Annotated in this window: 54 protein-coding genes and 1 pseudogene (1 of these 55 running past the window's edge); 32 read left to right on the top strand and 23 right to left on the bottom strand. The window is 42.5% G+C overall.

The features are described 5' to 3' along the window. The 7 genes from H6G05_RS10840 to H6G05_RS10810 form a co-directional block, all read left to right on the top strand. On the top strand, window positions 1-72 hold the 3' portion of the coding sequence (locus H6G05_RS10840; protein WP_094535158.1) for an OsmC family protein. 468 nt of this gene lie to the left of the window's left edge; the window shows 72 of its 540 coding nt (coding positions 469-540); its start codon lies beyond the left edge, outside the window; the stop codon is at window positions 70-72. A gap of 72 nt (window positions 73-144) precedes the next feature. Further along, the gene (locus H6G05_RS10835) at window positions 145-1,287 is read left to right on the top strand and encodes an acyl-CoA dehydrogenase family protein (RefSeq protein ID WP_190578182.1); all 1,143 of its coding nucleotides are present in this window, start codon (window positions 145-147) and stop codon (window positions 1,285-1,287) included. 695 nt (window positions 1,288-1,982) lie between these two features. Then, window positions 1,983-3,647: a CmpA/NrtA family ABC transporter substrate-binding protein gene (locus H6G05_RS10830; RefSeq protein ID WP_242025415.1), complete on the top strand. Its 1,665-nt coding sequence runs from the start codon at window positions 1,983-1,985 to the stop codon at window positions 3,645-3,647. A gap of 200 nt (window positions 3,648-3,847) precedes the next feature. Continuing rightward, window positions 3,848-4,705, top strand: coding sequence for an ABC transporter permease (locus H6G05_RS10825; RefSeq protein WP_242025412.1), 858 nt, complete (start codon window positions 3,848-3,850; stop codon window positions 4,703-4,705). Continuing rightward, window positions 4,702-5,577 (top strand): ABC transporter ATP-binding protein, encoded by an 876-nt coding sequence (locus tag H6G05_RS10820; protein ID WP_190578181.1) that lies wholly within the window; start codon window positions 4,702-4,704, stop codon window positions 5,575-5,577. Before H6G05_RS10825 ends, H6G05_RS10820 begins: the two co-directional genes overlap by 4 nt. 75 nt (window positions 5,578-5,652) lie before the next feature. Beyond that, window positions 5,653-6,099 carry a cyanase gene (gene cynS, locus H6G05_RS10815; protein WP_190578180.1) on the top strand — a complete coding sequence of 149 codons (447 nt, stop codon included), beginning with the start codon at window positions 5,653-5,655 and terminating at the stop codon, window positions 6,097-6,099. A 108-nt stretch (window positions 6,100-6,207) separates the two neighbouring features. Next, a complete protein-coding gene (locus H6G05_RS10810; RefSeq protein ID WP_190578179.1) occupies window positions 6,208-6,795 on the top strand; it encodes a TetR/AcrR family transcriptional regulator in 588 nt (195 codons plus the stop codon). A 37-nt stretch (window positions 6,796-6,832) separates the two neighbouring features. Here H6G05_RS10810 and H6G05_RS26005 read toward each other — a convergent pair whose 3' ends face one another. The 9 genes from H6G05_RS26005 to H6G05_RS10760 all read right to left on the bottom strand — a co-directional run bounded on the left by H6G05_RS26005 (window position 6,833) and on the right by H6G05_RS10760 (window position 18,922). After that, a complete protein-coding gene (locus tag H6G05_RS26005) occupies window positions 6,833-7,381 on the bottom strand; it encodes a transposase (RefSeq protein WP_199310465.1) in 549 nt (182 codons plus the stop codon). A gap of 159 nt (window positions 7,382-7,540) precedes the next feature. Next, the gene (locus H6G05_RS10795) at window positions 7,541-10,321 is read right to left on the bottom strand and encodes a sensor histidine kinase (RefSeq protein ID WP_190578178.1); all 2,781 of its coding nucleotides are present in this window, start codon (window positions 10,319-10,321) and stop codon (window positions 7,541-7,543) included. Window positions 10,322-10,799: 478 nt separating this feature from the next. Beyond that, complete coding sequence (locus H6G05_RS10790) at window positions 10,800-11,114, bottom strand: DUF3067 family protein (RefSeq protein WP_190578177.1); 315 nt, start codon at window positions 11,112-11,114, stop codon at window positions 10,800-10,802. Window positions 11,115-11,333: 219 nt separating this feature from the next. Continuing rightward, the gene (gene murQ, locus H6G05_RS10785) at window positions 11,334-12,269 is read right to left on the bottom strand and encodes an N-acetylmuramic acid 6-phosphate etherase (RefSeq protein WP_322096350.1); all 936 of its coding nucleotides are present in this window, start codon (window positions 12,267-12,269) and stop codon (window positions 11,334-11,336) included. Beyond that, a complete protein-coding gene (locus H6G05_RS10780; RefSeq protein ID WP_190578176.1) occupies window positions 12,266-12,451 on the bottom strand; it encodes a PCP reductase family protein in 186 nt (61 codons plus the stop codon). The genes murQ and H6G05_RS10780 overlap by 4 nt, the downstream gene beginning before the upstream one ends. Window positions 12,452-12,610: 159 nt before the next feature. Beyond that, entirely contained in the window at window positions 12,611-14,242 is a 1,632-nt protein-coding gene (locus H6G05_RS10775) for a CHAT domain-containing protein (protein ID WP_190578175.1), read from the bottom strand. Between the two features lie 80 nt (window positions 14,243-14,322). After that, entirely contained in the window at window positions 14,323-15,675 is a 1,353-nt protein-coding gene (locus H6G05_RS10770; protein ID WP_190578174.1) for a cytochrome P450, read from the bottom strand. Between the two features lie 32 nt (window positions 15,676-15,707). After that, window positions 15,708-17,489 (bottom strand): tetratricopeptide repeat protein, encoded by a 1,782-nt coding sequence (locus tag H6G05_RS10765; protein WP_190578173.1) that lies wholly within the window; start codon window positions 17,487-17,489, stop codon window positions 15,708-15,710. Window positions 17,490-17,605: 116 nt separating this feature from the next. Next, on the bottom strand, window positions 17,606-18,922 hold the full coding sequence (locus H6G05_RS10760) for a P-loop NTPase fold protein (RefSeq protein ID WP_199310463.1): 1,317 nt from the start codon (window positions 18,920-18,922) through the stop codon (window positions 17,606-17,608). Between the two features lie 296 nt (window positions 18,923-19,218). Here H6G05_RS10760 and H6G05_RS10755 point away from each other — a divergent pair, with 296 nt between their 5' ends. Genes H6G05_RS10755 through H6G05_RS10745 form a run of 3 tightly spaced genes read left to right on the top strand, consistent with a single transcriptional unit; the run spans window position 19,219 to window position 22,396 of the window. Beyond that, window positions 19,219-19,977: an SIMPL domain-containing protein gene (locus H6G05_RS10755; protein WP_190578172.1), complete on the top strand. Its 759-nt coding sequence runs from the start codon at window positions 19,219-19,221 to the stop codon at window positions 19,975-19,977. 53 nt (window positions 19,978-20,030) lie between these two features. After that, complete coding sequence (locus H6G05_RS10750; RefSeq protein ID WP_190578171.1) at window positions 20,031-20,507, top strand: hypothetical protein; 477 nt, start codon at window positions 20,031-20,033, stop codon at window positions 20,505-20,507. A 44-nt stretch (window positions 20,508-20,551) separates the two neighbouring features. Beyond that, window positions 20,552-22,396, top strand: a complete 1,845-nt coding sequence (locus tag H6G05_RS10745) for an ABC transporter ATP-binding protein (protein WP_190578170.1) — start codon at window positions 20,552-20,554, stop codon at window positions 22,394-22,396. An 11-nt stretch (window positions 22,397-22,407) separates the two neighbouring features. Here H6G05_RS10745 and H6G05_RS10740 read toward each other — a convergent pair whose 3' ends face one another. The 3 genes from H6G05_RS10740 to H6G05_RS10730 all read right to left on the bottom strand — a co-directional run bounded on the left by H6G05_RS10740 (window position 22,408) and on the right by H6G05_RS10730 (window position 24,929). Further along, the gene (locus tag H6G05_RS10740) at window positions 22,408-23,355 is read right to left on the bottom strand and encodes a glutathione S-transferase family protein (protein ID WP_190578169.1); all 948 of its coding nucleotides are present in this window, start codon (window positions 23,353-23,355) and stop codon (window positions 22,408-22,410) included. A 226-nt stretch (window positions 23,356-23,581) separates the two neighbouring features. Then, window positions 23,582-24,358, bottom strand: coding sequence for a DODA-type extradiol aromatic ring-opening family dioxygenase (locus H6G05_RS10735; RefSeq protein WP_190578168.1), 777 nt, complete (start codon window positions 24,356-24,358; stop codon window positions 23,582-23,584). Between the two features lie 118 nt (window positions 24,359-24,476). Continuing rightward, window positions 24,477-24,929, bottom strand: coding sequence for a MarR family winged helix-turn-helix transcriptional regulator (locus H6G05_RS10730; RefSeq protein WP_190578167.1), 453 nt, complete (start codon window positions 24,927-24,929; stop codon window positions 24,477-24,479). Window positions 24,930-25,206: 277 nt separating this feature from the next. Here H6G05_RS10730 and H6G05_RS10725 point away from each other — a divergent pair, with 277 nt between their 5' ends. Then, a complete protein-coding gene (locus tag H6G05_RS10725) occupies window positions 25,207-26,733 on the top strand; it encodes a phosphomannomutase/phosphoglucomutase (RefSeq protein ID WP_190578166.1) in 1,527 nt (508 codons plus the stop codon). 32 nt (window positions 26,734-26,765) lie between these two features. On the opposite strand, the gene H6G05_RS10720 is transcribed toward H6G05_RS10725, so the two are convergent. Continuing rightward, window positions 26,766-27,206, bottom strand: a complete 441-nt coding sequence (locus H6G05_RS10720; RefSeq protein WP_242025410.1) for an MAPEG family protein — start codon at window positions 27,204-27,206, stop codon at window positions 26,766-26,768. Between the two features lie 62 nt (window positions 27,207-27,268). On the opposite strand from H6G05_RS10720, the gene H6G05_RS10715 reads away from it, so the two are divergent. Together H6G05_RS10715 and H6G05_RS10710 are read left to right on the top strand one after the other, a co-directional pair. After that, window positions 27,269-28,180 (top strand): hypothetical protein, encoded by a 912-nt coding sequence (locus tag H6G05_RS10715; RefSeq protein WP_190578165.1) that lies wholly within the window; start codon window positions 27,269-27,271, stop codon window positions 28,178-28,180. A 97-nt stretch (window positions 28,181-28,277) separates the two neighbouring features. Further along, window positions 28,278-28,769, top strand: a complete 492-nt coding sequence (locus tag H6G05_RS10710) for a GNAT family N-acetyltransferase (RefSeq protein ID WP_190578164.1) — start codon at window positions 28,278-28,280, stop codon at window positions 28,767-28,769. A gap of 235 nt (window positions 28,770-29,004) precedes the next feature. Here the strand turns inward: H6G05_RS10710 and H6G05_RS10705 are convergent, their stop codons facing one another. Both H6G05_RS10705 and xth read right to left on the bottom strand, forming a co-directional pair. Further along, the gene (locus H6G05_RS10705; RefSeq protein ID WP_190578163.1) at window positions 29,005-29,451 is read right to left on the bottom strand and encodes a pentapeptide repeat-containing protein; all 447 of its coding nucleotides are present in this window, start codon (window positions 29,449-29,451) and stop codon (window positions 29,005-29,007) included. A 101-nt stretch (window positions 29,452-29,552) separates the two neighbouring features. Further along, window positions 29,553-30,344, bottom strand: coding sequence for an exodeoxyribonuclease III (xth, locus tag H6G05_RS10700; RefSeq protein ID WP_190578162.1), 792 nt, complete (start codon window positions 30,342-30,344; stop codon window positions 29,553-29,555). Between the two features lie 169 nt (window positions 30,345-30,513). Here xth and H6G05_RS10695 point away from each other — a divergent pair, with 169 nt between their 5' ends. Together H6G05_RS10695 and H6G05_RS10690 are read left to right on the top strand one after the other, a co-directional pair. Further along, window positions 30,514-30,777: a BolA family protein gene (locus H6G05_RS10695; protein ID WP_190578161.1), complete on the top strand. Its 264-nt coding sequence runs from the start codon at window positions 30,514-30,516 to the stop codon at window positions 30,775-30,777. Window positions 30,778-31,022: 245 nt separating this feature from the next. Continuing rightward, on the top strand, window positions 31,023-31,946 hold the full coding sequence (locus H6G05_RS10690; protein ID WP_190578160.1) for an energy-coupling factor transporter transmembrane component T family protein: 924 nt from the start codon (window positions 31,023-31,025) through the stop codon (window positions 31,944-31,946). A gap of 33 nt (window positions 31,947-31,979) precedes the next feature. Here H6G05_RS10690 and era read toward each other — a convergent pair whose 3' ends face one another. Beyond that, a complete protein-coding gene (gene era / locus H6G05_RS10685) occupies window positions 31,980-32,888 on the bottom strand; it encodes a GTPase Era (RefSeq protein WP_190578159.1) in 909 nt (302 codons plus the stop codon). A 74-nt stretch (window positions 32,889-32,962) separates the two neighbouring features. Beyond that, the gene (locus tag H6G05_RS10680) at window positions 32,963-33,223 is read right to left on the bottom strand and encodes a chlororespiratory reduction protein 7 (RefSeq protein ID WP_190578158.1); all 261 of its coding nucleotides are present in this window, start codon (window positions 33,221-33,223) and stop codon (window positions 32,963-32,965) included. A 94-nt stretch (window positions 33,224-33,317) separates the two neighbouring features. Here H6G05_RS10680 and scpB point away from each other — a divergent pair, with 94 nt between their 5' ends. Continuing rightward, the gene (gene scpB, locus H6G05_RS10675; protein WP_199310461.1) at window positions 33,318-33,962 is read left to right on the top strand and encodes an SMC-Scp complex subunit ScpB; all 645 of its coding nucleotides are present in this window, start codon (window positions 33,318-33,320) and stop codon (window positions 33,960-33,962) included. Between the two features lie 69 nt (window positions 33,963-34,031). After that, complete coding sequence (locus H6G05_RS10670) at window positions 34,032-34,694, top strand: hypothetical protein (protein WP_190578157.1); 663 nt, start codon at window positions 34,032-34,034, stop codon at window positions 34,692-34,694. Window positions 34,695-34,808: 114 nt separating this feature from the next. Here H6G05_RS10670 and H6G05_RS10665 read toward each other — a convergent pair whose 3' ends face one another. Then, window positions 34,809-36,005 (bottom strand): DNA cytosine methyltransferase, encoded by a 1,197-nt coding sequence (locus H6G05_RS10665; protein WP_190578156.1) that lies wholly within the window; start codon window positions 36,003-36,005, stop codon window positions 34,809-34,811. A gap of 90 nt (window positions 36,006-36,095) precedes the next feature. On the opposite strand from H6G05_RS10665, the gene H6G05_RS10660 reads away from it, so the two are divergent. From H6G05_RS10660 to H6G05_RS10640, 5 genes are all read left to right on the top strand, one after another. Further along, a complete protein-coding gene (locus H6G05_RS10660) occupies window positions 36,096-36,308 on the top strand; it encodes a hypothetical protein (protein WP_094530012.1) in 213 nt (70 codons plus the stop codon). 3 nt (window positions 36,309-36,311) lie between these two features. Then, on the top strand, window positions 36,312-37,409 hold the full coding sequence (locus H6G05_RS10655; protein ID WP_190578155.1) for a nucleotidyltransferase domain-containing protein: 1,098 nt from the start codon (window positions 36,312-36,314) through the stop codon (window positions 37,407-37,409). A 209-nt stretch (window positions 37,410-37,618) separates the two neighbouring features. Then, window positions 37,619-39,007: a dihydroorotase gene (locus H6G05_RS10650; protein WP_190578154.1), complete on the top strand. Its 1,389-nt coding sequence runs from the start codon at window positions 37,619-37,621 to the stop codon at window positions 39,005-39,007. Between the two features lie 196 nt (window positions 39,008-39,203). Then, a complete protein-coding gene (locus tag H6G05_RS10645) occupies window positions 39,204-39,932 on the top strand; it encodes a hypothetical protein (protein ID WP_190578153.1) in 729 nt (242 codons plus the stop codon). Between the two features lie 121 nt (window positions 39,933-40,053). Continuing rightward, window positions 40,054-40,875, top strand: a complete 822-nt coding sequence (locus H6G05_RS10640) for a PhzF family phenazine biosynthesis protein (RefSeq protein WP_190578152.1) — start codon at window positions 40,054-40,056, stop codon at window positions 40,873-40,875. A gap of 45 nt (window positions 40,876-40,920) precedes the next feature. On the opposite strand, the gene H6G05_RS10635 is transcribed toward H6G05_RS10640, so the two are convergent. The 3 genes from H6G05_RS10635 to H6G05_RS10625 all read right to left on the bottom strand — a co-directional run bounded on the left by H6G05_RS10635 (window position 40,921) and on the right by H6G05_RS10625 (window position 44,499). Beyond that, a complete protein-coding gene (locus H6G05_RS10635) occupies window positions 40,921-41,202 on the bottom strand; it encodes a hypothetical protein (RefSeq protein WP_190578151.1) in 282 nt (93 codons plus the stop codon). Between the two features lie 421 nt (window positions 41,203-41,623). Next, on the bottom strand, window positions 41,624-42,724 hold the full coding sequence (locus H6G05_RS10630) for a hybrid sensor histidine kinase/response regulator (protein ID WP_190578150.1): 1,101 nt from the start codon (window positions 42,722-42,724) through the stop codon (window positions 41,624-41,626). Window positions 42,725-43,236: 512 nt separating this feature from the next. Then, window positions 43,237-44,499, bottom strand: a complete 1,263-nt coding sequence (locus H6G05_RS10625; protein WP_190578149.1) for a hybrid sensor histidine kinase/response regulator — start codon at window positions 44,497-44,499, stop codon at window positions 43,237-43,239. A gap of 622 nt (window positions 44,500-45,121) precedes the next feature. On the opposite strand from H6G05_RS10625, the gene H6G05_RS10620 reads away from it, so the two are divergent. The 3 genes from H6G05_RS10620 (at window position 45,122) to H6G05_RS10610 (ending at window position 47,532) form a co-directional block, all read left to right on the top strand. Further along, entirely contained in the window at window positions 45,122-45,874 is a 753-nt protein-coding gene (locus H6G05_RS10620) for a glycosyltransferase (RefSeq protein ID WP_190578148.1), read from the top strand. A gap of 93 nt (window positions 45,875-45,967) precedes the next feature. Continuing rightward, window positions 45,968-47,227, top strand: coding sequence for a murein transglycosylase A (gene mltA / locus H6G05_RS10615; RefSeq protein WP_322096349.1), 1,260 nt, complete (start codon window positions 45,968-45,970; stop codon window positions 47,225-47,227). 44 nt (window positions 47,228-47,271) lie between these two features. Beyond that, entirely contained in the window at window positions 47,272-47,532 is a 261-nt protein-coding gene (locus tag H6G05_RS10610) for a hypothetical protein (protein ID WP_190578147.1), read from the top strand. A 327-nt stretch (window positions 47,533-47,859) separates the two neighbouring features. Here the strand turns inward: H6G05_RS10610 and H6G05_RS10605 are convergent, their stop codons facing one another. Next, window positions 47,860-49,200: an efflux RND transporter periplasmic adaptor subunit gene (locus H6G05_RS10605; RefSeq protein ID WP_190578146.1), complete on the bottom strand. Its 1,341-nt coding sequence runs from the start codon at window positions 49,198-49,200 to the stop codon at window positions 47,860-47,862. Between the two features lie 421 nt (window positions 49,201-49,621). Between H6G05_RS10605 and H6G05_RS10600 the strand changes: the two genes are divergently transcribed. Further along, on the top strand, window positions 49,622-50,638 hold the full coding sequence (locus H6G05_RS10600; RefSeq protein ID WP_190578145.1) for an FHA domain-containing protein: 1,017 nt from the start codon (window positions 49,622-49,624) through the stop codon (window positions 50,636-50,638). Window positions 50,639-50,961: 323 nt separating this feature from the next. On the opposite strand, the gene H6G05_RS10595 is transcribed toward H6G05_RS10600, so the two are convergent. After that, on the bottom strand, window positions 50,962-51,885 hold the full coding sequence (locus H6G05_RS10595) for a peptidoglycan DD-metalloendopeptidase family protein (RefSeq protein ID WP_190578144.1): 924 nt from the start codon (window positions 51,883-51,885) through the stop codon (window positions 50,962-50,964). 381 nt (window positions 51,886-52,266) lie between these two features. Between H6G05_RS10595 and H6G05_RS10590 the strand changes: the two genes are divergently transcribed. The 6 genes and pseudogenes from H6G05_RS10590 (at window position 52,267) to H6G05_RS10560 (ending at window position 57,534) form a co-directional block, all read left to right on the top strand. Further along, entirely contained in the window at window positions 52,267-53,763 is a 1,497-nt protein-coding gene (locus H6G05_RS10590; protein ID WP_190578143.1) for a bifunctional orotidine-5'-phosphate decarboxylase/orotate phosphoribosyltransferase, read from the top strand. A gap of 167 nt (window positions 53,764-53,930) precedes the next feature. Continuing rightward, complete coding sequence (locus H6G05_RS10585) at window positions 53,931-54,806, top strand: Cif family virulence factor (RefSeq protein WP_190578142.1); 876 nt, start codon at window positions 53,931-53,933, stop codon at window positions 54,804-54,806. 195 nt (window positions 54,807-55,001) lie between these two features. Continuing rightward, window positions 55,002-55,325, top strand: coding sequence for a transposase family protein (locus tag H6G05_RS10580; RefSeq protein WP_190578141.1), 324 nt, complete (start codon window positions 55,002-55,004; stop codon window positions 55,323-55,325). Further along, window positions 55,268-56,115: pseudogene (locus H6G05_RS10570) on the top strand (ISAs1 family transposase). The gene H6G05_RS10580 and the pseudogene H6G05_RS10570 overlap by 58 nt, the downstream one beginning before the upstream one ends. Window positions 56,116-56,465: 350 nt before the next feature. Next, on the top strand, window positions 56,466-57,212 hold the full coding sequence (locus tag H6G05_RS10565; protein WP_190578140.1) for an ISAs1 family transposase: 747 nt from the start codon (window positions 56,466-56,468) through the stop codon (window positions 57,210-57,212). After that, on the top strand, window positions 57,193-57,534 hold the full coding sequence (locus tag H6G05_RS10560) for a transposase (RefSeq protein ID WP_190578139.1): 342 nt from the start codon (window positions 57,193-57,195) through the stop codon (window positions 57,532-57,534). The genes H6G05_RS10565 and H6G05_RS10560 overlap by 20 nt, the downstream gene beginning before the upstream one ends. Window positions 57,535-57,671: the final 137 nt, after the last annotated feature.

Raw genomic sequence — 57,671 nt, 5'->3', positions numbered from 1 at the left:
CATGCAAATTACTGGTCGCCAGTTGCAAATACTTTCCGTAATCCTGTGGATATGGAAGTTTCGCTAGCATAAAATGAAAGGTATGCCGCGCTAAGCGCGGCATATTTGGACTTAATCAAAAAACTTAAGATAAGGGAAGAAGAAATGCAGGTTAGTGACACCATAATCAAGCAACCTCAAGCAAAACTGCTCACTGACGCAGCATTAATGCAGAGTTTAAAAGAGGCGATCGCTCAAAAATTAGCACCTGATGTTACTAACATTGATCTAAAAGGGATTTATCCAGAAGAATTTTTGCGCGATATTGGCAGTCTGGGTGCATATGGTCAAGGTGTTAGTACGGAATATGGTGGTACGGGACGTGGCGTATTACCTGCATTAAAGGCGATCGAAATAGTTTCGGAAACTTGCCTGAGTACAGGGTTTATGACTTGGTGTCACAATGCTTGCTCTTGGTATCTGCAAAATACTGATAATCCTTTTCTGAAAGAACAAATCTTACCGCAAGTTGCAACGGGCAAGCTTTTGTCGGGAACGGGTTTATCGAATCCGATGAAACACTTTGCAGGCATTGAGAAGATCAAAATCATTGCTACGCCTTGCGAAGGTGGTTATATTCTCAATGGCACATTGCCTTGGGTTTCTAATATAGGCGATCAGCATTTATTTGGGATATCTGCTCAAATAGAAGGAACTGATAACTATCTGATGGCGATCGCACAGGGTGGGATGCAAGGGCTAGAACTAAAGCAAGATGTGCATTTTATCGCTCTTGAAGGGACAAACACCTTTAGATGTTTGTTTCGTAATGCTTTTATCAGTCATGATTGGGTGTTAGCGGCTCCTTGCGATCGCTATGTGGAATATATCAAAGCAGGATTTATATTAATGCAGGTGGGGATGGGCTTAGGTTTGACCCAAAACTGTATTGATTTAATGCGAAGGATTGATAGAACCAAGCAACATGTCAATCAATACCTCGATGATCGTCCCGATGAAATGGAATGTGAACTCGAAACTCTGCGATTAAAATCCTATCGTTTAGCCGAAGCGATCGGGCATGGTCGGGAAATTGTCTGCAAGGAAGTTTTGCGGGAAGTGATTGAATCGAGAGCAACTGCTTCAGAGTTATCACTTAGAGCTTCGCAATCATTAATGCTCCATGCAGGTGCGATCGGTTATGTGCATGGCAGTGTGTACGATCGCCGTTTACGCGAATCATATTTCGTTGCTATGGTGACTCCTGCGCTCAAACATTTACGCAAAGTATTAGCAAGTATGTCTTAATTAGAAATAGAGAGTTTTTATAAGATTAATACAGCTAAAATTTCAAAGGCTAAATTATAATCTAAGCGTCTAACAAAGTTTTGTTTTTAAAATAAAGCCTTGTTAGTTTCTGCTGAGAAGAAATTACAAACTAGTTTGTATAAATTAGATTTAAAGTCTATAGATGATGCGTTACGCTATCGCTAACACATCCTACTTTAAATTCTAACAATCTACTTATATCAATACTATAGTAATTGCCTATTATACAAACCAGAAAATATTTTTATATATAGCAAAGCAAGTTTTGCTTAGGACATAAAACCCAAGAATCGAGTGGCGGTGCTTCGCACCACCACTCGATTCTTGGGTTTTGGTTTGTACTAGCTAACTCTTTTTTTGCTATAAAAAACAAGGGGGCTTAAGCCCCTTGTTTTTAGTCTTAAGTTATTGTGATTTATTTGGGATTTATATGCAATTCATGTGTTTTATTAGTTTTTTGATGCTAGAAAATCGATTTACATTCAGCATAAAAATGATCTGCAAATTATCTCCATACTAATAATGCAATACTTTTCGTATATGTCTATACCGATTTAATTGCAAATAAGTTGCTAAAGTACCAATAGTTAAATTTATCTTTAGCTATTTATGGCTAATTGAACTGCATTCATTAAATTAAGAATTATTCTCTAAAACACAAACAATAACCAATCATGACATCTCACCTGATAGAACAGATGGTCGCTTCAGCGATAGGAAATAACTCAATCTCTGCTCAAACTTCTGATTACTCTGTCGCTCAAATAAACAATAATTTATGGAATGCTTGTCCCTGTGGCGCAGATCATAACGCTGATCAGCATCAGAGCGTCATGGAAGGAATGCCGACAGATCCTGTGGAATTAGTGAATGACCTGATGCGGATGGGTCACTACTCTGATCGCGCTCAATTGATGGCGCAGTCATGGGAAACCAACGCCATGAAAGCAGATCTATGGCAACTTTTAGAACAGGGTTCTTTATCCCATGCTTCTGAGAGTCAAAAGCGGATTTGCTATGACCTCATCAAGATGGCTGGCGGTGTTGAAGAAGCTTTTAATGCTGCCTTTGGTCCCCAAGCACAAGAGTTCTTTACCGATACATTGCAATCTAGCACCTTCCGTCGGCGCGAATTTCTAATTAAAGTAGCCGCAGCAGCAGCAGTGGTAACCCTCACAGGATGTCCTTCTGCGCCTCCTCCTGAGACTCCATCTAAAGCAACTACCAATACACCAAATACCCCACCAGCGGGAGTGGAGAAAACCAATTTAAAAGTTGGTTTCTTACCGATTACTTGCGCCACCCCGATTATCATGTCGGAGCCATTAGGTTTTTATACTAAGTATGGTCTGAAGGTTGAACTAGTGAAGATGCCTAGCTGGGCGGCAATTCGCGACTCCGCGATCGCTGGTGAGTTAGATGCATATCACATGCTTTCACCTATGCCGATATCCATGTCTTTGGGGCTAGGTTCCACCGCATTTCCTATAAAGCTTGCCAGTATTGAGAATATTAATGGTCAATCGATCTCAGTTGCTAATCAGCACTTGGGCAAGGTCAAAGAAGCCAAAGACTTTAAAGGATTTAGTATTGGGGTTCCCTTTGCCTTCTCCATGCACAACTTGTTGTTGCGCTATTACTTAGCGGCGGGTGGACTCGATCCTGATAAGGATGTGCAGATTCAAGTTATTCCACCTCCTGATGCGATCGCTAAAATGACAGCGGGACAGCTTGATGCGTTCCTACTACCTGATAACGTCGTCCAACGTTCTGTCTTCAATAAGATTGGCTTCATCCATTTACTCACCAAAGATATTTGGGCTGGACATCCCTGTTGCGCTTTTGCAGCTAGTCAGAAGTGGATTGATACCAATCCCAATACCTACCGCGCAATCAACAAAGCGATTATTGATGGTGCTGGCTATGCCAATGATCCTAAACATCGCGAAGAAATTGCTAAGGCGATCGCAGGTAAAAACTATCTTAATCAACCTGAACCAGTCTTAAAAGCAGTATTAACTGGCAAATTTGAGGATGGTCAGGGTAATACCTTTGATATTCCCGATCGCGTTGGTTTTGATCCCTATCCTTGGAAGAGCTTTGCTAAGTGGATTTCTTCGCAGTTTGTGCGTTGGGACTTGATGCCCAAAGATAAGGCTGATTACAAAACTATCGCTGAGCAAATCTATCAGACCGATCTGGCGCGTGAGTTGGCAAAAGAGTTGGGACAAACTCCGCCAACGGAAACTGAACGTATTGAGAAATTGAAGTACGACTCCTTCGATCCTGCGAAGCCTGAAGCCTATATTGAAGAACAGATTAAGCAGTTCAAGGTCTAGAACCTATTTTAAGAATTATCTAGATCCCCCCCAGCCCCCCTTATAAAGGGGGGAGAATTTAAATTATTCCCCCTTTATAAGGGGGATTGAGGGGGATCTCTTGGCAATGTTGAACGCAGAAGGTAATTCTTAAATGGTTTCTTAGATTTCTTAGCTAGCACTACCGAAACATCAAGTACTAATCCAAATGAGAGAAAACTATGGACTATTCTCCTTCAATGCCCAAGTCTCGACCACGCTCAAATCCAATTATGGCAATGATTCAGAGCGTACTGCCGAATCAAGACTTGCAAGCATTTGTTTTATTCCTATTGATCCTTAGCTCGATATTGATTTTTTGGGAAGTAGGTGCAGTTAAAGGTTGGTTTTCTCCCCTGATGCCCTCTGCTTCACAAACTTTAACCGATTTTTGGGGCTGGGTTTCTAATCCTTTTTATGTAAAGGGAACAAATGATCGCGGCATTGGTTGGCACTTGATTACCAGCTTACGTCGCGTCACGATTGGCTTTACTGTGGGTGCGGCGATCGCCATTCCTTCAGGCGTTCTGATTGGACTATTTCCCGTAGTTTCCAAAGCTGTCGATCCATTCATTCAAATCCTCAAACCTGTCTCACCTCTAGCTTGGTTGCCCATTGGGTTGGGACTAATTAAGGATTCAGAAAGTACTGCCATTTTTGTAATCGCAATTACCAGTCTTTGGCCGACTCTGATTAATACTAAATTCGGCGTGAGTAATGTTGACCCCACTTATATCGATGTGACCCGTACCCTTGGCGCTTCACCTTGGCGCACAATTACGAAGGTGATTTTACCTGCGGCGGCTCCGAGTATTGTGTCAGGTATGCGAATTAGCGCAGGGATTGCATGGCTGGTAATCGTGGCTGCGGAAATTCTGATCGGTGGTACGGGTGTGGGTTACTTCGTTTGGAATGAATGGAATAATCTGAGTATTACGAGTATCATTACGGCGATCCTGTTAATTGGCGCGATCGGTTTAGTCATCGATCGCCTATTTGGATTGCTGCAACATTGGGTTTCATTTGGGAGAGAAGTATGATCGTGTCTTCTATGGAAAAAGCATCTGCAAATATGGCAACTCAGCAAGCACAGATTTCCATCTGCGATGTTTCAATGGTTTATCGTGGCAGAAGTGGCTTGATCAATAAGCTCACTCATCGCACTTCTAAAGATTATGTAGCTTTAGCAAATATTAGTTTTGACATTGCACCTAATACCTTTGTATCGATCATTGGTCCCTCTGGCTGTGGTAAATCCACACTTCTCAATCTCATTGCAGGTTTAACTAGCCCCTCCAGTGGCACGATTTTAATTAATGGTGAAGAAGTTTACGCCCCAGGGCCCGATCGCGGTGTAGTTTTTCAGAACTATGCATTGATGCCTTGGTTGACGGTTGCCGAGAACTTACACTTTGCGATCGAAACGGTCTATCCTACAATGTCTCTAGCCGATCGCAAAAGTCGTGTTTATGAATATATCGAATTAGTTGGCTTAAAAGGAGCTGAGAAAAAGCATCCCCATGAGCTATCTGGTGGGATGAAACAAAGGGTGGGCATTGCTCGCGCCCTTGCGATCGATCCGCAAATCCTATTAATGGATGAACCCTTTGGCGCACTTGATGCCCTCACTCGCGGATTCCTACAGGATGAAGTTGCCCGTATTTGGGAGCAGAAACGCAAAACTGTAGTAATGATTACCCATAGTATCGAGGAAGCCTTGCTGCTCTCTGATAAAATCGTGATGATGAAGCGGGGACCTGCCGCAGGGATTGATGAAATCCTGAATGTACCTTTTCCCCGTCCGCGATCGCGAGAAAATCTCGACCAACAATCGGGATATCATGATCTCAAAGCGGAAATGGAAGAGCATCTCATGCGTGAAACTCGTGCGGTTGAAGCCGCAAGAATATAGGAAAATGTAAAAAAATTTGCAGTGCAAAATTTTTTACATTCCCAATACAAAATACTTAGAAACATCAAAAACATTATGACAGTTGAATTTCCATCTTTTACACAAACTCTATTAGCCGCCAAAAAAGCCAAAGGCTTAACTTTTGTTGACCTCGAAAAACTATTAGGTCAAGATGAAGTTTGGATTGCTTCTCTTTTTTATGGTCAAAATAGCGCCAGTGTGGAACAAGCCACGAAAATTGCTGAAGCATTAGGACTAGGAGAAGATATAATCACGGCTTTGAGTTCCTATCCTAGCAAAGGGTTGGGACCAGTAGTACCAACCGATCCATTGATTTATCGCTTCTATGAAATCATGCAGGTCTATGGCTATCCCATTAAGGAAATCATCCATGAGAAATTTGGTGATGGCATCATGAGTGCGATCGATTTCACCCTCGATATCGACAAAGTGGAAGATCCCAAAGGCGATCGCGTCAAAGTAACGATGAACGGCAAGTTCCTACCTTATAAAAAGTGGTAACATAACCCCTTCTCAACTATAGAGGTTTTCATTTTGCCCTAGGCAAAATGAAAACCACAACCCACTACAAGTTTCAACGCTATGCCTAATATGAAAATCAGTTAGTTTATGGCAAATCTCAAACGTACACGCGAAGATATTCTCACCTCAGCGATCGATCTTGTCCATCGTCAGGGTTTGCAATCGACTGGCTTAAAGGAGTTGTTTGCTGCTACTCAGGCTTCATCGGGCAGTTTCTATAACTACTTCCAATCAAAGGATGAATTTGCCCATGCGCTGATTGATTTCCAGTGGCACAAAATCAGAGAAAATGCCTTTCTGTCAGCTTCTCAAGTTACCGATGATCCGATTCAGCGACTCATACTGACAATTGATAAAATTGAAGCAAAACATCTCTCCGAAATTAACTGTGCAGGATGTTTATTGGGGAACTTAATTGTCGATTTAGCCGAATATAACGAAACCTTTCGGAAGCATCTGCAACAGGTTTTTAATGAATGGCAAGCCTTATTTGCTCAAATGTTGCGGGATGGGAAAGAGCAATTAAGCGATCGCATTGATCCAGATTTACTAGCAGAACAAATTCTGACCATGCTAGAAGGGGTGCTATTAATTGCCAGACTCTACGATCAGCCTGACCGTCTCAAGCGTGGGTTTATAAGTATTCGTCAACTGATTAAAGATGCTCTGATCTAGAGCTTCAATTTATTTCATCGTTGCATCTTCTCTTGTATTAGAGCGCAAAGCGCTCTAATACAAACCCAGAAAAGCTTTGAAAGCGCTGCTTTGCAGCGCTTTCAAAGCTTTTCTGGGTCTTTTGATCGAAAATTTCTGTAGGACATGTCTCAATAGGTGATTCGGAGGTGTAAAGCTTTGCTGCACTCAGCAAAGCTTTACACCTCCTCTTGGCATTGTGAACAAACTCAAAGAAGCTCAAATACAAAGGTAACTTTTCTTGAGAAATACCACGATGAGGTCGTAACCAAGAGCGTAAAAGCGACCAAAAGCCTTCCATTGTATTGACATGAACTTCACAAAAGCCATCACCATCTTCATCTCTAGCATATTCGCCTACCCCATGACAAACAGTTTTGTGAGCATAGCCCCAAGCTTGTAAAGGGTTGTAGATAGCATATTCGTCAGTGTAAACCCCTTTGCCTCGCTTGATTACCTCTGTACTTTTACATTTTGGACAGCTTACTCCTCCTGTCCATCTCATCTGACGAACTGTTTCGTAACATTTTTCATCATCAACTAGATGGGTTAAGTTCACACTCAGCATAGTGATCGCTGCTTCTGGATTTCGCTACAATATTATCAATTTCTACCTTTCTTTACCTCCCCGAAACACTTATTGAGCCAAAAGAGTTAGCTAGTACAAACCAAAGCCCAAGAATCTAGTGGCGGCGCGAAGCGCCGCCACTAGATTCTTGGGCTTTAGTTAGGAGCTAGAGAGGGGCAAGATAAGGCGGCTGAGAATGCGATTATCTTCTAGTTGATAGAGTGATAACTCACCACCTGCTTCAAGCATGAGACTTTGACAAATCGCTAGATGTAACCCAGGGGGTTGATCTAGCAACGAAGGTGATAGCGGATCGATCGCTCGACCTTGATGCAGCTCTTGCAGTAAAGACGCATCAACCACACCGTAGTCAGTAATTGATAGTTCTAAAAGCTTTTCGTCAATCTGACGACACCAGAGATCGATGCGACCACCAACTTCCGATCGCCCACAGGCAAACAACAACAACTCATTTAAAATCATCTCCATCTTAGCGATGTCGCCACCCACCACCACATTGGCTTGGTTATGCACCTGCGACCAAATCTGACGTTGTTTTACCAACGAATCAACGCGCTCTAAAGCTCGTTTGAGCATACCTGCAAGGGGAGCAGTCTCATAGTTGGGACGCAAGCGCCATTGTTCCTTGCGGATAATTTGGGGGAGTGGTGATAGAGAACCCTGCAATTGCTTGAGAGAACTTTGCAGCGTAATGTTGTTAATGCCTCCAGTGCCATTGGCGCGAGCATCAGTATCTAACAAACGCTGCACTCCCGAACTAACAGTGCGATAGATATCTTCCAAACGACGATGTTTGTACCAGTTGAGTCGTTCCAATTCTTGACGATTATGCTTGAGATGATCAACTAGTAAGAGATGGCGACGTGACCATGCTAGCTGATTTGCCAACATGTTAAATGCTTGCAATTGGCGATCGACCCAGCGTCGTCCCACGCGATCAGCCACCAAAATCATGCCTGTGGGTTGGTGATCAGGAGTTGTCCGTAATGCAGTTAACATCAGGTGACCAAGGGCCGGGGCATTCAGCCAAGCTTTAGTCTGTTCTGGTAAATCATGAATACTCAGAGGCAGAATTCCCTCACTTTGGATCGCCCATTGAGCTAGCGGATCTTCTTCGATCGCGATTAGAGTTTCGCTAATAGAAAGTTGATATTCGTCTCGACTGGCAAATACTGAGGCGATTTGTCCACCTTGCCGACCGGGGAGCCATACTACTAGTACAGCCAGAGGTGATTGTGTAACCTGAGCCATTAACTGTGTGGCTGTATGGTGCAGTTTCTCAAGAGCGTTGCTTTGTTGGAGGGCAACTAGACCAAACTGAACAGCCTGATGAGACTTTTGCCGTTCATCGGACAAGCGTTGTAATTCATTTTGGTGAACAATTAGTCCAATCTGTTGAGCAACTGCTTGCACCATTTCTCTTTCTGGACGTGACCATGTACGTGGTGCTTCGTGAGCCACGGCAAGAATACCTTCGAGGGATTTCCCCATTGAGGTACTACTGACAATCATCGATCGCACATCTAGATCAAGTAAGGGAGTTCGCCATGAGAGAAATTTAAAATCGCTATCCAGATTCTCGACGGTTGCTGCATCGGGAGACTGCTCCATCATCTGCACATCCACAGGGGCTAATCCTGGTAAAATCGTGGGAAGTGGGCGGCGATTTTTAGGATGATACTGAAAATCAATCTTAAATACATCATTGTCTTTGTCATAGGTAGCCACCCAAAAGCGTTCTAGCCCTAGACGTTGACATAGCTGCTCCGCAGCTTGATCGAGCGCACTCTGCCAATCATTATCTGAATAGATAGCCCTCGCAATCCCTGCGGTGAGAATTTGATCGGAAGCAATGCGGTCAAGAGTTACTTCCATTTCTTCTAGGGGTGCAGTAATGGCAGCTAGTTGAGCCGCACCGCGCACAAAATTACGCTCATCATCTGTCCATAGTCGTGGTTCATCACCTTCTACTGACAAAAAGCCTAAAAGTTCGGATTGAAAAAATATCGGCGCAATAATAATCGAAACTGCCCCAAACTGTTCCATGACCCGATTGCTTACTTCGCCTTTGGTCATAGATTTGGCATCAACTACCACTACTACCTGATCTTTAGATAGTGCTTGATACAGGGTAGGAGCATTTTGGACAGTTACTCCCGCCGTATTGTCAACAGCTTGCTTAGATTTAGGACCTGGTTGACGATTGACAACTCGTCGCCAGAAATATTGGTGTTCGCGTTCAAACCAATAGATGCTGGTGTGATCGGGCATCACAAAGCTATGGGTTTCCTGCACAATCTCTTCAAGGCGTTCGTTGAGTGCAGGAATATTACGGATTTTTGAGAGGATTTGTAGTAATGGCTCGTCAGGACGTTTAGCATTGTGATAACGCCATTCGTCATCAAGACGGCTGAGGGTAGAACCAAGAGTACCAAGAACAACCGATAGTCTGGCTCTTTCTTCATTACGTGGGGTGACATTCCATAGGTTTGAGCCTAAGAGGACTACGCCAAAGCTGCGATCGCGATGGTAGATCGGCCAAAGTAATGTGCCTTGAATATCAAATTTTTGGGCTAATTTTTGCCATTCGCCACTACGTTTCTCTTGACGCAGATCGGCGATCGGGACTGGCTTACGTTGCAAAATCACCTGATCAAGCAGATCACCTGCATTAAGATTAAATCTCTCTTTTAAGAATTTGATTTCACCAGCAGGAGTTGTACCACCTTTACCTGTAAGACGGTGGTTTTCTGCGTCATACAACCCAATCCAAAGCAATTTGTACTCGAAATTGTCTCGAAGATAATCGAGGGTTGCATTCAATAGGTTGTCAATACTGTCTTCATCACGCAAGAACTGCATGATTCGCCCAAGGTTAACAAATTGGCGATCCCATGGGTTAGCTCCTGCTTGACTCATATTTTTGCCCTGACGTTTTTAGACTTAGGTATGGTTAGAGCGACGTAGCGAAATAAAATGAAATTTTTTAGAAATTTAAGATTATCAAAAGTATTCCAACACAATCGTACAATCTTTAGCTTAGAAAGTCAGCAACACTCCATACTTTTATTGATTTTATTAACTTTGTATAAGCACTTGTCCCAAATAAATAACCCAAACCCATAAAGTTGCGCCCCGCAGGGGCGCAACTTTATGGGTTTGGGTTTGTAATTAATTACGTTCATCTAATCTAATTAGCATTTGTTTACTTACCATTTACACAATTCACGAAAGTGATGCCACACTTTTGTGAATTAAAAACCGAACCCAATAAGGGTTTTATAGCTGTCGCCATTCTTGTTAGGACATAAAACCCAAGAATCGAGTGGCGGCGCTTCGCGCCGCCACTCGATTCTTGGATTTTGAAATGGCTACGTCATTTTGTGCTCTTAAATGATTAACTTCCAATGAGCCACTCTAGCGATCGCTCACCGATTTGCAGAGGAATGCTTACCGCTTTACCGAGTCGGGGGCGTTCCTTGGTGATTTCAATAAATTTTTGGACTTGCTCGACTACGCCCCAATCACTGAGATAGGAGGCGATCGTATCCAGATGTTGTATAAATTCGGCTTCGTTCATCGAAAAGGATTGCTGCTCTTGATAACGCCACATTACTTGCAAGAAAATTTTACCCTGTGTTTTGCGTAATTGTACGTCATAGGAATAGTCCCATTTGTTGGCGATCGCCTGACGAAGTTCTGCGCCTGTCATAGTTTCTACATTTTTTTGCTTACAGCGCTTTGCGCTGTAAAACATCTTATACCAATTCACAGAAGTGTCGGCACACTTATGTGAATTAGAACCTAAAGCCAGTAAGGGTTTTATAGCTATCGCCATTCTTGTTAGGATATAAAATCCAAATAGTGTGAGGCGGCGCGAAGCGCCGCCTCACACTATCCTGATACAGGTGGCTATAGCTATAAAAACAACCTACATCATGGCTTTACCCAAATGACCTTGAGCATCTTGCAATAATTTCTCGGCAGTAGCCATATCTAAATTTTTCCAATGCATTAACAAAGCTAATTTCACCCGCTTACCCGATCGCTCTAGCAATTGGGCGGCATCCTCACGACTGCTTGATGTGAGATCGCGAATAATCCGAATGGCGCGATCTTCGAGTTTGCTATTGGTGACAGCGACATCGATCATCCGATTGCCATAAACTTTACCTAGCTGCACCATCACACCCGTGGAAATCGTATTTAGTACGAGTTTTGTAGCTGTCCCAGCCTTCAGTCTGGTTGAGCCTGTTAAAACTTCGGCTCCCACTAACGGACGGATCTCGATATCGTATTGGCTAGGAAATTGGTCAGGCGGTACGCAACAGAAAAAGATCGTTTTTGCACCCCGATGCTTGGCTTCCTTGAGCGCTCCGTGGACATAGGGTGTGGTTCCGCCTGCGGTAAGCCCAAAGACAATATCGAGATCGCATATATTTCTTTCGGCGATCGCATCTGCACCGTCATCTTCGCGATCTTCGAGAGCTTCAGAACTACGTACCATAGCCTTCATCCCACCCGCCAAGATGCCTTGAATCAATTCAGGATCACTGCAAAAAGTGGGCGGACATTCGGCTGCATCAAGGACTCCAAGACGACCACTCGTACCAGCACCAACATAAAACAATCGACCACCATTAGAGATCGCCTCAGCAATCGTCGTAATCGCGGCCGCGATCGCTTCTTTTTCGATCCCAACTGCGGCAACGGCTTTAGCATCTTCTTGATTAAACAATTCGACAATTTCTAAAGCACTGAGTCGATCCAAATTTTGGCTGTGGGGATTTGCTTGTTCGGTTAGCAAATAACCGCGATCGCTATTATTCAAAGCCTTGTTTACGGCACTATTGATTGCGCTATTCACTGTCCAAACTCAACTCTTGCTTTTTCGACAATTTCTGCGGTAATCGTATCACTACCTGAGGCTTGAGCAAGTTGTTCGATTCTCTGACGCGCTTGCGATCGCACAAAATAGGGAATATTTTTGTACTTGACTTTTGCTTCGGCAGTCCAAGTTAAGCCCTCGTCATAATCCGATTTTTGCATGGTTCTCTCTCATAAACTAGCGATCGCTAGTATGCCATCACCTTAGTTTTCAGCAAAATTTGCTTCGTGTAGATTTACAATCATGTTTTAAACCTGAAAAGGTTATTTCCAGCAAACCCAAAAAGCTGCGCGTGCGCCACAGCTTTTTGGGTTTGCTACTTACAACCAATTACCAATCAAGGTAAATGAAGACCAAAAGTAAGGATGTTTTAGGTCAACGCCTCTAGTATCGACTTGGAAGGGAATATTCGGAAATCCTTGGATACCAAGGATTTTGTTATTCTTAATCGTTACTTCACCACGCAAAAATGCTAATTGAGTTTCTTGCAGAGCGATCGCTTTGCTAGGTGCTGTGGGTAATCCGCGATAAAAACGAATCATTAAGGGAGCCGTACCTGCATCACTGACTGCCCAGAGCGAAGCCAAGACACTCTTTGCCCCCGAATCTACTGCTAAACCAGCTAAGCCGAGATTTTGTCCCACTGAGGTTTCACAGGCGCTGAGGGTCAGTAAATCCGTCACAAGATTCATCTTCGAGATTTGATTCATTTGTAAGCGATCGCCCCAAAATTGAATGAAAGATTCTTCTGGTGACTGTCTGACAAATTTGGCATGGGTAGCTAAATGGATAATTCCAAAATTTCGACGGCTGGTTTGCGATCGCAAATTATCCTTGGTAAAAGTGCTATTCATGAATTTTTTGCCAACTAACACCTGCGAAGAAATCATTTCAACTTCTATTTTGGCAGCAGGTAATGGCGGCAATCCTTCGATGGCTTCAGATAGACCCATAGCTAAGATTTGTGGAGTCTGAGATTGATCGTGACGGGTTGGTTCCGTTAACTGCCAAGATGGGATCGTTGTGACTGCATATTTCTCAACCAGATAACGCTTGCCATCATGGAATGCGGCTGGCGGCACGACGCGCAAATTGCCATTCATCACAAATACAAGGGTTTTGACTTGAGCTTTTTCTAGCTCAGGTTCCATTGGGCGCACCACCCAGTCATAAAGTTGCTGTGATTGTGTTAGGAAGTCTTCGGAACTGGTGTCGCGCAAATTATTGCGAAAATCAATGATTACGCGATCAACTTCTTCGGTAGTGACATTATAGGCTGTCTTCCGAAATGGAATTCCACTATCTTGATTGTTTTGAGCCAATGGAATCCCCATTTTCTCCTCTAAGGATTTAGCACCAATCCGAGTCCGTGAGAATATTCCCGCAGGTTTATTAGGAGTAGATGGTGGTACGCCAATTAGTTCTAAACCATCTTTAGAAGTAGTGACATAAATCAGGGCGGTCGGGCTTCCTGTCAATTTTGAGATGCGCTGCACCTCTGAGGCATAACAGTCATCACTGTCAGGCTTAAGCAATCGCTTCCGTTTGAGTAAATAAGCTTCTAATTCAGCTCTATATGCTTTTTCGAGAGCATTACAAGCCTGAGGTAATTGGTTCTGAGCTGCATATTGTCGTGCTAAGAGAAAATACATTCGCCCAACTTGTCCACGAATTTCAGCGATGTCTATGGAAAAGTCAACTTGCTCTTGGTCGTTATTGCTAGAACGATTTAAGGCATTGATCAGGTTTAAGATCAAAAATAGATTAAGCCCATTGCCAGAAGATGTTTGTGAGGAATTACTATCTTGACCATCGTTGTCATCATCGTCATCATCATTGTCATCAATAAATTGTGCTGTTAAAACCGAAGTTTGCGATCGCACAGTTTTTGGGAAACTTAGCGACATCATCGCAAACATTAAGGAAAGAAACCATAACAGAAAATATCGCATATGAGTTGGCTCCTAAATCCCCTTAGTATTTTCTGAAGTAATTCTAGTAGCGTGGCGAAGCCACGCTACTAGAATTACTTCTATTTTAAAGTCATTTTGATACCACCAGCAGGGGCAAGGGTGACACCTCGGCGTTGTGGCTTAACTGGCTTATGATCGGCTAACTCCAAATCATAGTTGGCGAGAATTGTTGCCAAAACGATCTTCATCTCAAATTGGGCTAAAGCCTCACCCACACAGCGACGCACACCGCCACCAAAGGGCATAAACTCATAGGGTGAAAATTGGTGATCTAAGAAGCGCTCTGGTTTAAATTGAGTAGAGTCAGGATACAACTCTTCACGATGATGTAAGAGATAGATGCAACCCAGTACAATCGTATTTGACTCCAGTTTGTATCCTAATAGTTCCACTGGCTCTTGGACAACTCTAGGGAAGGTGAGCATTCCTACTGGATAAATGCGTAAAGTCTCATTGCAAACTGCGGTCAGGTAAGGCAATCGAAAAATGCTCATCCAATCCGTTGGATCGGTGACGCTCTTTAACTCTTGCAATAGTTTCTCTTTGATATCTGGCAAGTGATGAATCCAATATAAAGCCCAAGACATGGCTGTGGCTGTGGTTTCATGTCCTGCAAACAATAATGTGAGAAGTTCGTCGCGCAATTCCAAATCTGTCATGGGATTACCTTCTTCATCCCTCGCCGCCATTAGCATCGATAGAATGTCTGTGCGATTCAGATCGAGATTGGCGCGACGTTCCGCTATTTCCGTATAGATTAACTGATCGATTTGCGTCCTTTGGCGGATCAAGTTCCCCCAAGGACTCCAAGCCCCAAGATCTTTTTGAATGGCTGGGAAAAATAGAAAAGAAGAAGATAAAGGCGAAACAAATAGTTCGGACATTTTGGTCATGAGCGTCTTGAGCTGCTGACAACGTTCTCCTTCGTACAGACCAAATACTGCTTGTAAGATAATTTGCAATGAGATATCTTGCATTGCTTCACGGGCAAGAAAGTTAGGATTTACTGTTTTATTTGCGAATAATTTGTCAAATATTTTAGTTGTGATCTCGAAAACTAACTGTCCATAATTTTGCATTCGGGAACCATGAAATGATGGCATGATCAGTTGTCTGCGCTTTTTGTGGCGATCGCCATCTAACATGATGATGCCTGAGTGTCCCAAGATCGGCGCTAAGATGGCATTTAGTTCTCCAGGAGTGCTAAATTGTTTGCGATCGTTGGTGAGGATTTGCTGGATGGCTTGGGGTTCGTTCACAAATACGATCGAGCTGCCGAAACCAACAATTTTGGCTGTAAATATATCTGGATATTTTCGTACTGCTGTCTCCATATAACCCACAGGATCGGAGACCCATTGAATTTGTTGCAATAACGAGATGGTTTCGATGGGGTTAATTGCGGTGAGCATGTTGTATTTTTTGATTTCGGTTTGTTTTTATTTTATATCAGCCACTCTTTTTCAATACGTTCTAAGTCTTTAATTGCGCCGAGTTGTTGATAGATGGTTTTGGCTTTGTCGTAATATTCCTGAGCAAGGGGAAGTTCTTCGCGCTTTTGCCAAACTTGGGCTAATCGGAAATTGCATTCAGCTACATATTTCAAATTTCCTAACTCAGTAAAACGTTGTAAGGCATCATTTAAGAGTGTTCCTGCTGAATCAAGATTCTGTCTACTTAATTCAACTTCACCAAGCGAACCAACTGAATAAGCCATACCCACGCGATCGCCTAATTCAGTAAGCAATTGCAAAGATTGCCTGTAGAGAGATTCCGCTGCATCCCAGTTGCCTCGATTGCGCTCAATGTCTCCCAATACTCCCCAAATCTCAGCCATACCCGCACGATCACCTAATTCAGTTCTTAATTGCAAAGATTGCCGAAATAGAGATTCTGCCGCATCCCAGTTGCCTCGATTGTGCTCGATGTCTCCCAATACTCCCCAAGCAGCAGTCATACCCGCGCGATCGCCTAATTCAGTACATATTTGCAAATATTGCCTGTAGAGAGATTCCGCCGCATCCCAGTTGCCTCGGTTGCGCTCGATGTCTCCCAATACTCCCCAAATCTCAGCCATACCCGCACGATCACCTAATTCAGTTCTTAATTGCAAAGATTGCCGAAATAGAGATTCTGCCGCATCCCAGTTGCCTCGATTGCGCTCGATGCCTCCCAATACTCCCCAAGCAGCAGTCATACCCGCGCGATCGCCTAATTCAGTACATATTTGCAAATATTGCCTGTAGAGAGATTCCGCCGCATCCCAGTTGCCTCGGTTGCGTTCGATGTCTCCTAATGCTCCCCAAATATAGGCAATACCTTTTCGATCTTCTAATTCTTCTCGGATTTGTAGAGATTCTTTGTAAAGGGATTCTGCTTTATCCCAATAGCCAAGAAACTTATACATATAAGCCAAACTATTTAGCGAATAAGTCTGATCGGATTTGCGTTTATATTTCTTTTGTAAATCAACAGCCCGCATGAGATATGTTTCTGCTAAAACAGTTTCCCTTTCTCGATCATCCGTTTCACCTTTTGAAACCCTATTCGCATAAAGCTTACCTAATTGAGCATAAATTGGTTCAATATTAGCGCTATCCTCACCCCAAGCCTTAATTGCTTCTGCAAGAGAATCTTCTAGTTGTTTTACCGAAAGCACAGAACTTGAGCTTTTGGAAGTATCACTTTGTGCTGACGCAAAATCTTTATTGTTACTAAATCGCACATTCGACAAATCCAACTTCGCAAACCCAAAGTTAAACACCCCACCGCGCCAACTCCAAAAATCGGGCGCTTTTTGGGCGACCTCCACTAATAACGCCGAAGGCAACCACAATACAATTGGCAAAGGATAACCCCGCAAAGCCTCCCGTGTCCATTGCAAATAGCCCAAAAAACTATCTAACCTTTCGCGATTATTTGCACCTAAATTACTTAACTTCTCCGCCCCCAACACCGTCGCGATCGCCTGTTGATTCTTCTCAATCTTCCCATCAATCAAAGCCTGCAACAAACTCGGCTCACCAGGATTTAACGCCAACCGATAGACCCGCACTCCCTCCGCCTCTAACTCCGACTCATAGCGCTTAATCAGCTCCTGTTTCAGAGCAGAGTTATCACACACAGCGATCAAAATCTGTAACGTTCCCAATCCAGCCTCAAGGGATACGACAAGGCGATCGTAAACATTGGCATTTTCTTCATTGAGAACGATTAGGTCGGACATTTTCTCTTGCTACGGTTACAGGTTTCGCCCCCTATCCCCCAATACTGGGGGAACAAGAATAATCTAATCTTGAAGTCCCCCAGTATTGGGGGATTTAGGGGGCTAGATAACATTACTTATGGAATCAACTTTTCTATCTTCAACTGCTCCATAATCAAAGGATGCACATCATACCAACTCTCGCGATTGCGATATTCGATCACCACCACAGTATGCAACAAGATCAGAAATGCTTCCTCTTTCGGATTCTCAGGAATGAATTGATTATAGACTTGCACTAAGATCTCGCGATCGGTCTTACTCAATCCCAACTGAATATCATTCCGTAACTTATCCAGAGACTCCTGCAAAATATCCTGATCAATCCGCACATGATCAATACTTTGCTTTTGCCTTTTCATCCGTCTTAGTTTTACCAAAACCTCACTACAACACCTTTGAGCAATCCGCACCACATCGCGCAACACGCCGCCACTACTCAAGGCAATTTTTTCGACAATGCCATCCTCTAACAGATCCGCATCAATACGCCTTGTTATGACCGATTGCAACACCTGCATCGCCGCCGCTTCAGGCTTGCCATCAGGCTGACGATTCACACCCTTAGCATAGAGTTTTAAGACAGGCATCACAAAAATCTCATTGCCAGTCTCATCCTCAATATGTTTCCTTAAAACTGCCTCGCGGATCGTAGCGATCGGCAATGTATAGATAATGATAAATTTCGGTTCTAGTAACGCCTTTAAATTCTTTTGAAAGACCCGATCAACCTCCTCAACATCAAATTTATCCAAATCATCAACAATTACCAAAATCTCTTGCTTAGTTGCTAACTTAATTTGTGTAGCGATCGCATTCAAAGTGTCAACTAAATCACGAAAATTCTGTGTGAATTTAGTTTTAATTTCTTCCTTAATACTTTGTTCTGTTGAGAGATTGGCTTTAATCATCTCAAGCAGATTTATACCAACGCTCATTTGACCTGAAACGCCAACCGTTTCTGTCGTGGTACGTTCCTTAAACCAATCAAAAAAAGCTTGTTTTTTATCATCAGCTATTTTCACATGATCCCGTTCAGCCTTTTCCATCATCTTTAAGGCAATTACAAACAGAATATTAATATGGTTAACCTCTTTCATCTGTATGAAATCAGAGATAGAGAAAAACACCGTAAAATATCGATCCTGCATAATCTGCGAAAACTCAAATAGCAGCGTTGACTTGCCGCAGCCACGATGCCCCGCAAACATAATCTGATTATTACTTTCGTTGCAGTCTAAAACCTTCTGCTCTAAGCGATCAATACAATCACTACCATGATCTACCCAAAAATTTTCACGCTCCTCGTCTGACAAAAGAGGCAACAATTGTAAATTACGTGAAGATGCTTGAAATCTATCGATGCGATCGCTTGTCATATCCTTTTGTCTCATGCACTCACAAAATTCTGATAGTGCCTAAAGTTTAACCCTATATAGCAAATTTATCCTAGCAGCGATCGCTGTTGGCAAATTGTTGACGACATAGTATAGCTGTCGCCATTCATGTTAGGACATAAAACCCAAATAATGTGAGGCGGCGCGAAGCGCCGCCTCACATTATTTGGGTTTTGATTTTTCCTGATACAGGTGGCTATAGCTATAAAAACCGACATTGAGATTTATTGCAATCCGCTAACTAGCAAAACATATTTACGTCAGCTAATGTAGCCTCAATTCCCCACAAAGCCATGCAACCAGAATCCAACCTCCCCAAACCAGTTGCGCCATTTCCCCAACTATTTAGCGGAATGCTTGCCCTATCGATCGCCCTTGTCGGTAGCGCCTATCTCGCTGGCAATGCCCTGCGATCGCTTAGGTCAAATGACATCTTGACCGTAATCGGTTCATCGACCCGCCCGATCCGTGCTGACTTTGTGATCTGGCGTAGCTCCGTTTCTAGTCAACAGACAACATTGCCCCTTGCCTTCCAAGAACTCAAACGCTACAACGAGCGCGTGCGTACCTACCTCAAGAGCAAAAATATTCCTGATGACGCGATCACCGTGAGTGCGATCGAAACTCAGCCTATTCCTGAAACCAATAGTAACGGAGTGCAAACTGGCAAAAACATCGCCTATCGACTAATTCAACGCTTTGAGATTCGCTCTAAGGATGTTGATGGTATTAGTGCGATCGCCCAATCAAGTACCGACTTGATTAACGAGGGCATTCCCTTCACCTCAGACCCTGCGGAATATCTCTATACACAGCTTAGTCAGTTGCGAGTAGAAATGATTTCGGAAGCGACCAAAGATGCTAAGGCTAGAGGTGATGCGATCGTCAATGTCTCAGGTAGTCGTCTTGGCACAATTCGCAAGGCGGAAACCGATGTCTTTCAAATTACAGCGCGATATTCCACCGAAGTCAGCAACAGTGGCTCTTACAACACCACCTCCATCGACAAAGATATTCGGGCTGTGGTTGCGATTACCTTTGCTGTTGAATAATACAAGTAGCGGCAATTCATGAATTGCCACTACTTGTATTATTCGGTGAAGCCATGAGTTATTTTAGTTCGCGATCGCCTGCCGCACCTTGCCCTGTCTGTATGCGTGGACAGATTGCGCCCATGCCGATGATGGAGTCTCTGGCTTGCGACTTTTGTAGTCATATTTTCCTGCTAGAGCAAAGTGAAGATCAGCGTCAACAATTTTTGCGAATGGCGGATACCATCTCTACATTGCGATGGGCTTGGACGGGTAAGCGTTGGGAAAATGCAAACGCTGTGCAGGTTTATAACAGTCGTTGGTTGAGCATTTTGGGCATTTTATTAGTAATCATCCCCACCGCGATCGCCTCCCTTGCGGCTTATTTTTTTGCACCCGACCCTGATGTTCCCTTAGCATGGTTTCCCAAGTTTTGGGCGATCGCCACATTTTGCGGTCACTTATTTGTGCTGTTATCAATTACTCGCGACTACACCCAGTTTCCCATCGGCGCTTACTGGCGATCAATTAGGCGATCATTTATTAGGTAGAGGCGATTCATGAATTGCCTCTACCTATGGCATAAAATGGCAATATGGCAAAAAAGAATAAAAATAACTCTAAAGGATGGAAATCATTCCACAAGACTTTACGGAAGTCTGTATCGATATTTCGCTACGGAATCAAGGCTTTAGGACTAGTTTGGACTACTAGCCGAGTTTTAACTGTGGTGATCGCTATTTTCACGATCATGAGTGGGCTATTACCAGCAGCGATCGCCTATGTGGGCAAGTTGATTGTTGATAGCGTCGTGTTGGCTTCGCGGAGTGGATTGTTAAGCGATCGCAATTTGGCATTGAGTTATGTCGGATTTGAAGCGATTTTAATTGTGATTTTGGCGGCGGCGCAAAAGGGATTGACCGTATCTCAATCATTGCTGCGCGTGCTACTTGGGCAAAGAGTGAACGTCTTGATTTTAGAAAAAGCGCTCACCCTCGATCTCGCTCATTTTGAGGATTCAGAATTTTATGACAAGATGTCTCAGGCGCGATCGCAAGCTTCCAGTCGTCCACTATCGCTGATCAGTCGCATCTTTGGTTTAGGTCAATCAGCGCTGACTCTATTGACCTTTAGCGGCTTGTTACTCAACTTTTCAGTTTGGGCAGTGATCGTTTTAGTTTTAGCGGCAATTCCCTCTTTTATCGCTGAAACCAAGTTCTCGGAGCATTCATTCCGACTGTTCAAATGGCGATCGCCTGAAACTCGGCAACAGCATTATCTAGAGACTTTACTGGCGCGAGAAGATTATGCCAAGGAAGTCCAGCTTTATCAATTAGGTGGAATGCTGTTGCAGCGTTATCGCGATATTTTTGATCGCCTATTTGACGAAGATCGCAATCTTACTATTCAAAAGGGATTTTGGGGATATCTGTTGGGATTGCTGAGTACGGGCGCGTTTTATGCTGCCTACGCATGGATTGTGATGGAGGCGATCGCAGGCAAGATCAGCTTAGGGGAAATGACAATGTATTTAGTCGTATTCCGTCAAGGTCAGTCTACTTTTGCATCAGCGCTAACCTCCATCGGTGGCATGTATGAGGACAATCTCTATTTAGCCAATCTCTACGAATTTCTCGAACAGCCAATTCCCAAATCTGATGGGAGGATTACCAGAGGGCTTGAGCCTGATGGCATCAGATTTGAAAATGTGTCTTTTTGCTATCCTGAAAGCCAAGAACCAGTTTTAAAGGATATTTCACTGCATCTGCAACATGGCGAAAAACTAGCGATCGTTGGTGAAAATGGCTCTGGCAAAACTACATTAATTAAACTCCTGACTCGGTTATACGTGCCTACGAGCGGTCAGATTTTACTAGATGGTGTGGACTTGAATGATTGGGATATCGATGTTTTGCGAAAGAGAATTGGTGTAATCTTTCAGAACTTTGTGCAGTATCAATTTACCGTGGGAGAGAACGTCGGTGTCGGCGATGTCGAACGGCTAAATGAATATCAAGAATGGGAAGTTGCCACCGAGAAAGGCATGGCAAAACCATTTATTAACAATATGCCGCAGAAATTTGGAACGCAGTTAGGTAGATGGTTTAAGGGTGGTCAAGAACTATCGGGTGGTCAATGGCAAAAAATTGCTCTGTCAAGAGCTTTTATGCGATCGCAAGCGGATATTCTCGTCCTCGATGAACCAACTGCGGCAATGGATGCGGAGGCAGAGATGAATATTTTCAATCATTTCCGTTCGCTCACCAAGGATCAGATGGTAGTTCTCATTTCCCATCGTTTTTCCACTGTCCGCATGGCGGATAAAATCATCGTGATGGCTGATGGCAGAATTATCGAGCAAGGCAGTCATGAGCAGTTATTAGCTACCGATGGACGCTATGCCCATCTTTTTTCTCTGCAAGCAGCAGGCTACAAATGACGATTATGCAATTATCCAAAAGCGATCGCGGGGCCTGTGGGGACAATACGAGATGGATTGAGTTCAGGTAAACCCGCATAATAGAGGTGCTTTACATGGTCGATACTGCAAACGGATTGAGCCTCACCATATTGGTATAACTCGCGGCAATAGTTCCATAGATTTGGGAAATCTACTAAGCGCTTAACATTGCACTTAAATAGCCCATAATAAGCCAAGTCAAATCGAAATAGAGTCGTAAATAAACACCAATCTGCGAGGGTTATTTGCGTGCCACACAAATATCTTTGTTGTCCGAGGATAGCCTCATACTTTTCTAAGGCTTGAAACAACTCAGTGACAGCTTCATCATAGGCTGCTTGAGAAGTGGCGAATCCACAGCGATATACGCCATTATTGATTGGCTGGTAGATATCATCGAGAATGCGATCAACCGCTTCGCGCAGATGTGGCGGATAAAAATCGATGTTTTGAAATTCTGAATCTAAGAATTCGTTGAATTCAGAATTAAACATTTGGATGATTTGCCGCGATTCATTATTGACAATCTGATTGGTCTGCTTATCCCACAATACAGGCACTGTCACCCTTCCCGTGTAGGTTGGACTAGACTTGACATATACTTGCCATAAATAATCGGCGTGATTGACAGTATCGCGAATAGAGCCTGTATAGTCGGAAAATTGCCAGCCTTGCTCGCTAATCACGGGATCGACTATCGATAGACTGATGATATTCTCTAATCCCTTTAACTTCCATAGCAATACCGTGCGATGCGCCCAAGGACATCCCAAGGAAATGTAGAGATGATAGCGTCCAGATTCTGCCTTAAAGCCACTGGAGCCATCTGCGGTAATCCACTGATGAAACTGCGTGGACATACGCTGAAATTGTCCCTTCTCATTGCGTTCTGTCCATTCTGTTGTCCATGTACCATTGACTAATTGACCAAGTGCCATTTTATTTACTACTAAATTTTATTTGGATTTTATTGAACTCACCTTACGCAGAAGGTTATAAGACCCTCACCCCTAGCCCCTCTCCCAAAGGGGGAGAGGGGAAAAGAAAAATTCAAAACCACCTCTTGCTCCCCTTCTCCCAGAACGGGAGAAGGGGAGAAGGGGATGAGGGCAGATTTTCTATCAGCGTAAGGTGAGTTATTGAAGTGCTTGCAAAGCAAGCACTTCAACTCGTGAATGCGTAAGCTGCCATACTAAAAACGCCATAGATATAGCTACTATGTAGTTGCTTCCCTTTCGCACCTCCTGCTCCCATCGCCACAAATAAAGGCATGAGATGCTCATCCGTCGGATGGTTTTCTTTAGCATAGGGAGCGCGTTGTCGGTATTGCAGTAACGCTTCCTGATTGCCTTCAGCAATATTTTGGGCAAGCCATTGATCAAAAACGCGCACCCAATCGGGAGGTTCGGCATTATAAGACTCACCAAAAGCATACATATTGTGGGTGGCGCTACCACTACCGATAATCAACACACCCTCATGGCGTAAAGGTTCTAGAGCTTTGCCTATTTGCCAATGATGGAGGGGATCGCGATAGTACTGAATCGATAGCTGCGTCACGGGAATTTCGGCGGCTGGATAGGCAAGAAACAAAGGAGTCCAAGCGCCATGATCCAATCCTCTTGTGGGATGTGTTTCGCAGGGAATGCCTGCTTGCGTCAGTAATGTAACTACGCGATCGCTAAGTTCTGGCGATCCCAAGACAGGATAGCTCAGTTCGTACAGTTGACTAGGAAATCCTGAAAAGTCATAGATAGTTCTGGGATGAGTCGCAGCGCTCACCATTGGGGGATCAGAGTGCCAATGTGCTGAGATCACCAAAATCGCTTTGGGTTTAGGAAATTGCTGATGTAGCGATCGCAAAAAATCACTAACAGCACCATCTCGAATCGGTAAATCTGGCGCACCGTGGGATAAGAAAATTGCAGGTAAGCTGTCCATATATATGTTTTATATAGAATAGTTCTAACTAGAACTATATTCACAGAATAGTTCCTGTAGTTTAGGTTGTCAATAGCTCAGAAAGATGAGTTGCTGAGCGAAGCGAAGCAACTCATCTTTAAAAAGCCTGTCTAAGACGACTGAGTAAAACCTTGAGTAACTCTAGTTCTGAAGGTTCAAGTTTCTCGAACCGTTCTTTAATATGAGCAATATGGACTGGAAAGACCTGCTCGAAAACCTCTTGTCCTTTTTGGGTTAATTGCACGTTCACACAGCGACGATTATCTAAAGGCGTTTCTCTGGTTACTAATTCTTTTTGGATCAGGCGATCGATCACCCCAGTCAAAGTCCCCTTAGTAATTAAAGTTTTTTCGCCTAACTCTCCCATGTTCATGCCATTGGTATTACCGAGGGAGGCAATGACATCAAACTGAGCAGGCGTGAGATCAAATTGGCGGATATGGGTTTCGGAGCAAGCTGACAATGCTTGATAGGTTCTGACTAATTCGCGCATTGTGGGGATAAAGGTTTCTTGGGCAGCTTGGACAGCTTTATTTTGAGTTGAGGTCATTTAATCATCATTAGAACTATTTTGATTAGTAATATTATAGTTAAGGAATGGCAGCGCGATGCGCTGCCATTCTTGATTGCTAAAGCTAGCTCGAAATATGGATAAATAATATCGATCTATAGAAGTCTTGGATTAGAACCTTAGACTAATTAAGTAGTTCAGCATCGTTAAACCCCAAAAACCAGAGCTTGTGTCGCCCGCGTAGCGGGCGGCACAAGCAGGGTTTTAGTTTATTTATGCTGAACTACTTAGTAGTAGCGTATGAAAGCAAGATAAGATGCAAGATTTCAATTGGAAAAAGCTGCAAAATGGCTCAGATATTCGTGGCGTAGCGATCGCAGGCGTACCCAATGAAGATGTAAACCTAACTCCTGCCATTGCCAAAATCCTCGGACAATCTTTTGCGATTTGGCTATCTCAGAAACTAAACAAACCTACCTCAGACCTACTAATTTCCGTAGGGCGCGATAGTCGGCTATCGGGCGCAGAGTTAATGCAAGCAGTCATGGAAGGAATTAATTCCCTCGGTAGTCAAGTCTATGACTTTGCGATCGCATCGACACCAGCGATGTTTATGAGTACGATTACCGATGGCTTTAACTGTGATGGCGCGATTATGCTCACGGCAAGTCATTTACCCTTCAATCGCAACGGCTTAAAGTTTTTTACCGCCCAAGGAGGACTCGAAAAAAAAGATATTACGGATATTCTAAATCTTGCAGAAAAGAATGAATTTGCGATTTCCACTTCTCAAGGCAAAATTACTGAGCATGATTTTATCTCAGTCTATGCAAATCAATTTGTCACCAAAGTCCGTGAAGCAGTCAGTCATCCTGACCATTACGAACAACCACTTCAGGGATTAAAAATCATCGTCGATGCAGGTAATGGTGCTGGTGGATTTTATGCTAGTAAAGTCTTAGAGCCTCTCGGTGCAGATATTACGGGCAGTCAATTTCTCGATCCCGATGGCACATTTCCGAACCATGTTCCCAATCCTGAAGACAAAGTTGCTATGGCTTCTATTTGCGAAGCCGTAATTAAGCATCAAGCGGACTTTGGCATTATTTTTGATACTGATGTCGATCGCAGCGCAGCAGTCGATCAATTTGGCAAAGAGCTTAATCGTAATCGCTTGATTGCCCTTATTTCTGCGATCGTCCTCAAGGAGCATCCCAACTCAACGATTGTCACTGATTCCATAACTTCTGATGGACTGACTAAATTTATTGAGCAGGATTTGCAAGGCGTACATCATCGATTCAAACGTGGTTACAAAAATGTGATTAATGAATCCATGCGCCTCAATCAATCAGGGCAAGAGTCTTGGCTAGCGATCGAGACTTCTGGACATGGCGCGATGAAAGAAAACTATTTTCTTGATGATGGCGCTTATTTAGTCAGTAAGCTTTTGATTGAATTAGCCAAGTCAAAACTAGCAGGAAAATCTCTCACTGATTTAATTGCCAACTTACAAGAACCCATCGAGAGTGAAGAGTTTCGCATCAAAATGCTTGTGGAGGATTTTAAAGCTTTAGGCGATCGCGTAATTAGCGATTTAACAACATTTGCCTCAACCCAAACTGACTGGAAAATTGTACCTAACAATTATGAAGGCATCCGCATTTCCTGTACTTCTGACGATGAGCATGGTTGGTTTCTACTCAGACTCTCATTGCATGATCCCGTCATGCCCCTGAATATTGAATCTAATGTCCAAGGCGGTGTTACAAAGATTGCCAAAAGGTTATTAGAATTCTTCCAACCTATGGAAGGGCTGGATATTTCTGCGCTTTCTCATTAAAACAAGAAGCGGCGCATTGCACCGCTTCTTGTTTATAACAGACTTGTTGAAAATAATCCGCCAATGCAGACCATGCTGATCGCCCACATCGGCGATCGCAACCAAGGCAAGTCAAGAATATAAAACAAACTAAATAAAAATCTCGCTGCTAAAAAAACAAATACATAGAGCGAAGTTTGATCGGAAGCGACATTACTAACATAGGTAGTAAGAGCCGCCGCTACGAATAAGGCAAATACTTCAAAGGAGTTTTGGTGCGCCCATGTGGCACGTTTGGCATAGTCTGGCAAGCGATCAAACATTGCTCTGGGTGCATTTACGTCATAACCAACACTCAACCGCCCGTAGGCAACAAGAATATAAGGCAAATACACCAGTCCCGCCGCGATCGCAATACCGTATAACAATATCTGTGATGAAGAAAAAGTCAAATTCATTGTGGGTTTGATCAAGCAATTTAAAACTTCTTCCATTTTAAGGCTATAAGCCTTGAATCGCAGAACCATTACCGCTTTGTCTATGTCAAAACAAAAAAATGGCGGCGGCGCTTCGCGCCGCCGCCATTTTTTTGTATAGTAAAGGAGTTTCTTTAGGGTATCCCGTGATGAGTACTGATGCAGAACGATCGCTGTTGAATAGTCTCCAAGCCTATGTGAATCGTTTTGACACCTCGAATTCTCCTGAAGATCTCCTTGCGATCGCGAGTTCGATTTTGACCTTTCAACAAAAACAAGGAAGTAGCATCAAGATCGAGCCTAATCAAGCTGAAGCTTTAATTCAGCAAGTAGTCAATCAGTTTCAATCAGAACCTCTATCTCCTGTTATTGATGCAACTATTGATACAGCTACTGACACATTGGTACAAGAAGTAAACCAATGGCGGCGGTCGTTGGAACATCAAGTACTCAACACCCTGAATGCTTATGCTCGAAAGGTTCATCCCAATCAAATACAGAATTTACTACCAGAGACAATTTTATCTATTCTCCCGTTAGTTGAGAGCGCCCAACTGCGTAAATCAGATGCTGCATCTTTAATTCGGCAGGTAGAATCAAAATTTAATTGGAATAGCGCATTAGCACAGGTAATTGATCCAAAATTCCTAGCGATCGCTGACAAATTGGTACAGTTATCAAAGTTTGGCGACTTAAAGAACCAGCTACAAGAATCACTCTTAGGTAATCAAGACTTAATCAATAACACTCTTGAGAATGTAACCGAATCTTTTGTAGAACGTGAACTAGCTAAAATACTTGGCAGTAATACCCTACATATGGATATTGACATTGATGCTCAGAAACTAATGGTCAAGCAGGTAACGCTCAAGCTTAATGTTTTGCATTCTTCGGCAACACCTTCAAAAAGTAATGAGGAAATTGCTACCCAAATGGATGCCGAAATTGATCGTTTTAAGGCATCTCGACCACTTCCATTTCGTTTATTTTAGTATGTATAGCAATGCAATTAAAACCACAAAGACAAGTGGCGGCGCTTCGCGCCGCCACTTGTCTTTGTGGTTTTAATTGCTATATACTCCTTAAATTATGTCTCCAGTTCAATTTGTAATCCGTCCTGCAACTATTGCGGACACATCAGCTATTTTTTCGCTGATTTTGGCACTTGCTGACTATGAAAAGCTCACTGATAAAGTGACTGGCAATATCGAATCTTTGCAAACAGATCTGTTTGGTGATAACTCTTGTATAGAAGCGATCGTGGCGGAGATAGAGCCCAATCAAATTGTAGGATTTGCTCTGTTTTTCACCAGCTATTCCACCTTCCTCACCCGTCGAGGCATCTATTTAGAAGATTTATTTGTACTGTCTGAATATCGTGGTCAGGGTATTGGCAAAGCGCTCATCTCTAATCTTGCTCAAATTGCTGTATCTAGAGGTTATGGTCGCTTTGAGTGGTCAGTTTTAGATTGGAATGAACCTGCGATCGCTTTTTATACTCGTATTGGTGCAGATATTCTTCCAGATTGGCGCATTTGTAGAGTTACAGGGGATGCGTTAGAGCATCTTGCTAACAACTAACAAAGGCGGCGCAAAGCGCCGCCTTTGTTTACACCACAAGAGTTTTTGAGAAAGTTAGGACTTACGCAGTAGCCTTGCACTCAAGTGCAGGCTAAAAGCTCAAACCCGTTGAAACGGGTTAATTTAAACTGTTCTGTAGTCCACTTCAGTGGACTTGAGCTTTTAGCCAAGAACTTGAGTTCTTGGATGATTTGCTTTCTCAAAACTCTTGGTTTGGGTTTGAGCGCAAAGCGCTTTAACAATCACGATTTGATGTTATTCCATTGGGCATCACTGTCCTACAAAGCTTTGCATTGGCTAATTGTGCTTCCGATATAGTGGCGCTGGTGAGGTCAGCTTCAGTAAGGTCAGTTTTATCCAAAATAGCGTTGGAAAAGTTAGCTAATAACATTTTGGTGTGCTTGAAGTTGACATACCTCAGATTCGCTCCCCTCAAGTTAGCGCGACTCAAATTAGAGAAAGTGATACTCGCACCTACTAAATTTGCGTCACTGAGATCAGAGGCTAGTAAATAGGTATAGTCTAATTTGCTAACTGGAAGATAAGCTCCAGTCAAATCACAAACTTGGCAGTTTTTAGTAGTTTGTAATTGAACAACTTGACTAGGATTCAAAGCCCATGCTGGCAAAGGAAACAAAAATAAAATGAGTAGCACGATCGCCAAAAAGATGCGGTATTTCATATCTAAAGATCTCTATATTTACATCTATTAACAAATCCAATTTTTGATGGCGCGGCGAAACTGCACCATCAAAAACGGCGAAGCCCTAAAAACATTATCATCTAATCAATTGTCACAATCACAGGAGTGTGATCACTGGGCTGAGTAAGTTTGCGGGGTTCTATATCAATCACACAGGCTGTAGCTCTCTCATATAGAGACTCTGTTAAGAAATGGTAATCAATTCGCCAGCCACGATTGCGTTGAAAACCTCCAGAACGATAATCCCACCAGCTATAGTAACCGCCAGCAGCTTCAAATTTCCGAAATATATCTTTAAAGCCAAGATTTAAGACTTCAGCAAGAGCTTCTCGCTCAATATCCGTAGACATCACCTTGTTTTCGCGTCCCTTAGGATCGTAAATATCTAGATCAGCGATCGCCACATTAAAATCGCCACAAATTAGCACATTGGCATTTTGATCTAGCAAGGCTTGCAAATATGCTTTTAATAGCTTTAGCCAACGCAATTTATATTCATATTTCTCACTTCCCACCTCTGAGCCATTGGGGACATACATATTCACGATCTGGACATCGCCACATTTGGCAGTGATGAGACGTTTCTGCTCATCTAAACTGGGATCATCAATTTCGCCTAATACCGCCGCAAAACCTGTTTGGATATCCTGTAAAGGCGATCGTGAGATCAGGGCTACACCGTTATAGGATTTTTGACCATAAATGTAGGTTTGATAGCCTAAATCTGTAAATGGAGTGTGTGGGAAGTCTGTGTCGATTACCTTAGTTTCTTGTAAGCACAACACATCAACATCAGGATTTGCTTGCAACCAATCACAAACATGGGTGATTCTGGTGCGAACTGAGTTGACATTCCAAGTGGCAATTTTCATGAAATTTATATATCAAATTCTTATGTGAGATCAAATGGTTTGAGAGAGTGCGCCCCTTGGGGGCGCACTCTCTCAAACCATTTAGGATTGCTATAACAACATAAACATTATGGTTCATGTCACAATTTAAACAGTAATTTATATTTTCTAAATTTTGAGTTTGCCTAGCATGATTTCCCATACCAACATTGCCGAACTAATTCGCACCGCTTTACCTAATGCCAAAGTACAAGTTGAAGATCCTAATCATGATGGTCAACACTTTGCGGCGATCGTCGTTGCTGAGCAATTTGAGGGCTTATCCATGATTAAGCAACACAAACTCGTCTATGGGGCAATCCAAGAGCATCTCGATACTGGTGCAATTCACGCATTGCAACTAAAAACCTATAGCTTATCTCAATGGGAAAGTATGCAGGTTCAGGTTAACTAATCGAAAGTTGCGGCGCAAAGCGCCGCCAGCAATTCTCATTATGAAACCGATTTAGGTGTTTCCAGCGCCGAAGGCGCTGGAAACACCTAAATCGGTTTTTTGAAAGCCCGCCGTCGGCGGGCTTTCAAAAAACCGATTTTTATAATGAGAATTGCTGAAGCGCCGCAACTTTCGATTGGGTTTTACAGCGTTTTTGGTATATTGGAAACTGCAAGAATACAAGCCCCGAAAAATATCAGAATATAGTGGATATACTGCGATCGCTTCCTATCGGACTCTACCTTGAACAACCGATCACATGGTTACATCGACTCGATCCACGCATCAAACTGTTTGGACTACTCACTTTTTTACTAACGCCCATTCAAGCTAATGAGCTTTGGCGCGTAGCGATCGCCGTTTTATTGATCCTCCTCACCTTAGCTTCACAAATTCCAATGCGAGTTTGGAAACAGCAAATGGGAATTTTGCTATTACTTGCCTTTATGACCTTAGCGATCGCCACCATTTCCCCTGATGGTTTTAATGTCACTGTTCAGCCTCGTCGCCCAATCCCTGACGTAAATATCACCGCTAGCCAAGCTCAAAACACGCCATCACTAACGATCAAACTTCCTCAACCAACACCCTATAGTTATGTAGTTTGGAAGGCTGGCAGCATTACGATTACCCGCAAATCTCTGGATTTAGGTGTGCGGGTCTGCACATTAATTTTCACCTATCTCTACGCACCAACTCTATTTTTGCTAGTCACGGCTCCCGAAGAAATTACAGCCGCGATCGCCGCAATTTTTGCTCCATTAAAATACCTTAAGGTTCCTGTTGTTGAAATTGTCCTGACGCTGACCCTTGCACTGCGCTTTGTACCCTTAGTTTTAGAAGAAGTTCAAAACCTTGGTCGAGCCATGCGAACCCGTTCGATTAATTGGAAAAGACTGGGTTTTAAGCGCACTACTCAAATTTGGCTAATCCTTGCAGAGCGACTGATAGACAATCTGTTCATCCGCGCTGCACAGACAGCAAGCGCTATGCAAGTACGGGGCTTTACAACTCCTAATACTCACGTTGTCGTTTGGAATCCTCTCAAATTCTTTCTTCGCGATATCGTACTACTAGTTTTCTTAGTCGCAATGTGGGGTGTCAGAATTTACTATGGCAATGAGTTCTAAAACGAAGAGAATTGCAAAGAAATTCTCTTCGTTTTATTCTACGCGATAGCCAAGATCTGATAGTTGAAACCTTGATGAGCGCCACTTAGGTTGAACTTTAACAAACATTTCCAAATGCACAGAACCCATAATCATCTTCTGCATTTGCAATCTTGCCTGAGTCCCAATCTCCTTCAGCATTTGCCCCTTCTTGCCAATGAGAATTCCCTTTTGTGAATCTCGTTCTACATGAATTGTTGCCATTACCCTTGTAATTTTCGGCTGTTCGTCCACTTGATCAATACTGATCGCCACAGAATGCGGAATCTCTTCGCGAGTAAGCAAGAGAATCTGTTCACGAATTAGCTCACCCATAATAAATCGCTCAGGCTGATCGGTGACTAAATCAGGGGGATAGTAATATGGTCCAAGGGGCAAGCGATCGCACATCATTGTTTGCAAAGCTTCTAATCCTTCCCCCGTGACCGATGAGAACTTAGCAACTTGCCAACCATGCTCCTCAGCAAAGCTCTCATAACCCGTAAAGGTATCCCCCGAATCATCATTAAGAATATCAATTTTATTGATACCCAAAATTGTCGGAACGTTGCTCTGTAAGATTGTTTCGGCAACAAAGCGATCGCCTGTTCCCATGCGATCGCTACCATCAACCAGCAAAACTGTCATATCCACTGAAGAGATCGCACCGATCGCATTTTTGACAATGGTTTGACCGAGTAAATGGTGAGGTTTATGAATTCCAGGAGTATCGACAAGAACGATTTGCGCTTCAGGCAAAGTCAAAATTCCCCGTAGACGATTGCGTGTAGTTTGGGCAACAGGCGAAGTGATCGCAATTTTTTGACCGATGAGGGCGTTGAGCAGCGTAGACTTGCCGACATTTGGTCGTCCTACTAATGCGACAAAGCCCGATTTAAAACCTTCGCCCGATTCTGGAATCATGATTATTTGCGATCGCTGTATTGAGATAAGAGATGATTATACCCTGCCATAAATGTAGACATGGGTATCCCTTCTTATTTATCGAGGCGGACTACATACCATTGCCATGTACCGCGATCGCCACAGTCGAGATCACAAGCAGTTTTAATCAAGCGCTGGACTTGCTCGTTAATTGTGGGGAGATTTTGTAAATCGGTGGGGAGATCTTGATGCTCGATCTCAACGAGCAGATCATGCAAGATTTTTTCTAATTCTGGCTGAGTGACAAACTGCTCTTGCATGTCTGGAGGCAGCACTACATAAGTGTCTTCGTAGTACATCATGCTGCTTGGCATATGGTTTCTCAGCTTGTGAATTTTTTTGTTTAAGAGTATAAAAAGAGCGTAAAAGTGGCGCTATGCACCGCCTATACTCGGTTAAAATTTTAGCATGACGAATGTATTGCCTTTTGAACAACCTATTGATCCTATAGATTCTGTAAATCCTGTAGATTCTGCCGAACTAGAGTTTGAAGAGTCTTTTGAGCTTGAGGAAAACTTTGAACCTGAGCTACTGTCCTTGTCTATGGATGGGTTTGAGCAGCCAGAACTTCCGATCGCCAAAAACCTCAAGCAAAAAGTAGAGGCGGTTTTGTATCTCAAGGGACAACCGATGAACTTGGCGGCGATCGCTGAGGCTTTGGGGTGTGAGATTGAAGATGCAGAGATGGGACTGATTGACTTAATTACTGAATATGCCCATCGAGACAGTGCTTTAGAAATTGTGGAAACCGATGTGGGCTTTTCTCTAAGACTGCGATCGGAGTTTGGGGATTTAGTCCATAAATTGATCCCTGTAGATTTGGGGCGTGGTGCTTTGCGGACTTTGGCGGCGATCGCCCTCAAAAAAAATATCGTCCAGTCAGAGTTGATTGAGTTACGCGGTGCGGGAGCTTATCAGCACGTTCAGGAGTTAGTCGAGCAGGGATTTGTCAGAAAGAAAAGGCAAGCAGATGGAGGGCGATCGTCGGTTTTGCAGGTAACCACCAAGTTTCATCAATATTTTGAAATCGATGATTTAACTAAATTGATTTAGTCGCATTTGATATTCATATAGTCATACTCATGTAATCTTGCCATAACTTAATTTATTGCGAGAAAAATCATGGGGTATAACAAAGGCGATAATTATGAGCAAAATATTTTCGATTTATTGACATCAAAAGGGTTAATTGCTACTGGAACATCTAGAGGTGGGGCAGGGAACTTAACAGATATAAAGTTTCTACACAATTTTCAGCAATACAATCTAGAGGTTAAGCTCGATCTTGGGGCTGATTATGGACAGAAAATGTTGCGCTGGAATGATGGAATTTGGAGTTGGTGTGTTGATGATGCAGTAACTTCGTTTTATACATCTGTTGGGGTTTTGGATATCGTCAATGCTAAAAACTTCATTCCTAATCGATATTCTATTCCCAGAGATGAAATTACCATGCATCACAAAAAGCAAGATCAAAAGGCTTTTGAAGACAAAGTGGAAATTGATATTAATAGTTTGTACGATTTTTATGGGGATAAAGATTGTTACTATATTCAAATTGGTGGCTATGGATTTTATCATCTTAAACGAGATGTCCTCTCTTTAGGTACGCCACAATTTGATTGTAAAATGAATTTGAGATTGAGAGCTAAAACTATCCATAGCAGTCCAGTTTATAAATATGGATTTTATGCAGTTTTAAAAGTAGATAAAAGGGAAAAGGTTAAAAAGTCTTGTTATGATCTCGAACAAAAAGATGGTCGTGAATTCCCACCAATTATCTGATTTTGAATTACGCTAAAGGAAGGAATTTAGTGGCAATTCATGAATTGCCACTATGGTGTAATAAAGGTTTTAAGATAGTTTTGTGTAAACCATAATTTTGATATGTTATCCAACTTAAAACAATGCAAGCTGATTAGATTGTTCCATTTGATTGTCTTTCTTGGCAGATCTGTTAAAAGCATTTTCTCTATAGGAAAATGCTTTAGCTCTAATTGATTGAATGTCTTCAATGGAGTTAGTTACTTCCATATCTTTTTTCATCGAATCTAGCCTAAGAATGGACTCACCAAGAGCCTTAGCCAGAAGCGGTGGAACGGCATTACCAATTTGTCGCCACTGTTGGGTTACAGTGCCACAGAAAAAATAATTAGCTGGAAAAGATTGAATTGCGGCGGCTTCTCTAGCCGTTAAATAACGATTTTCAACTGGATGATAGTATGTGGTGCGACTAGTGTTAATTGTATTTGCACAATCGTAGCGATCTAAACGATTTAATTTAGCTTCTCTAAATCGCTCTTCATGAATACTTGACCAATCAACATCAAACCACAAGCTTTCAGGCAAATATGCTAACTGATCTTTTTCATATCTGACGCTTTTTCCTTCAGGTATATGACTAATTCTTTCTCTTTCTAAATCATTGGCTATTTGCGATCGCTTGATATCATGATTGAGGATTTCAGCATTTAATTCTAGTAAATTATCAAAAGCCCATCCAACAGTTCGAGGTAAAGGCAAATCTTGATGATCCTGCACTGAATCCTTGAATATTTTATTTGGATAAATATTTTTGACCCCAAATCGATTACCTAAAAAAATAGTCCGCCTTCTTTTTTCTGGTACACCATAATGATGTGCCGATAAAACCTTAACATCGATTGTATAACCTAAATCTGTAAAGCTTTTAATGATTGCTTTTAAGACATTTTCGTTCTTTTTTGATAACAGTCCTGTCACATTTTCAACAATGATGTAATCAGGTTCTAATGCTTCTACTATTCGCAGAAATTCAAGAAATAGAAAGTTACGTTCGTCTAGATGATCGTTTTGTCCAATTGTCGAAAAGCCTTGACAAGGTGGCCCGCCACAGATCAAGTCAACTTTTTGATGGTCGATTATTGCTTGAATTTGCTGATTAGATATCTCCCGAATATCACCTGCGATCGCCTGAGCTTGTGGATGATTATGCTGAAAAGTTTCAATAGCAGCGCGATCGTGGTCAATTCCTAGCAAGCAAGTCCAGCCAGCCATTTCTAACCCGCAAGACATTCCACCTGCACCAGAGAATAAATCGATAAATGTTTTTTTCATTCTTGTATTAAAATAGCTAATTAGCCAATTGTCAAATTACACACTTAGCTATGTTAGGATAACAGCAATCCATTTATTGCTAAGTTAAAAATGGCGCAAACACAGAGAAAGCCTGTATATGTTCTGCCAGAACATCACGATATTCTAAGACGCATTGCCTATGAGCAGCGTTGTAATCTATCGGATGTCTTGGATGCTGTGCTAGAGAATGCTGATTGGGAAGTAATTGAAAGCAATGCTAGGAATAAACCTTTGCAAAGAGCTAATGAAAGAGGTAGTTCCTATACTATTGTCAAAAGATAAATTATGAAAAGACTAGAAGTTGAAACAAGAACAATTTTACTAGCTTTGACAGGATCTAGGCTATATAGGGTTCACAATGAGAATAGCGACTATGACTACAAAGGAATCTGCATTCCCACACTGCCTTATTTTATTGGCACACAGAACTTTGAACAATTAGATAGTTTCTCTGACCCAAATTGTCTGTATTCAGCTTTGACCGATACCGATAGTAATATCTACAACATCAAAAAGTTTTGTCATTTGGCAACACTCAACAATCCCAATATTCTTGAATTGTTATGGATAGATAGAAGTGACTATCTGATTCTAACTAGATTCGGCGAATCTTTAATTGAAATCCGTGATGCTTTTTTAAGTCAAAAAGTTTTCTATAGCTATTCTGGCTATGCTCACGCCCAAATTAAAAAGGTGCAGACCCACAGAAAATGGTTACTGCGGTACAAAGAAGACCCAGATTTTTTCTCGTTGCCACCAAATCCCAAAGACTACGGACTAGAGGAAAATCCATTACGCAAAGAACAGTTAAATGCTTTTCTTGAGTTTCTCTATATTTTAATTAAGGATGCTAGCCAATATAGCGAAGTGGCTACCGAATTGCTAACCCATGTTGATTTCAAGGGTTTACTAAAGCAATATCCATTAGCGGAAGAACTACTTCCCGCAGTGCAGTACTACACGAGGTCAACCAATGAATTTATTACCTTGCTGCACAATACTCAAACCTATCGACAAGCACTACAAGAATACGAAGCTTTTCAGTCATGGCGCAAAAATCGTAATTCCAAACGTGCAGAGATTGAGGAGAAGGTGGGATATGACAGCAAACATTCTGGGCATTGCTATCGCCTCCTCAAATCTGGGATTGAGATTTTGAAGGGAGAGGGTGTGATTCCTAACCGAGAAATCACAGGTGATGCTCAATTTATCCGTCAAATCCGTAATGGTGAAGTACCCTATGACACCCTCATCGCAGAGGTCGCTAAGTTAGAACAGGAAATGGAATCAGCGATGAAAAATACCAAACTCCCTAAATATCCCGATCAAAAGCTGATCGAAGAAAAGCAAATTGAGATTATTAAGGAGTATCTTAATTTTTAACCACTCCGTTTGGTGGCGCGGTGCAGCCGCACTACCGAAAATCTGGTTCTTTGCAACACAGCCTAAAGTTGTGGGAATTAAACGTAGGATGGGTTAGCGATCGCTTAACCCATCATTGTTGACTAATTGCTGGCTATTAATTAATGCGTTACGTTGCACTAACGCATTCTACAAGAAACAATTAAAGGAATTTTATAAGGAATTTTATTTTGAGCATATTAATTCGACAAAGCACGATTATTCTGCCCGATCGCCAAACCTTAGTAGGCGATGTCTATATTCAACATGGCAAGATTACCGCGATCGCCCCTTCCCTCGATCCCACTGAGCTAAGTGCTGATGACCAGCCTTTAGAAATCATCGAAGCACAGGGTTTGACTTTGCTAGCGGGAGTCATCGATCCACAGGTGCATTTTCGAGAACCAGGGTTAGAGCATAAAGAGGATTTGCGATCGGCTAGTCATGCTTGCGCGAAGGGTGGTGTAACTAGCTTTTTAGAAATGCCGAATACGCGACCATTGACGATTACACAGGCGGCGTTGGATGACAAACTTAGTCGGGCGGCTAGCAAATGCGTAGTTAATTACGGCTTTTTTATTGGGGCGACAGGCGCAGCTTTGCCAGACTTGCTCACAGCTAATCCTACCTGTGGCATCAAAATATTTATGGGATCGATGCATGGTGATTTGTTGATCGATCAAGAGGATCTGTTAGATAAGATTTTCTCGCAGGGCGATCGCCTAATCGCAGTTCATGCTGAGGATCAAGCCAGAATTGCCCAACGCCGCATTGAATTTAGTGATAGTAAAGATCCTGCTAAGCATTCCTTAATTCAGGATAATCAAGCGGCGCTCAATGCGACGAAACTAGCCGTAAAGCTTTCTAAAAAATATCAGCGACGTTTGCATATCTTGCATATGTCCACAGGTGAAGAGGCAGAATTTTTGCGTCAAGAAAAACCTGCATGGGTCACAGCCGAAGTGACACCGCAGCATTTGCTAATGAATATTGGGGCTTACGAGAAAATTGGTTCTCTAGCGCAAATGAATCCACCCTTGCGATCGCCCCGCGATCAAGAAATATTGTGGCAAGCCCTGTTAGATGGTGTAATCGACTTTATTGCGACTGATCATGCGCCGCACACCTTAGCTGAGAAAGGACTAGCAGCCAGTGAAGATATTCAAGCTAACCAGTCGGAAAAATCTTCTAAGGAGACAGTATTGCTAGAGCCAGCTAATGTGCCATCGGGAATGCCAGGGGTGGAGACTTCTCTAGCGCTGATGTTGACGGAAGCAATGAAAGGACGTTGTACTGTGCATCAGGTCAGTGAATGGATGAGCAAAAATGTGGCTATAGGGTACAAAATCGCCAACAAAGGCGAGATTCGGATTGGTTGGGATGCTGATTTAGTATTAGTAGATCTTCTTAACTATAAACCTGTAAAAAATGAAGATTTGTTGACTAAATGTGGCTGGAGTTCCTTCGCTGGTTGGGAACTCACAGGTTGGGCTGATACTACGATTGTCGATGGTCAGGTCGTGTACGCTAATGGCAAAGTTAATCCTGATGTGCGTGGTCAAGCGTTGCAGTTTGGTTAGTAATGAGGCGGCGCTCTGCACCGCCTCATTACCAAACCCAAATAATTGAGTGGCGGCGCTCACTCAATTATTTGGGTTTGGCGACAGCTAATACCAAAACACAAAATGGCTACGCCATTTTGTGTTTTGGTATTAGCTTGTAAGGCGACAGCTATAACTGCTATAAACTATCTGGGTTTGCTTAGGGCGCAACATTATGTTTCTTCTGCGAAAAACATCGATCAGGCTATCAGTTTTTTTATTACTATCAGCGATCGTCACAGGATTATTTACCGCCTGTGGCAACTCTGGGAATAGTAATAACTTTTCTATGCCCGCGAACGATACCACCAAAGTTACCCCAACAGCCACGCCCACAAATACTGCAACGGCAACTCCTGCTCCAACTAGCGTCCCTACATCAAGTCCTAAACCTGCGATCGCTCCTAGCACTTTACCCGAACTAGAGATAAAAGAACTCGAACCTTACAAACATCGTTCGGGGATTCTGGAAATGGACGTACCGAAGGGCTGGAAGCTGATTGATAAAAGTCAAACAGGTGAGTTACTGTTGACTTGGAATGAACAGACGGGACGTGCAACAATTTCCACCAATATTTTTGTACCGCCGAGCGAAATCCCTGAGAATCGTTTGAGTGATGTTTTTGGGGTAATGATTAAGGGTATGTATGGCGATCAGACTGATTTTGAGATGCGATCGCCTGTAGTGGAGTCAAATGGGAATATTGTGATTACATGGACATCAACCGTAACAGTTAGCAATCAGAAACTTAAATTTCAAGCTAACAGTAGATTTCAGCGTCGTAATAATAAGTTTGTAATTTTAACTTTTGGGGCGATCGAGCCAAAATTTACAGAATTAAAAGATTACTTCTTCAGAATATCTAACAGTCAAGTTATAAACGCAGAACTAGCAATCCCTTAGTTCGTTTGTAGTAGCGCCCCAAAGGGGCGCTACTACAAACGAACTAAGGGGCATAATTAAAAAAAACTTTGGCGCACGCGCAGCGTGCGCCAAAGGTATTAGGGTTTTATACCAGCTACTTATGCAACTATCGATCGCTATTATTGACGCATTTACTAATCAATCATTTCGCGGTAATCCTGCCGCTACGACATTGGTTGAGCAATTTCCTGAAGATGCTCAAATGCAGCAAATTGCTGCGGAGATGAATCTATCAGAAACCGCATTTGTTAAGCCTTTAGACAAAAATTCTTCACAAAATCATTTTCAATTGCGATGGTTTACACCGACCCAAGAAGTAGCACTCTGTGGTCATGCCACCCTTGCGATCGCCCATTATTTGCGCGAACTAGACGTAATTGATCCCGAATTACCTCTCATTTTCTCCACATTGAGCGGTGACTTAACAATTAGATTTGAAGAGCAGCTAATTGTGATGGATTTTCCCGCTACTTTTTATAAAACTTGCTCAGAGAGATCGCTACAAGTATTAGCAGAAATATTCTGCGATCAACCCTATCAAGTCCAAGGACAGGCGGAAGATTACTTAACGGTATTATTAGAGTCGGAATCCGTAGTCAAAAACTTTCAGCCGCAATTTGACCTTATCGCCAAATTAGATGGGTTTGGATTTATTATTACGGCGATCGCTGATCCTGAAAGCCCCTACGACTTTGTGTCACGATTTTTTGCGCCGAAAGCAGGAATTCCTGAAGATCCAGTTACTGGCTCCGCCCATTGCAGTCTCACTCCCTATTGGGCAAATCGTCTCAGTAAAAGCAATCTCAAAGCCAAACAGTTATCAGCACGTACTGGTGAACTTCAAGTTGGCGATCGCGGTACTAGGGTTTTGCTAAAAGGTGAAGCAGTAACCTTTTTACGTGGTCAGATCAACCTCAAATAGATGAAGGCGGCGCTTTGCGCCACCTTCATCTATTTGGGTGATGTCCTAAATAAAACTTGCTTTGCTCAAGCAATCCTCAAAATCCACAGATTCAGCATGAATCGATTCCGAGAAATACCACCATAGGGATACGCGATCGCCCTCATCAACAATGATGGAGAGCATTCCTAAATCTAAGTCACGACGACAGGCGGCGATCGCTTCCTGTTGATTTACATGAACATTGATCGGCAAAAAAGTTTTTCCTAAATAATTAATTCCTTTCTCATTTCCCCACGGCGTTGAGAAATTAGTCAATTGGATTTCAGATAAGGACAGAATAATCATAACTAGCTGACACAGGACGCTCTTCACATCTCCTATGTTCAACTAATTAGCTTTAGCAAACTGTGATAGCTAAATGGTCTAGCTTGTGACAGTTTTAAGTATAAACAAGTGACTGCAATCACCTCTAATACCAAAACAGACAATGGCTAAGCCATTGTCTGTTTTAAAACCCAATAAAAGTGGCGGCGCTTCGCGCCGCCACTTTTATACCAATTCACAAAAGTGTTGCCACACTTTTGTGAATTGCAAACCAAACCCAGAGAGGGTTTTATAGCTGCCGTCGATTGTGTTAGGACAAAAGCAAAACCCAAGGAGAGAATGCGGCGCGAAGCGCCGCATTCTCTCCTTGGGTTTCATGTCCTCATACACTTGGCGACAGCTATAAAAACAAACAATGGCTACGCCATTGTTTGTTTCGGTATTACTTACGATTGCTTAAAGGTAAAAAAGCTCTTACTACAGTTAGCTCATAGGGAATACTTTCAATTTCTAACCTACCACCATGCAGCTCAAGCAAACGCTTAGCGATCGCCAATCCCAACCCAGTCCCCTGCTGAATATAAAGTTTTTTCTCAAATTTGATATAGGCCCCAAAATTAGCAATCTGCTCTGGTTCAATCCCCTGACCATGATCAGTTACACTCAAACAAAATTCTTTGTCATCATAACTTCCTGAAACATTTACATCAGTTCCTTCAGGCGAAAACTTGAACCCATTATCAACAATTTCCTTAACGATTACATTTAAGTAGGAGTCTGAGATATGGATACTGGCATCTTTAATATCAACATGCAAATCAGAAATCCGATTATAGTGTTCGGCAATCTTCTTGGCGCAACTAGCAATCTCAATATCAACAAAAGTTGCTTTACTATTGCGGATTTGACTAATCCATTCCGCATTATTTTCCGTTGACTCTAACTCGGCATACATCAGAAATTTTTTGACCATTTCATGCATATCCCGCCCCGCTTTCCGAATCCGCTTACCAATATCTGGTACTTCATGGGCTTGCATCGCATGATAATTTTTGACCAAAATATCTGCTAAACCCATGACTTCGATCGCAGGAAATAACAGCTGATGTGGTAGAGACTTAGAGATATTGCCACGCAAGTTAGCTAACTCTTGTTTGTAATAACCATTAATTATTTCTTGTTTCTTGAACTGAGCATTAATCGCCCCCAATAGCTCATCTCTAGTAAAAGGTTTAGTCAAATAGTCATCTGATCCCAATTCCATGCCCTGACGAAAGTCGTTTTTGTCAGACTTAGCACTAAGAAATATAAAAGGGATTGTCGTTGTTGCAGGGTTATTACGGAGAGCTGCGATAACTCCATATCCATCAATTTCAGGCATCATAATATCGCAAATGATCAAGCTGGGAATATGTTGCTGCGCCATCTCTAAACCATCACGTCCATTATCCGCGCTGATCACCATATACCCTTCGGCTTGCAGCATTCTAGAGGTATTTAGCAAGACGTTTGGATTATCTTCGATGAGGAGAATTTTTTTCATGCTAGATAGCTAATATCTTTAAGCAACATTATACCGATAGAAATCAACAGTAAATCTAAGACATAATACATACAAACTCATGAAAAATATTGAAATTCATAACTGACACCAATAAAATTAATACATTGCACAATCCAAAACATAAGATGCAGTACACAGCGCAAAGCGCTGACTCAAAACCCAGAAACAATTTTAAAAGCAGCGCAAAGCGCTGCTTTTAAAATTGTTTCTGTACTACTTAAAGGTTCAATAAACTATAGCAATGTAAGAGATAGCTCGGACAAAAATCAAAACCCAAAATATGAGTGGCGGCGCGAAGCGCCGCCACTCATATTTTGGGTTTTATGTCCTGAGTAAAACTTACATTGCTATATAAAGTATTACATCTTATATTTTGGATTCTCTATTGTAATAGCAATTCATAAAGTAGAGTAGCTATTTTATGAATTGCTATTACAAGAACGACTTTAGCTATAGCTTTGGCTAGAATTAATTTCTTTAGAATGGGTAAATTATTCATCTGGAAGTCCTTCGCCAGAAATTGGTAAAACTACGGTAAATTTAGTACCAATATCTAACTGACTTTCTACAGATATAGAGCCATCGTGAATATCAATACAGTTTTTAACAATCGATAGTCCTAATCCAGTACCAGGTAATATGCCTACATTTTTACCACGATGGAAGGCCCCAAATAGATGCTCTAAGTCCTCTTCGGGAATGCCAATACCATGATCACTAATGACAAAAACTACCTGATCTTGCTCGACAGTAAGTCGAAAGTCAACGATTTTATTTTGGGGAGAATATTTAATTGCATTTGTGAGGAGATTAGTCAAGATTTGGCGCAATAATTTCTCATCCATTTTCACGATTAAGGTTGGCAGATCATTTTGAAAATGAAGATTTTCAATTGACGTATTACTTGAAGATATATATATAGATGAATTAAGAGTATATTCTTGAGCAAAAGTTCTTTGCATCTGACGTAAAAGTTGACTAATAAAGCTTAAAAGATCAAATTTAGTAAGATTTAGCTTTGCCTTATTAGTATTACTTCGACTGAGAAACAATACATCTTCCATCAGAGCCGTCATATGTTTAACTTCTGATTGTATTTGATGCAGTTGCTCAACCTTTTCTTCTTTTGTCCATTCGTAATATTCCAGCAACTCTGATGCACTTTGAATCGTTGTTAGCGGAGTCCGAAATTCATGGGAGACTACAGATATAAAATCCGTTTTCATTTGACTAAGTTCGCGTTCATGTTTAAGCGATCGCGATAATACCTCAGCCGAAAGTTGTAACTGTTCATTCTGCTCTTGTAGCTTTTTTTGTAATGAACATAGTCGCAAATGTGTTTCGATACGAGCTAACACTTCAATTAACTGAAATGGTTTACTAATATAGTCCACCCCACCCACGGAAAATGCTTCTACTTTCTCGGATGGCTCTTCAATGGAGCTGATAAAAATAATTGGGATATCTTTAGTTATGGGATTAGATTTTAATCTTGTACATACCTCATAGCCATTAATATCAGGCATCCGAATGTCTAGTAAAATGATGTCAGGTAATTGTTCGTTAACTTTATCTAGTGCTTCTAATCCACTAGTAGCTTGGTATACTTTATAACCTTGCCTAATTAACATCAATGATAAAAGTTGAATATTATAAATAGTATCATCAACGATGAGAACAGAAGCATTACGAGCTTGTGGAGAATCTTCAAATTGCTCCATAGATTCAGTTTGATTTAATTCTTGATTTGTCATAATAAATATATTTTTGGTGTGGTCATCATCATGTAGTGATCCTAAATGAGTTAAATGAGTTATTAGTAGATACAATTCATGAATTGCCCCTACTAATATAGATCAAGAAAACATTTGCTTACTTATCATTTAGGATTGCTACAGCGATCGCTGTAAATAGAATTATTCCCCATTTTTGGCGAAAGGATAATCTCGTACTTAATTAGATTGAGATTTGATATATAGCAGTCCTAAATCATTTGTAGATTTTTTGGGGTTTGTGGAAGCACACCCCGAAGGGGTGCGCTTCCACAAACTATTTAGGATTGCTATATAAACTATATAAATAATTTATTGAAATTAAATGTAGGATTGTTTAGCGATCGCATAACCTATGATTTGGGATTCATTGATGCGTTACATTGCACTAACGTATCCTACAAACAATTAAACCTTCCTAAGTAGCTGGACGCAAATAAATATAAAACCACAAAACTTCTAGCGCACGCTGCGCGTGCGCCACAGGTTTTAGCTCTGAGTTTTAATTATGCCTAGCTACTTACTAATAAAATTAATAAGATTAAATAGTTGGTGAGAGTACAAGCCTTTTGGCTTACTCTCACCAACTATTGAGGATAACTATATGCGCTTGTCTATAATTCTGCCTTGTCTTAATGAAATTCGGCATGGGTATTTAGACCGAATTCTCGATAACTTAGTTAACCAATTAGTTCCCCCCAATTGTGAAAAAGAAATTATTGCGGTGGTCAGTGCCAGTGATGATGGGACTGACCTAGTTTTAGAAAATTATGCAGCTCGATCACCTGAAATCCAAGTTGTGCGATCGCTTGCCAAAAATCGCGCCCAAAGACTCAATGATGGAATTGCCGCCAGTACAGGGGATATTATTTTGCTACATCATCCTGCAACACTTTTGCCAGAAGGTAATGCTTTGCAACTAATTGAGCAGAGTTTAGGCTCTGGTGGTGATTGGGGCGCATTTTGTCATAGTTTTGATTTTGCCCATTGGTTATTGGACTTTACGTCTTGGTATTCTAATAATGTACGTGTTAGACAAAAAAGTCTCGTCTATCTCGATCATTGTCCGTTTATTAATCGCCAAGTTTTAGCTGAAATTGGGAATGTCCCTGATCTTGATATTTTTGAGGACACAGTGTTAAGCGATCGCCTCAGCAAATTCTCGAAGCCTGTAATGGCGCAAGGTAAGGTGATTACCTCAGCAAGACGGTTTCACCAAAGGGGAATATATCGTCATGCTATGCTCAATCAGTTGTTAAAAATGTGCTATCACTTCAACATTGATCCAAGTCGGCTCAATCGTTTGTATGAACAAAAGGCTAGTATTAACGTCAAGTATGATGAGCAAGTCAAATAAAACCCGAATATTAAATGAGTGCAAATCACTCATTTAATATTCGGGTTTTGGATTGTTGATTAGCAAAGACTATTTAATGAGGAGTTTTTAAGGGTGATTGGTTCCCATAGTTTCGGCAAAAGTAAATATGACCAATTAAGCAAGACCAAGCGATCGCCAAAGCAAAAGTCTTGGACATCGACCTTATATCGGGGTGGGGATATCTTATTTGCAACTTGGGTTGGGCTGATCTGTGCCGTGCCACCTTGCTATATGCAAACCCATTTTCAAAGCCCTGCCGAAGCAGCCGAACTAAAACTTGCTCAAGCTATAGTGCCGATTGCCCCCAGAGCGGTTAATCCGCTTACCCTTGATATTACTGACGATCTCTTAGAAAGCGATCGCCAAAATCTGTTGCAAGCGATCGATCACAGCATTCAATATATTCGTACTCCATCGGCTGCTAAACGTTATCCTGTGGCTGGAATTAGTCAAGATTTAATGGAGCGCAGTTTGGTGCGATTCCGTCGCCTCGTACAGGTATCTCGCACTGCTAAAGATTTACAGCAAGCCGTAAATCGTGAATTTGATATCTATCAGTCAGTTGGACGCGACGGTAATGGCAGCGTACAGTTTACGGGTTATTACGAAGCAGTTTACAAAGCGAGTCGTATTCGTACTGAGGAGTTTAAATATCCTCTCTATCTTCTGCCATCTGACTTTGCTCAATGGCGATCGCCCCATCCCACCCGCGCCATGCTCGAAGGTAGTAAGCGGTTAGCAGGATTGGAAATAGCATGGTTAAGCGATCGCTTCCAAGCTTTCTTAGTACATGTACAAGGTTCCGCCAGATTTGAACTACCCGATGGCAATCTATTGACCGTAGGCTATGCAGGTAAAACTAATCAGCCCTATCGCTCTGTTGGAGCTGAGCTAGTCCGTGATGGCAAAATGCGTCTTGAAGATGTAACTTTACAAACCTTGATCGAATATTTCCAAAAGAATCCCCAAGATTTAGTCATGTACCTAAATCGTAATCCTAGTTTTGTCTTTTTTCGCGAAACTGGTGGTAAGCCTGCAACTGGCAGTATAGGAGTGCCAGTCAGTGCCGAGCGATCAATTGCCACCGATAAAAAGCTCTTCCCCTCTGGCGGTATTGCACTAATCCGCACCGAAGTTCCCTTTGAAAATCCTACGACAGGTCAACTTGAATTGCGCTCAGTGCAGCGTTTTGTCCTCGATCAAGATACGGGTGGGGCAATTCGTGGAGCGGGTCGTGTAGATATTTTTATGGGTACAGGCGATCGGGCTAAACAAAGGGCTGGACTAATCAAAGGTGACGGCGAGCTGTATTATCTTGTATTAAAAAAATAACTACAGTTGGTACGCTGTGCCAATTGTGATGGATGGAGAATTTTATGCCCCAAGTCAATCCTTTTACAATCAGAATGCAAGTCGCAAAGATGTTTGAGCAAGGTCAATCATTATTTGCAGAACTAAAAGTCCAAGACTGGCTCAAAGAGCGCAATCACAATCCTAGAGATTATATAATTCGTTTCCATCAAAAAATGGCTCCCGTCGGTTCCAATTCATCCGTAATAGTAGAGATAGAACTCACCCGTAAAGATGGGCAGCCAGTTGATGAATGGTTATCACAGGAAATCAGAAGAGGGGCTTAAAAGCACAAAATGGCTAAGCCATTTTGTGCTTTGGTATAGCAAAAAAAAGAGTTAGCTAGTATAGCTGTCGCCATTCTTGTTAGGACATAAAACCCAAATAGTGTGAGGCGGCGCTTCGCGCCGCCTCACACCCTGATACAGGTGGCTATAGCTGAATCGAGTGACGGCGCTTCGCGCCGCCACTCGATCTGTCCTAAGCAAAACTTGCTTTGCTATATAACGCAATCACCGAGCAAACGAACCACAAGAAGTTTTTTGGCGATGCCAAAGAAATTCCGAAATATTTTTTGAATACAAAGATAAAAATAATTTTTGGGAACGTGTTTGCTATGGAGTTGCTTTTTTGTCTGGGAGTTTCACAAATACGCGATCGCCGACTTTTGCACCACTTAAAATTTGAGTCTGATTATCCACCGTTGTCCCAATTGTGACAGGTTGGAATTTGGATTTGCCCTTTTCATCAGCAATTAATAAACCTGTTTGCCCTTCTTCTGTGACGATCGCCACCGTTGGCACAACCAGCGCACTATTAATTCTCTGACCAATAAAGCGCAAATCGGTATTCATCCCCGATTGCAGCTTGTCCTTGCCAGTTTCTAAGGTTACCCGCACTTGGAACGATGTCACATTCTGCTCAATGATCGCTTCAGGCGCAATCAAACGCACTTTGCCCTTAAACACCTCCGACGGAAAAGCATCGGCAATAATTTCTACTTCTTGACCAACCTTAATTTGGGAAATATCCACTTCAGGGACTTTAGCAATGATCTCTAAGCCATTAGCGATCGCCACAATCGAAGTCGATGTTGAAGAATTGGTTGCCGAAGCAGTTGTTGTCGGCGTGACAAAGGCTCCAGCATTGGCATATTTTTGAGTGATGATGCCTGCAAAGGGAGCGCGAATAATCGTATCTTCGATCTGGACTTCGATAATTCTGATACCCGCGATCGCTTGGGCAAGTTGCGCTTCAGCTTGGGCAATATCTTCGACACGGCTACCATTGCGTGTTTCTTCTAATAGACGATTTGCTTCCGCTAGATTGGCTTGAGCCGTTTGCAAGTCCGCCTGAGCGCTGCGATCATCAGTTACAACTTCATCAAAGCGATCGCTAGAAATGGCTCCTTCAGTTTGTAAACCCCGAAAGCGAGATGTTTTCGAGTTAGTTAATGCTAAACGCGATCGGGCAGCATCCAACCGACCACGAGCAGCATCCACCCTCGCCTGAGCCGCCGCAATATCTTCAGGACGACTACCATTGCGTAATCTGGCTAAATTAGCTTCACTTGCTGCCGCACTAGCTTGAGCCTGATAAAGCTGCGGAATCAAGTTCGCATTGTCCATTCTGGCAATGACTTGTCCCTGTTTGACTCGCGCTCCTTGCTCAACTAATAGCTCAACTAGTTTTCCTGCTTGCTTGGGACTGAGGTTGACAGTTTCAATGGGGACAACAGATCCGCTAGCTTTGATTTTGATATCTAAAGATTTAGACTCAACTAATTGAGTTTGGTCATTGATTGATGATCGGTTTTGATTCATGCTAGCCAAAACCCGAAAAGCTGTAAATCCACCGCCTAGCAAAACGACGAGTAAAACTACAACGAACCAAGGCTTTGTCCAAAAACTTTTGGGCTTTTTATTTTCTTGTTTGGGGGAAACAGTAGTTTGCATCGAGATTAAGCCTAAACGAAGCTAACGGCATGAAAAATTATATCTACAGCAGTTACCAATCAAACGAACCCCAAGGAATTTTTTGAAAGTGTTGCCATACAACACTTTCAAAAAATTCCTTGGTTTGGGTTTAAGGGAAGATCGCTATATATAAATAAGTTATGGTATTAGCGTTTATTTGGCATCACCCCTCAGCATCATTGCTAAGGGATTACAGCGCTTTGCGCTGATTTAAAACCCAGAAAGATTTTTGAAAGCGGCGCATCGCGCCGCTTTCAAAAATCTTTCTGTACTCAAAGCGCCAATAGGCTGTAACGCAAGAACCCTCAAAAAACGGTATATTAGCAAAAGCAAGGACTCAAAGAGACGCAAAATATTTGTAAATCCACTCGTAAATTTATATTTGGGGGTTAATAACCTTGTGAGTCAGCCTGTCACAACTTGGGATGAAAAACCACATATCGTACTTCATGGATCTCAAGGTGCGATGCAGATTCCCCTTGTGAATGCATATTCTTGGACGTTAGGGCGCGGCTCAGAAAATGATATCCCCCTATCGGATAAATGTGCATCGCGCAACCACGCCATGTTTCAAATTGTTGGAGAAAGTAGTTATTTTTTGATCGATCTTGGTAGTCGCAATGGTTCATTTGTGAATGGACGACGGGTGACCATTCCCATCAGCTTAAAAAATGGCGATCGCGTCACCCTTGGCGAAACAAATTTAGAATTTTATTGTCCCGAAACAATCACTTCTCCCGATACTAGCAATACTCAAAACGAAGAAAATACCGATGCAGCAGCAACGGCGATGCTGCATAAGCGCCAACTAATTACAGTCTTAGTCGTAGATATTCGGGATTTCACCAAACTGACTCAGCTAATGGATGAGCATATTCTCTCAGAGGCGATCGGCACATGGTTTCGCCGCGCTGGTGAGATCATCGATCGCTATGGTAGTTGGGTAGATAAGTACATTGGTGATGCGGTGATGACGGTCTGGATTCATGAGGCTGGCAAGGGTTCAGATACTGTGGCTACCCAAGATATGCTCAAAGTCTATCGTGCTCTCTATGAGCTGTATGAAATGAGCAATGAACTCAATCAGCAGTTTGAATTACCATTTCAATTGCGTGTAGGTGCGGGGATAAACACTGGCTATGCCATGGTTGGACAAATGGGAACTAGTGAGCATCCAGACTATACGGCTCTTGGCGATACAGTGAATGCAGCCTTTCGGTTGGAGTCCTCAACTAAGCAGTTGGGATTGGATGTGGCGATCGGTTCTGCAACTTACAGCCATACGCCCTATGCTGCGGTATTACTACCACTCAAGCAGTATTCTGTGGAGCTTAAAGGCTATACGACTCCTACCATCACCTATGCTGGCACTTTTAACGAATTAGGAACATATATCCAGAAGCTAGACGCAGATTAAAACTGTCAAAGAAAGCCCTCCTTTGGAGGGCTTTCTTTGGTGATCCTATGACGACTATTCACTGATGTTACGTAAGTTGATGAATCTCTTGCTGCTAGCGTGACAGGGCAACCACGGGGGGATTGCCCCTACCCCAAAATTTAGAATTACCGTAGGGGCTGCGCCCCCGTGCCAGCCAGCCCTAGACTTATGCGATCACAGGAATTCTATCCACGTAACAATAGTATTCAAATTAATGTAGGGGCTTGGTCTCCAAGCCCTCTTCCTCTTTCAAATAAGATTAAACAAAGTAATGGCAGCGCGAAGCGCCGCCATTACTTTGTTTAATCTTTGAAACTATTAGAGGCTAAATCTAGAGTCACTTGGCGAAGTTGTAAATAATCCATAGGATCGACGGCAGTTCTGCCATCAGGTTGAATTTCAAAGTGCAGATGTGGCCCCGTGCTGCGTCCAGTTGAGCCAACTTCCGCGATCGCCTGTCCCTTGTTCACAACTTGCCCCTTTGATACAAACACCCTGTTGGTATGGGCATAAAGCGTCAACTCCCCATTCCCATGACGCAACTCGACAACATTGCCATAACCATCATCCGTCCATCCCGAATAAGTAACTACACCATCAGCCGCCGCAAAAATTGGTGTACCAGTGGGAGCCGCAAAATCAACGCCTTTATGCAATTTTCTCTGACCTGTGATCGGATGCACACGCCAGCCGAAACCAGAACTGATCGCCGATCCTGTAACAGGGAGTGAAAAATTAGAAACACTATTAAGGTCGATCGCCGCAATATTTTGGGGAAGCTGCATCGTCCATCGCCCTGGTTGTCTGGATTTAAGGCGTAAATCTTGAGGATTGAGAGTGACTTCGGGCGAAAGCTCTACAACCATTCTGGTGGTATTGGCATCAACCTGTCCGACGCGCACCGCTTGCACTCCGCGTCCGACGCGCCGCCTTACGGTTGGGCCCTGATAGACAATCCCTGGTAAGTCAATCACGATGCGTGTGGGATTACTAATCACAGTTCCCTTAGGCTCAATGTCGTTTTGGAGCGAAAACTCGATCTTGCTATCGGTCAAATCATAGACGAAGGTTTCGAGGCGATTTGCTTGTGCTATGGGTGTCGCGATCGCGAAACTACCAGCTAAGCCACATAGGGTCAGTGATAGCAGACGTATATTCAGGGATTTGGATTTATTAGCTAATTTACGATTAGCCAATAAATTAAATGACTGGTGGGAGCGAGACATAAAGTTTTGCATGGGAACGTTGCGCTGTAGGACGGTTGAGAGCAAGCTACAAGCCATACAAAAATGTACAAAAAGCCCTGTAATTCGACTTGTAGAAGGCTAGGGATAATGCTCTGAAAATTTGCGTAACGAGAACGAGTGAGATTCTACATCAATTTTGATGAAATATGACAACTCGCGATTATTAGTCAGATAAAAAGTTGTTTTTGCAGACAAGTACTTGTCTGCAAAAACAACTTTTTATAGCAGATGTCGAACAAGAGAACCAGTTTTTGACGGCGCGGCGAAGCCGCGCCGTCAAAAACATCTAAACAATGAAGATCTAAGCGGTATATTTGTTGCAACTTCAAAAAAATCTGCTTGAACCTAAGCTGTTAAATTATGAGCTTTGCCTCAAAACTCAGGGCTGCGATCGCTACTAATCAGAGCATTTTATGTTTGGGACTTGACCCCAATCCTGAAGTAATGCCTGACAAGTACAAGACAAGATATGACTCGGAAATGAAGTCTGGAGCCTATCCCGATCATGCAGTTACCTATCTCTGGGAATGGATGAACTTTATCATTCAGTCCACGGCTGATCTGGTCTGTGCCTATAAACCGACCTTAGGATTTTATACAGCGTTAGGGGCAGGCGGATTAGAGCTATTAGCCAAGACATTAGCAGTGATTCCGCCAGAGATTCCGATTATTCTGGATGCTAAACATACGGATCTCAATAGCAGCACGGTGATGGCGAAGACTGCCTTTGAGCAGTGGGGTGTGGATGCGATTACCTTAAGTCCCTATGTGGGGCAAGATTTGGCAGCGCGATTTTTGATGTATCCCGATAAAGCAATTTTTGTAAGTTGCTATTCATCGAATACAACTGCCCAAGATTTTCAAGAATATCCCAATCGAGAGCAGCCTTTATATCTAAATGTGGTGCAAAATTGCCAAGCTTGGGCAGGAATGGATAATTTAGCCCTAGAGATTGGGGCGGCAAATCCTGAAGCTTTGGCAAAGGTGCGATCGCTGGCTCCTGAGCGCTTAATCTTGGCGAGAAGTATCTGGGCAAATAGTCAAGGTAGTGGTCAGAGAATCGAAAACCTATCGGCAATTCTCAATGCTGGGCTAGATGCTAATGGGGATGGCTTAATTTTGCCTGTCAATCAAGATGCGCTGGCAATTGGTGAACCTGCCCAATTAGTGCGATCGCTACGGGATGAGATCAATCAAGCGATCGCTTTGACTACGCATCAACGTCCTACCTGCGATCTATGGATGCCCAATGTTTGTTTGCTCGATCAAGCTGGACATCCCCATGCCAATCTGATCTTGCAGTTGTTTGATATTGGCTGCATTACCTTTGAAGAAACCGTGCAAGCCTCTGGTCAAGTTTTCCCCTATTACATCGATTTACGGCGAATTATTTCCAATCCTCAAGTATTTGATGCAGTAATTGGCACTTATGCGGAGATCTTGCAAGCTCTGAAATTCGATCGCATTGCAGGGATTCCCTACGGCTCATTACCCACAGCTTCAGGGCTAGCATTACGTTTAAATTTCCCATTGATTTTCCCACGCAAGGAGGTGAAAGCCTATGGAGCCAGACGCTTGATTGAGGGAAATTATGAAGCAGGTGAAACTATAGTCGTGGTTGATGATATTTTGATTTCGGGTAAGAGTGCGATCGAAGGGGCGCAGAAAATTGAAAGCTGCGGCTTAAAGGTGCGTGATATCGTCGTATTCATCGATCATGAGTCGGGAGTATGCGATCGCATTCAAAAAAGTGGATATTCACCCCACGCGGTGTTAAAAATCTCTGAAATAAATGAGACACTATACCAATCTGGGCGTATAACTGAGAAACAATTTCTTGCTTTATCGCATTCTTAAAGCGCTTTGCGCTCAAGCCAAAACCAATAGATTTTTTGAAAGTGTTGCTAAGCAACACTTTCAAAAAATCTATTGTGTTTTGGTGGAAATAACACGAGTAAAAATTTGTTTGCGACAAAATTTTTACTCGCAATCTCGTCCTTACAGGTTATTGATTAGAGTTACGCATGTTCAAAAGAATTAGTCTATTACTTGTTTCTGGGGCTATTGCCACGCTTGTGCCGATCGCCAATCCTGCACTTGCTGCTCAATCCTCTAAGCCCGCACCCGCCGAATTGGAAAATATCGTATTTGCGCTGGACAAGGCAGCCAGTAAGCAAGATATTGAAACGGTGATGAAATATTATGCTCCGACTTTTAATCATTCCGATGGGCTAACCCGCGATCGCTACAAGCAGACATTAAGCGAACTGTGGCAACGGTACAAAAACATTACCTATCGCACTGAAATCTCCAAATGGGAAAAAAAAGGAGACTTGATTACTGCGGAAACAGTAACGATGGTGCAAGGAATGCGTGGGGCTGAGAACGATAACTTCAAGTTAGATGCTAAATTGATTTCGACGCAGACCTATAAAAATATCAATGGACAGCTTCAGGTTGTATCACAGCAAGTTTTAGCAGAGCAGTCTTCATTGAGTACGGGTGATGCGCCACCACCCGTTAAGTTGAAAGTGCCTGAACTGATCGGTGTAGGTCGTCAGTACGTCCTTGATGCGATCGTCACCGAGCCATTGGGTACAAGTTTATTGTTAGGGGCGGCGATCGAAGAACCTGTCGAAGCGAAGAATTATCTAAATGAAAACATGATCAACCTGCGTCCTTTGCGTGCAGGTGGGTTATTCAAAATTGGTCAGGCTCCTTTTTCCTCAGGTGATCGCTGGATCTCTGTAGTGTTGGTACGCGAGTCGGGCATTACGATCGCTAGCCAGCGCTTACGTGTTAGCAAAGATTTCACAGGCAATCAATATACTCCTCTACCTGAGCCAGACACGACTCCTAGCCGTGTCCGTCCACGCCCTAACAACGATCAAACTCTCTAAATTTAAAATAAAAGACGGTGCGAAGCGCCGCCTTTTATTTTAGAAACTATTTAAGAATTGTCTAGATCCCCCCAGCCCCCCTTAAAAAGGCAGGGCTATTTCAAGAAAGGTTAGGAGCAAACAGAAAAAGGTTAGTGACAGACTTAGAGGTATTTTTATAATAATTTAATCTAATCAAGTCAAATAAGCCAAAAAATGAGTAATAGTCTAGTTGATTATCTCAAAGAGATACCAGATCCCCGCAAGGCAAAAGGAAAGCGAGATGAAATATGGCAAATCCTGCTGATAGTGATCATGGCAATCATGAGTGGACATCAGAGTATTCAAGGATGGGGAAGATTTGCCGAAAGACATCGACGTGACCTAATTCAAAGACTAGCCCTCAAACAAAAAACAGTACCATCCTACTCAACCATGAGACGAGTAATGATGGAAATAGACTATGAGTATCTCAATGGTGCATTTATTATGAGTATCTCAATGGTGCATTTAACAAATGGGCGCAAAAGCAAGCTATAGCCACAGGAGCAGCTATAGCAGGAGATGGCAAAAGTCTGCGAAATACAGTCAGTAATTGCGATAACAGCCAACAGAACTTTATTAGTATGGTGTCCCTATTTTCACAACAACAGGGAACAGTGATCGCCACAGGGGTGATGGAAAACAAAAAAGAGAGTGAGATTAGCGTCATTCAACAGTTGCTATCACAGCTTAAGTTAGAAAATCATGTATTTACGATGGATGCTTTACACTGTCAAAAAAAACAGTCGAAGCAATTGTTGCTAGCAAAAATGACTACATAATCAAAGTCAAGAAAAATCAACCAAAACTACAAGCAGCGATTCAATTGCATACTGAGCAAGCACAACCATACCAAGTTAAGGTCGAATACGACTTATCCAGAGGGCGAAAAGTTAAGAGATTGGTGGAGGTATTTACACCACCGCCAACTATCGACCCAAGTTGGCAAAAAGTGCTTTCGGTGATTAGAGTTACTCGTTCAGGAGTTAGAGATGGTATTGCCTTCAGCACTCTAAGCTACTACATCAGTTCTCTTTCTCCTACTTCAACTAGGATTGCCAAAGTGATTCGTCAGCATTGGCATATTGAAAATCGCCTGCATTGGGTAAAAGATGTCATTTTCAATGAAGATGAGAGTAAGCAAAGAGCAGGTAAAACACCGATTAATCTATCGATTATTAGGACTTGGGTGCTTTCTATATTTAGAAATAATGGCTTTGAATCAATTAAAGGTGCTATTGACTATTTTGCACATAATTTACCTGCTATCTTGTCTTTACTTTCTTAAAATCTCTCTAGCTCTTTCTTGAAATAGCCCTGCCTTAAAAAGCCTACCGTGTACACACAAGTCACCAAGAACTCAAGTTCTTGGCTAAAAGCTAAAGTCATCTAAAGATGACTGAAAATGACTGAACAAAATCAACCCGTTTTAACGGGTTTTAGCTCTTAGCCTGCACTTGAGTGCAAGGCGTTCTCGATGTGTGCAGACAAAATCTAGACTTGTGTGTATACGGTAGCTTAAAAAGCAGGGTGGTTTCAAATTCGGAAAGGGATAGTGAGTAGGGATTACAGAAAAACAAAAAGCCAAAATAGTAAAAAATGGTCTGGAAAGAGCTAAGCAAAAAGCAAAACCAGACCATGAACTTTATAGAACAATTAAAGCAGATCCCAGACCATCGGAAAAGCAACGGTAAGCGTCATCCACTGTGGCTAGTCATGTGCTTAACCTTGCTGGGAGTATTGTGTAATTATCACGGATATCGACCATTAGCAGATTTCTGTGAGAAACATTGGCTAACTCTACAAACAATGCTGGAGCTAGCACCAGAGAGGCGAATCCCATCATATTCCACCTTTCGTCGTGTAATTCAAGGAGTAGAAATTGAGCCAATAGTTAAACTATTTAACGAGTGGTGTCGCAATAGCCATACAGGCGAATCAGGGCTATGGCTGTCGATAGATGGTAAAAGCATCAAATGTACTGTCTCCAATCAGAGCGATTCTCGGCAAAACTTTACCAGTACCGTATCAGCTTTTACCCACGAAACGGGAGAAGTAATAGCCCTTTCTATATCCGAAAACAAACAAATTAGTGAAATTGAAGTAGTTAAACAAGTAATTACCTCTTTACAAGGGCAGAAAGCCTCTTTCACTATGGATGCCTTACATTGTCAAAAAGATACGGTTAAATTAATTGCTGAGCAGGGACAGCATTATTTGATTGCCCTCAAAAATAATCAGCCGAATCTGCTCAAGGCTTTGGATAACTTACATCAAACAACGGAAGCACTTAGTTATGCTGAAGAGTTTGACAAATCTCACGGTCGTCAAGTGCGTCGTCGCGTTTGGGTCTATCCTGCCCCCTTTGATTTATGTCGAACGTGAGGGCTGGCGTGATGACAAGCCTTTTTTTGAGTCTCTTGGTTATATCTCTGATTTGCCTCTCAATGCATCCCAGTTTCTTGATCCGATTCGCCTACATTGGGGTATTGAAAATCGATTGCATTGGGTGCGGGATGTCCTTTTTCAAGAGGATACGGGCTTACGTCGTGGTGGTAATGCTCCTACTATTTGGGCAATTATTCACTGTTTTATCATGACCACTGTTCGTCGCCTTGGTTATCGCACTATTCCTCAGGGGCAACGTGTTCTCGCGAATCAAGTTCATCAAGTTTTTGATATTCTCTCCTGCTCTTATTCTTACTGATTTCCTCCTTCTAAATTTTCTGCTTCTCCCTCTCTGCTGGAGTCTAGACTAAGTTGATTAAAAAAATCAAAAAAAGAGCAGGAAAAAGTAACCCAGAGAATGGATAACTGAGCAAATCCAAGAGAATGAAAAGGAGA

Source organism: Phormidium tenue FACHB-1050 (assembly GCF_014696925.1).
GTDB lineage: Bacteria > Cyanobacteriota > Cyanobacteriia > Pseudanabaenales > Pseudanabaenaceae > Pseudanabaena.
The sequence above is the reverse complement of the archived record's forward strand: the minus strand, read 5'-3'. Positions and strand labels throughout refer to the sequence as shown.

Bases quoted from the DNA above. Each gene is read 5' to 3' on its own strand.
- H6G05_RS10610 (WP_190578147.1), top strand. From the start codon at position 47,272: ATGCCCCAAGTCAATCCTTTTACAATCAGAATGCAAGTCGCAAAGATG.
- H6G05_RS10630 (WP_190578150.1), bottom strand. From the start codon at position 42,724: ATGAAAAAAATTCTCCTCATCGAAGATAATCCAAACGTCTTGCTAAAT.
- H6G05_RS10645 (WP_190578153.1), top strand. From the start codon at position 39,204: ATGTTTCTTCTGCGAAAAACATCGATCAGGCTATCAGTTTTTTTATTA.
- era (WP_190578159.1), bottom strand. From the start codon at position 32,888: ATGATTCCAGAATCGGGCGAAGGTTTTAAATCGGGCTTTGTCGCATTA.
- H6G05_RS10605 (WP_190578146.1), bottom strand. From the start codon at position 49,200: ATGCAAACTACTGTTTCCCCCAAACAAGAAAATAAAAAGCCCAAAAGT.
- H6G05_RS10825 (WP_242025412.1), top strand. From the start codon at position 3,848: ATGGACTATTCTCCTTCAATGCCCAAGTCTCGACCACGCTCAAATCCA.
- H6G05_RS10665 (WP_190578156.1), bottom strand. From the start codon at position 36,005: ATGAAAAAAACATTTATCGATTTATTCTCTGGTGCAGGTGGAATGTCT.
- H6G05_RS10695 (WP_190578161.1), top strand. From the start codon at position 30,514: ATGATTTCCCATACCAACATTGCCGAACTAATTCGCACCGCTTTACCT.
- H6G05_RS10640 (WP_190578152.1), top strand. From the start codon at position 40,054: ATGCAACTATCGATCGCTATTATTGACGCATTTACTAATCAATCATTT.
- H6G05_RS10715 (WP_190578165.1), top strand. From the start codon at position 27,269: ATGGCGGCGGCGCTTCGCGCCGCCGCCATTTTTTTGTATAGTAAAGGA.
- scpB (WP_199310461.1), top strand. From the start codon at position 33,318: ATGACGAATGTATTGCCTTTTGAACAACCTATTGATCCTATAGATTCT.
- H6G05_RS10790 (WP_190578177.1), bottom strand. From the start codon at position 11,114: ATGACAGGCGCAGAACTTCGTCAGGCGATCGCCAACAAATGGGACTAT.
- H6G05_RS10655 (WP_190578155.1), top strand. From the start codon at position 36,312: ATGAAAAGACTAGAAGTTGAAACAAGAACAATTTTACTAGCTTTGACA.
- H6G05_RS10625 (WP_190578149.1), bottom strand. From the start codon at position 44,499: ATGACAAATCAAGAATTAAATCAAACTGAATCTATGGAGCAATTTGAA.
- H6G05_RS10670 (WP_190578157.1), top strand. From the start codon at position 34,032: ATGGGGTATAACAAAGGCGATAATTATGAGCAAAATATTTTCGATTTA.
- H6G05_RS10810 (WP_190578179.1), top strand. From the start codon at position 6,208: ATGGCAAATCTCAAACGTACACGCGAAGATATTCTCACCTCAGCGATC.
- H6G05_RS10725 (WP_190578166.1), top strand. From the start codon at position 25,207: ATGCAAGATTTCAATTGGAAAAAGCTGCAAAATGGCTCAGATATTCGT.
- H6G05_RS10740 (WP_190578169.1), bottom strand. From the start codon at position 23,355: ATGGCACTTGGTCAATTAGTCAATGGTACATGGACAACAGAATGGACA.
- H6G05_RS10710 (WP_190578164.1), top strand. From the start codon at position 28,278: ATGTCTCCAGTTCAATTTGTAATCCGTCCTGCAACTATTGCGGACACA.
- H6G05_RS10755 (WP_190578172.1), top strand. From the start codon at position 19,219: ATGCAACCAGAATCCAACCTCCCCAAACCAGTTGCGCCATTTCCCCAA.
- H6G05_RS10565 (WP_190578140.1), top strand. From the start codon at position 56,466: ATGAACTTTATAGAACAATTAAAGCAGATCCCAGACCATCGGAAAAGC.
- H6G05_RS10780 (WP_190578176.1), bottom strand. From the start codon at position 12,451: ATGCAAAAATCGGATTATGACGAGGGCTTAACTTGGACTGCCGAAGCA.
- H6G05_RS10595 (WP_190578144.1), bottom strand. From the start codon at position 51,885: ATGTCTCGCTCCCACCAGTCATTTAATTTATTGGCTAATCGTAAATTA.
- H6G05_RS10585 (WP_190578142.1), top strand. From the start codon at position 53,931: ATGTTCAAAAGAATTAGTCTATTACTTGTTTCTGGGGCTATTGCCACG.
- H6G05_RS10635 (WP_190578151.1), bottom strand. From the start codon at position 41,202: ATGATTATTCTGTCCTTATCTGAAATCCAATTGACTAATTTCTCAACG.
- H6G05_RS10660 (WP_094530012.1), top strand. From the start codon at position 36,096: ATGGCGCAAACACAGAGAAAGCCTGTATATGTTCTGCCAGAACATCAC.
- H6G05_RS10680 (WP_190578158.1), bottom strand. From the start codon at position 33,223: ATGCCAAGCAGCATGATGTACTACGAAGACACTTATGTAGTGCTGCCT.
- xth (WP_190578162.1), bottom strand. From the start codon at position 30,344: ATGAAAATTGCCACTTGGAATGTCAACTCAGTTCGCACCAGAATCACC.
- H6G05_RS10580 (WP_190578141.1), top strand. From the start codon at position 55,002: ATGAGTAATAGTCTAGTTGATTATCTCAAAGAGATACCAGATCCCCGC.
- H6G05_RS10770 (WP_190578174.1), bottom strand. From the start codon at position 15,675: ATGCTCACCGCAATTAACCCCATCGAAACCATCTCGTTATTGCAACAA.
- cynS (WP_190578180.1), top strand. From the start codon at position 5,653: ATGACAGTTGAATTTCCATCTTTTACACAAACTCTATTAGCCGCCAAA.
- H6G05_RS10745 (WP_190578170.1), top strand. From the start codon at position 20,552: ATGGCAAAAAAGAATAAAAATAACTCTAAAGGATGGAAATCATTCCAC.
- H6G05_RS10735 (WP_190578168.1), bottom strand. From the start codon at position 24,358: ATGGACAGCTTACCTGCAATTTTCTTATCCCACGGTGCGCCAGATTTA.
- H6G05_RS10795 (WP_190578178.1), bottom strand. From the start codon at position 10,321: ATGAGTCAAGCAGGAGCTAACCCATGGGATCGCCAATTTGTTAACCTT.
- H6G05_RS10830 (WP_242025415.1), top strand. From the start codon at position 1,983: ATGACATCTCACCTGATAGAACAGATGGTCGCTTCAGCGATAGGAAAT.
- H6G05_RS10720 (WP_242025410.1), bottom strand. From the start codon at position 27,206: ATGGAAGAAGTTTTAAATTGCTTGATCAAACCCACAATGAATTTGACT.
- H6G05_RS10620 (WP_190578148.1), top strand. From the start codon at position 45,122: ATGCGCTTGTCTATAATTCTGCCTTGTCTTAATGAAATTCGGCATGGG.
- H6G05_RS10775 (WP_190578175.1), bottom strand. From the start codon at position 14,242: ATGCGATATTTTCTGTTATGGTTTCTTTCCTTAATGTTTGCGATGATG.
- H6G05_RS10820 (WP_190578181.1), top strand. From the start codon at position 4,702: ATGATCGTGTCTTCTATGGAAAAAGCATCTGCAAATATGGCAACTCAG.
- H6G05_RS10835 (WP_190578182.1), top strand. From the start codon at position 145: ATGCAGGTTAGTGACACCATAATCAAGCAACCTCAAGCAAAACTGCTC.
- H6G05_RS10760 (WP_199310463.1), bottom strand. From the start codon at position 18,922: ATGAGACAAAAGGATATGACAAGCGATCGCATCGATAGATTTCAAGCA.
- H6G05_RS10765 (WP_190578173.1), bottom strand. From the start codon at position 17,489: ATGTCCGACCTAATCGTTCTCAATGAAGAAAATGCCAATGTTTACGAT.
- H6G05_RS10730 (WP_190578167.1), bottom strand. From the start codon at position 24,929: ATGACCTCAACTCAAAATAAAGCTGTCCAAGCTGCCCAAGAAACCTTT.
- H6G05_RS26005 (WP_199310465.1), bottom strand. From the start codon at position 7,381: ATGCTGAGTGTGAACTTAACCCATCTAGTTGATGATGAAAAATGTTAC.
- H6G05_RS10705 (WP_190578163.1), bottom strand. From the start codon at position 29,451: ATGAAATACCGCATCTTTTTGGCGATCGTGCTACTCATTTTATTTTTG.
- H6G05_RS10590 (WP_190578143.1), top strand. From the start codon at position 52,267: ATGAGCTTTGCCTCAAAACTCAGGGCTGCGATCGCTACTAATCAGAGC.
- H6G05_RS10750 (WP_190578171.1), top strand. From the start codon at position 20,031: ATGAGTTATTTTAGTTCGCGATCGCCTGCCGCACCTTGCCCTGTCTGT.